Genomic DNA, 57671 nt, shown 5'->3' on the forward strand with positions numbered 1-57671 from the left:
TGACCACCTTCACAAAGTTTTTCTTTAGGAATATTTATTCCCATAAAAACTTCAAGTTTGTGATCTTCACAAAGTGCATCGACATCTTTCTTAAATTTACAAAGCTTTTCGCTATCAAGATCAATTATTGAATAGATACCGTCGATATAGATTTTTTCCACATCATAATCTCTTGAAACAATTCCGAAAATGAATCCGAATAATTTGTCAAGATTTACTATTTCATATTCTTTTGCATTTGTTAATCTAACACTGTGGTCTAAGCTGAAAATATGAGAATCATCTGTATCAATAAAAATGATATTTCCATTTCCCTTTCTCACTTCTTCGTTAGCTTTATCTATTAACCATTTAGTTTTTCCAGATCCTGATGGACCAAGTACAAAATTTAACATTTCAACCACCCCTTAATTTCTTTTTCTCATTATACCATTTTGCAATAAATAATACAAGTGTTTTTTCTATAAAAAAGTTTAATATAAAGTTTGAAAAATAAATATTTTTTATTAATAATATGAAATATTTTTGAAAACGATATTAAAGTTAGAGAATATACAAGTTATTTGGAAAAAGATATAACTAATTTTATAAAATTTACAAATCTTGATTTTTTTTCGGTTTTGTGCTAAAGTAAAATTAGGTAGATATGGATAATTTTATAATTTTAAAAATATATTGAATATATTGAAACAGGGGGAATTATGGCTTTTGTTGAATTTAAAAACGTTTATAAAAAATATAATGAAGGAAAGAGTTCAGAAATTGTTGCAAATAGGGATGTTTCTTTCGAAATAGAGCATGGAGAATTTTGCGTTATCGTTGGACCTTCAGGAGCAGGAAAATCTACAATTCTAAATATCTTAGGCGGAATGGATGATGCTACAAGTGGAGAAATCTATATAGATGGTAAAGATATTTGTAAATTTAATAAAAGACAATTAAATGACTATAGAAGATATGATGTAGGCTTTGTCTTTCAATTTTACAATTTAATTTCAAACTTAACTGTTTTGGAAAATGTTGAACTGGCAGGACAAATTGTAAAGGAAAGTTTAAATCCGACAGGCGTTTTGGAGTCTGTTGAATTATCTCATAGACTTAAAAATTTTCCAAGCCAATTATCAGGAGGGGAACAACAGAGAGTTGCAATAGCTAGAGCTCTGTGTAAAAATCCTAAACTGCTTTTATGTGATGAGCCTACAGGAGCTTTAGATTATCATACAGGTAAAAAAATTTTAGAGCTTCTATATCAAAGATGTAAAAGTACAAATACAACTGTAATTTTAATCACTCATAATCAAGCCATTGCACCAATGGCGGACAGAGTTATTGAAATTAACGACAGTACAGTAAAAAATGTGATTTTAAATAAAAATCCAAAGGACATAAAGGAAATTGAGTGGTAGTATGAAAAAAACATTGTTTAAAAATTTTTACAGAACAATCTTTCGAACATTTCCAAAATTTTTATCCATCGTATTTATGATAGGACTTGGAGTAATGGTCTTTGTCGGACTTAAAATAACTCCACATATAATGCGAAGAAGTGTAGATAAACACATTAGCGAAGGGAATTTATATGATTTTAAAATTTCTTCAAATTTTGGATTGCAAAAAGAAGATGAGGATATAATTTCCCGTTTGGAAAATTTAAAAGATATTGAATATGGATATAGTATAAATCTAAAAGACGAAGAGCGAGAAGTCGATTTTACTATTGAAAACAAGCCCGAAAAAATAAGTACCGTTCAAGTAATAGAAGGGGAAGATATTACATCGGACTCCGATATTTTATTGGATGAAAGATTGAGAGATAAATACAAAATCGGGGATGAAATAGACTTTAAAAATGTTGAAAAATTTGGAATTTTTAAAGACGAAGTAAAAAAATTAAAACAAAATAAATTTACTGTAAAAGGCTTTATCAAAAGTCCTGAAGTTTTAACTACACTTCTAATGGGAACTACAGAAAACGGATATTTGGCGATAGTTTCAAAAGATACTTTTGATTTCACCTACTTTTCGTATGCAAAAATAATTTTCTCAGACTTAAATAATTTGAATATGAATAGCAAAAGTTTTGAAAATTTAAAAAATGATAAAAAACTTATGTTACAAGAAATGTTTAAAAATAGAGCCGGAGAAGTTTATGAGTTAATTTACTCACAAAAACGAGATATTTTAGATGAAAATAAGGAAGAACTTTCTAAAAATAAATTAGATCTTGAAGAAAACGAAAAAAAATTACAAGAAAATCTTGAAAAGTTGGAAAATGGTCGAAAAGATTTAAGAAGAGCTTTTGCAGATTTGAATTACCAAAAAAATCAGTTTATTAATTTAATAAATGAAAATCAAGATAAATTGACAGATGCTATAAATAATTTGTATGAGAAAAGGACTGAGTTATATAAAAATAGGGAAGATTTAGTCGATAAAAATAATTCTTTGGTAAAAAACAAAGAAGATTTAGAAAAAAAGAAAACGGAAATTGAATTAGGAATAAAAGCCTTAAATCAGGAATTGAGATTACTTGAAGAAAATTACAATTCAAATTTGATTGACGAAAATGAATATAAGGCAAAGAAAGAAGAAATTAATAAAAAATTAGCTGAATTAAATATTGCTTTACAGACAATTCAAAAAAATTTAGATTCTGTTAATACGAATTTATCAGTTATTTCAGAAAATATTTCTAAATTAGATGAAGGGGATAAAAAATTAGCTTTTGAAATTGAAAATTTAGAAAATAAAATGGACGAATTGAAAAGTCAAGCAAAACAAGGAATGCGTAAATTTGATGAATACTATTCAAAATTAGTAGAAAAAAAGGCGGAAATTGAAGAAAATAACTTAAAATTAAATAAAGGAAAAGATGAAGTAGAAGATGCCAAAAGTAAAATTTCAGAGGCAGACAGTAAAATTTCTGAAGGAGATGAAATTTTATCTAAATTGATAGAGCCAACTTACAATATAGAAGACGGATTCAGTTCATCAGCGACGTCAAAAGTTTATTTTGCAGCTAATGGAATTTATGGAGTTTCAAATGTATTCTCATTATTTTTCTATTTCATCGCTCTTTTGGTATCACTTACAACAATGACTAGAATGGTTGATGAAAATAGAATACAGATAGGAACATTAAAGGCATTAGGATATAGCAATATGGACATTGCAAAGCAATATTTTTACTATGGACTTTTAGCGAGTTTGATAGGGGGAGCAATAGGAACTATTTTAGGATTTAAGATAATTTCTCCGCTTGTATATGGTTCATACTTAAAAGCCTTTATATTTCCAAAAGTTTTTGACAACTACTATCCGGAAATAATTACTGTAGGAATTTTAATTGCAATTTTCTGCACAGCTTTTGTATCATATATAACTTGTATGAAAACACTAAAGGAAAAAATTTCATCACTTATGAGAGCAAAAGCTCCTAAGTCCGGAAATTTCGTATTTCTGGAAAAAATACCTTATATTTGGAAAGAACTTTCTTTTTTACAAAAAGCAACTCTAAGAAATGTATTCAGATATAAACTAAGACTTACAATGACAATAATAGGTGTAATGGGATGTATGGGACTTTTGGTTCTTGGATTTGGAATAAAAGATAGCCTTGACGGAGTTTCCGATTTACAATACTCAAAATATACAAAATATCACACATCAGTTATTTACAATCCGATGGCATTACAAAAAGATTTGGATAAATTTGATGAAGAAATAAAAGCCGATAAGGATATTAACGAAAGTATTGATATAGCAACAACATCTGTAAATATAAAATCAGATAAGAGTTTTGACGAAAGAATTGCCGTTTTTACAACAGATAATTTGAGCGATTTTTCAAAATTCTTTGCACTTTACAATGGGGAGCAAAAAATTGAAAAATTAAATGACGGTATCTATATAAATAGAAAATTAGCTGAAAAATTTTCTCTTTCAGTTGGAGATGAAATCACCTTTATAAATAACAATAAAGAATATAAAGGAGTAGTTGCGGGAATTTTTGAAAATCATGTCGGTAATTTCTTTATAATGAATGAAAAAACTTATGAACAGACATTCTTTAGAAAACCTATAAAAAATACTAAATTAATGCTTTTAAATGACGGAAGTAAGGACAATATTGAAAAAGTAATAAATGATTTGGAAAAAAATTCCGTTGTAGTAAAAGGTATAAGTATTTACTCTTTGAAAAAAATAATAGATGATGCATCTTACAGCGTAAACTCAATTATCTTACTAATCGTAATATGTTCAGGTTTTTTGTCAATAGTAGTTCTATATAATTTAAGTAATATAAATATCTCTGAAAGAAAAAGAGAAATTGCAACACTTAAAGTTTTAGGCTTCTATCCTTTGGAAATTGATAATTATATTTACAAAGAAACCGTAATACTAACAATGATAGGAATATTTTTGGGAATATTTGTAGGATATAGCCTTCACATAAACATTATGGAACAACTTGCTATGGACTCAATCAGATTTTTCAACAAAGTAAAACTCATAAGCTACATTTACTCAGCATTAGTAACACTACTATTCACATTCATTGTTTACTTCGTAGTAAAAATAATGCTTAAAAAAGTTCCAATGATAGAATCATTAAAAGATGTGGAATAGAAAATAATCAGGAGTGAGAATCTTGGAACATATTTTGAATATAGAAACAAAAAGGTGTAGGATAAGACAATTTAAACAATCAGATGTAGATGATCTATATCTGATATTAAGTAACCCTAAAGTGATGGAATACATTGAAGAACCTTTCACTTTAGAAGACACAAAAGACTTTTTAAACAAAAATGCTCTGTCTTATCCTCCACTAGTATTTGCTTTAGAATATAAAGAAAACAAAAAATTAATTGGACATATTATTTTTCACAAATACAATAAAGACAGTTACGAAATTGGTTTTATCTTAAATTCAAACTATTGGGGACAGGGCATAGCAGACAAAATAACAAAATCACTAATTGACTATGCAAAAAATAAAAATATCCATTCACTCATTATCGAATGCGATAAAAGACAATTAGCAACACAAAAAATCGCAACAAATAACAATTTTAAGTTAATAAGTAGCGAAAATTTATTAATTTATGAATTAATTTTATAAAAATTGCAGTAAAATATATAATGACAAAATAAATAAGATTTGGAGATTTTTATGAAAGATGATTTTGAAGAAGAAATTTTAAAAAAAATAAGAGAAACAGTCATAGGTCAACAATTACAACCCTTAGAATTAGATAAAATGATGACAGTTAGTCAAAGGGCAAAATTTGTAAAGCAACCTCGTGGAGGATATATTAAAAGAACGGATTTTGTTGAAAAAACTCTTGGAGCAGGAGAAGAAGAACTTGAAGAAGATATCAATATAAATCCTATCTTAATTGGCTTGACTGTAGATTATTTAATGCGTTTTATGCTAACAGGAAAACTAAAAGATGCATTTTTTGTTTCTTGGGTTGGAGCTAATGAAATAAAAAAAGAAAAATTGGCAGAATCTTTAATGAAAGAAATTACAGGATTAGATGATAAATCAATATCTAATGCGATAAAATTAACAGGTTTTGACGTTGTTGTTAGATATGGAAAGCAAGGATATGTTCCTATAAATAGAATAAAACCTAATAAAGCTACTATTAAAAATGTTAGGATTATGGTAAATAGAACGATAAATTTTTCTAAAGTGTATGGTCCAATTACTTCGTTTGGATTTGACTTTACTAATGCTTATACAAAGACCGTTGTTGCAGGTGATGGTGATTTTTTAACAGAAGATACTTTGTGGGATTTGAAAGTTTTAAAAAAATATTTTACCAAGAATCATACTTTACAGATTCTGATGTATTGGAGGATGGGATTAAGAAGTAATTATAAAATATTTAAAAAAATAAAATATTTAGGTATATATAATCCTAGAAAAAATTTAGTATACAGATACAATTTAAAAAATCTTTCTGATGAAATAATTACTATTGTTGATAAAGAAGTAATAGGATATGATAAACCATTAAATCAAGTAATAAAAAAATTGTATTTGGAATAATAGTAAAAAATATTGTTTATCAAAACAAGCAAATAATGGTGGTGTGTAATGAATAATATTAAAGATAGGTTAAAGGGTGCTCTCTATGGTTTTACAATTGGAGATGCGATGGGGGCGACTACTGAATTTATGAGTGCTACTGAAATAAAAAGTGAATATGGAAAGCTAACTGATATAGTAGGTGGGGGTTGGCTTGATTTAAAGGCTGGAGAAGTTACAGATGATACACAGATGTCAATTTGTGTTATGGAAGTTCTTATGAAAAATGAGTTTAAGAATTTTAAGAAAGATGTGGCTGATAGTTTTGTAGCTTGGCACGATACTAAGCCTAAAGACATTGGAAATCAATGTAGAAAAGCAATAGCCTTTTATAAGGAGTCCGGAAATTATATTGCAGAGGATAATACTGCTTTGGGAAATGGAAGTCTTATGAGAGCCTTGCCTTGTGCATTATTAAATACAGAAAAATCTGTAGAACTTAATTTTATTCAGGGAGATATTACCCATAATAATAATATTTGTAGAAATGTTTTAAAGGAATATATGGAAGTTATAAAAGCTCATATTTTAGGGAAAAATCTAAATTTAGAAAAGAGAGATTTATTAAAACCTAGTGGATATGTTATAAATACTTTCAATAATGCTATTTATTGGAGTGAAAAGAAATCTTTTGAAGATTGTATCATTGGAGCTGTAAATCACGGCGGAGATGCAGATACAATTGCAGGGATTGCAGGAAGTATTTCAGGTGCAAAATTCGGATATGAAAATATACCTAAAAGATGGGTTGAAAAATTGGATAAAGAAGTAGTTAAGAAATTGGAAAAATTTTTAGAATATGTTTTTAAAACTTATTGATATTAAGTAATATGTTAATCCGAAATTTTATCTTACAGGAGGGGGATATGTACAATAATAGTGCCAATAGTAAAAATTATTATGGTGTTCTGCAAGAATTAACTGAAAAATATGTTAATTCTATTTTTGATGGTATGCATTTAGATTCAAAGAGAAATAATTTAAAGGACATTAAAGCTGTAGATTTAATAGTAAATGGTAAGAAAGTTGATGTTCAATTTAGTCAAAATTTTAGCAATTATGGAGATATAAGGATTGATGTAATTTCTGCCGGATATTATGGTGATAATTGGGAGTTAAATCAAAATGATTTTTTATCTAAGCTTGAGTTTATCCATAAAATTAGAATTTCTAAAGTAGGGAAGTATTTTCTTGATGGATATGCAGATTATGTTGCTTATCTAATTTACAATGGTAAAATAATATGCAAAAGTGAAGGAAAATTACCAAAACCAGACGGTTTGCTTCTATTGAGTGTAAATGAAGTGGTAGATTATATAAACCGCAATATAGATAGATTTGTAGGGAAAGTTAAGATTAATGATAAAAAAAATAATGGAATAAGTGAATCACATTTATCTGCTTTTTTGCCACTAAGTCTAGAAGAAATAAGGTCTAATTTTAATGATTTTTCTTATAATAAGTTTGAGAATAGTGGGATTCGTTGCATTGACGGTAGGAATCTTAATGAGCTTTTATAATAATAATTATATAAAGGAGTTCAGTATGAACTCTTTTTTTAGTGAAATAACAATTGACTATACGATGCAAAGTTATTATATTTCGGTAAAAATTTTTTTATTTTTTCTCTGTATGATTTTTTATTTACTTTGTAAAAAATTATTGAAATGAGATATAAAAGATGATATAATTCATTGAGGGGAAAGAATTTATTCCCTCAAATTGTTTTAGAGAGTGTGATTTATATGAAGGATATAAGGTATAGAATTTTAGATTTATTCTCGGGAGCGGGGGGACTTTCTTGTGGTTTAAATCAAGTTCAAGGTTTTGCTACTGTGGTAGCAAATGATATTAACAAGTTTGCATTGGATACTTTTAAGCATAATAATATTAATGCTGAATGTATTTTAGGAGATATAACTAGTGAAAAAGTAAAGAGCAAAATTGAGAAAAAATGTATTGAACTTAAAGTTAATATGATAGTTGGGGAACCGCCTTGTCAAAGATTTTCTAATAGTTGTAAAAATTCTGGGCTTTCTGATAGTAAAAATGCTTTGCTTTTAGATTATATTGATATGGTAAGGAGAGTTAATCCGGAGATTTTTGTAATTCAAAATGTAAAGAATATAATTTCTGCTACAAATGGCTTTTTTATTGATGAAATAGTGAAAATTTTTCAACTAATGGGATACAATGTAGAATATTGCATTTTAGATGCTTCTGATTTTGGTGTCCCACAAAATAGGGAAAGAGCGGTAATTATAGGTTGTAAAGATTTTTCTTTTGATTTTGAAAATCTTATTAGAGAAGAATATAAAAAAATATCTGTAAGGGAAGCTATTTCTGATTTAGCTTTTCTTGAATCCGGTGAAGGCAATAATTTAGATGTTTATAAAAATTTTGCAGAATCAGATTATCAAAAAACATTAAGAAATCCGGAGGGTATTTTATATAATCATATTGCTACAAATCATTCTAAAAATTCTTTGAAAAAATTGTCTATGATTCCACCGGAAGGGGACAAAAGCAGTTTGCCCATAGAACTACATGGAAATCAAAAATTCAAGACAACATGGTCAAGATTAGAATGGGATAAACAAAGTCCTGCTATCGATACAAGATTTGATACACCATCAAATGGTAAAAATTCACATCCTTATCTAAATAGGGCTATTACTCCAAGAGAAGCCGCAAGATTGCAAAGTTTTCCGGATTCTTATTATTTTTGTGGCAGTAAAACTGAAGTTTGTAAACAAATTGGCAATGCAGTACCTCCGTTTTTTGCGAAGGCTATTGGAAAATCAATAATACGACAAGTTAATTTTTTTGATAAAAAGATTGAAACGGATAGATATACAATTTTTAATGGGAATGCAGATTATGTATATAATTATTTAGTTCAAAATAATATTAAGGTTGACCATATTATAACTGATCCTCCTTATTCCATTTCTAAGGAAAATAACTTTTCAACAATGAAGACTTCTAAGCGAAAAGGTATTGACTTTGGTATATGGGATAAGAATTTTGATTTAACAAGTTGGATTTCTAAATATTCTAAATTGGTAAAGGATAATGGATCGATTATTATATTTTGTTCTTATAGATATATTAGTTTTATAATTGAAGCTTTAGAACAAAACGGTTTTGATGTTAAAGATTTTATAGAGTGGAAAAAATCAAATCCTATGCCAAGAAATATAAATCGAAGATATGTTCAAGATACAGAGTTTGCGATTTGGGCAGTAAAGAAAAAAGCAAAATGGATTTTTAACAAGCCAAAAGATGTTCCTTATTTAAGATCTAGCTTTATGACTTCGACAGTTAGTGGTACTGAAAGAACTACACATCCTACTCAAAAGAGCTTAGAGTTAATGAGAAAATTGATTAGAATTCATACTAATGAAGATGATGTGATTTTGGATATGTTCTGTGGAAGCGGAACAACAGGAGTTGCTGCTTTGATGGAAAATAGAAAATTTATAGGAATTGAAATTTCTGAGGAATATTTCAATATTGCAAAAAATAGAATTGATTTAGTGTAGAATTTTAGTTTGCTGTTAATTTTTTATTAACCACTTGACATGTTCCCTGGGGACAGTTATATCCTTTAATTAAAGGAGGTAGAAATTATGTTAAGAAATGAAGTTCAAAAGAAAACCGGTTTAACTAGAAAAGCAATTGAATATTATGAGGAAAAAGGGCTTATCAATCCTAAAAAAGTAGAGAATGGTTATAGGGATTATAGTGATAAAGATTTAGCTGTTTTAATAAAAATATCATTATTTAGAAAAATAGGTATGAGTATTTTAGAAATAGAAAGTTGCTTGTCTTCTGATGGAGATATATTGTCTTCGGTTTTAAGAAGAAGACAACATCAGCTAGATATTGATGAGAGAAAGAAAGAAGTTCTTGAACTTATCATAAAAGGAGAAAATCAAGAAGTTATTAACAGAAAATTAGAATTGATTGAGTCTGAAGAGTCTATTTATGAGAGGTTAGAAAGAATATTTCCAGGATATTTTGGACAAATGATTTTTTCAGCTTATCAATCTTTTTTAAATGAGCCTTTAGAAAAAGATGAGGAAGAGTATTTTGAAAAATATGTTGAATATCTAGATAAACTTCCTAATTTTGAATTAACTAAAGATGAGCAGAGTTATATTGAGAAGATAAGTTCTGCATTTGATACTCATACTTTAAGAGAAGTCAACAAATCTAAAATAGAAGCAATTGAGAATACAAAAGAGTGGTTTAAAGATAATAAAGATGCTATTTCACAATATGAATTTTATAAGAATAGTGAAGAATATAAAAATAGTATGATGAAACATATTCAAGATAAGTTTAAAAAATTTATGATGGATAATAAGTATTATGAGATAGCAATTCCACTAATTAGAAAATTTAGTAAGAGTTATAATGACTATTACGAAAAGTTGTTAAAGGCAAATGAGCAATTTCTTAATCTTAAAGGGTAGTGTAAAAATATAAACTATATATACTTTAAAAATAAGTGAAAAAATATTTGAGAGAGTGAGAAATCACTCTCTTTTAAATTTTTATAGATTAGAATTGTAACAAGTGATATAATAGAGTTAAATTTGTGAGAATATAAGTAAAGTATAAGGTATAGGCATTGTAAGATTATAATTAAGGATTTGTGTTGGAGAGGCAAAATGACATATATTCATTCTGATGATAAAGTGATAGATGAATTTATCCAAAAAAACATTAAGGATAGAAGTAGTATTAAAGCTGTATGTGAAGAACTATTTAATTGGTTTGATAAAAATGTAAAATACAGTAGATTAAACGCTCCGTTTTTTCCTTTGCAAAGAAGTGATTTAGATGTTATTTCAATGCAGGCTGGAACTTGCGGTGATTATTCAAATTTATTGGTTTCAGTATTTCAAAAATTAGAATATGAAGTAAAATATGCATATATACATAAAGATTGTTATGGAGATGAACAAGACCATATATGTGTTGCTGTTCGAGATAATAATAAATGGATTCTAATAGAAGCAACATTACCATATAGAAAATGGCATGGTTTTAACTGCCAACATCAAGAATATGAATTGTTATCACCTGATGATTTTGAAGATAAGATGAAAAAAGAAGAGAGCTATTGGATGAGTGTGGCAAATAAATATGGCAATGAGTTACTTGCTGGTTTGTTATATGCTCCGTGGATTCACGAAGAAATTATCAAGCAATCAGATAGTGTATTAGAAAGTGTATTTTTTCTACTTATATTAGATGAGCAAAAAAATAAAACGATATATGCATACTATAAAAAATATACAAAGGAATCCGGAACAATTCCTGTAATGTGTATTATATCTAATGGCACACAAAAATACCGTTTTTCTTGTAAAACTTCTACTAATATATGGGATAATGAGCAATGGAGTGAAGAATATCTAGAATCAGATATTCCAAGAAAATTTAACACAGATACATTATACGAATTTAAAAATTGTATATCAAATGTCTTATTAGATATTAACAAAGTTTTATCTGATTTATAGATTTTAATAAATCCTTATTTATTTAATTAAATATAATATTTTTGGAGGGAAAGTATGAATATAGAATTATCACGATTTCGTGTCAGAAAAGGTAAGTCGGAAGTAGTAGATAAGTAGATGAATTTTTTAAATGAAAATATGGAGGAAGTATTACTTACTTTGGACGGAGAGAAAATGTATGTCGAAACTATTTTTAGAGAAAAATGTGATGATGAAGAGTATCTTTATTGGTATTCAATTCAAGGAGAAAATGGAATAAGAGTGGAGGAGTCTGATTCGTGGATAGATAAAAAGCATCTTGAGTATTGGGATGAATGTATAGATAAAAATTATCATGTTGAAATGTCAATGCAAGTTTCTATGATTTCTCATCATATAGCTAATTTGATGACGGATAATTCAATTGTTAGATAAAAAAAGTAGGAGTTTAAGGAGAAAAATATGGATAAAAAGACACTTTTAAATGAATGGTTACATGAGCAGGAAATTGCCCATATTAAAGGTTGGGATTTTTCTCACATTAGAGAAAGATATAGAGAAGAAGATGATCTTCCATGGGATTTTGAAAGCATTATAAAATCTTATTTAAGAGAAAATGATTATTTGTTGGATATGGAAACTGGCGGTGGAGAATTTCTTTTATCTTTTATGATAAATCCCAAACATACTTCAGCAATTGAAGGTTATGAGCCAAATATTAAGATATGTGAAGAGAGACTTATTCCTTTGGGAATAGATTTTAAACCAGCCGATGGTGGGGATGAACTTCCTTTTAAGGATAATTATTTTGATATTATTACCAATAGACATGGTAAATATAATATAGATGAGCTTAAAAGAGTTCTTAAAAGTGAAGGGTTATTTCTTACACAACAGGTTGGTGCAGAAAATGATAGAGAATTAGTTAAACTTTTAATTGGAGATGTTGATATTCCATTTCCTAAAGCTTATCTGAATATTTCAAAACAAGAATTTATAGAAAATGGATTTGAGATTGTTGAAGAAGCAGAAGCTTATAGGCCGATAGAGTTTTATGATGTTGGTGCTCTAGTTTGGTTTGCAAGGATTATAGATTGGGAATTTCCTTATTTTGAAGTTGAAAAGTATAAAGAAAATCTCTTTAAAGCACAGGAAATTCTTGAAAAAGAAGGAGTAATTAGAGGTAGAATTCACAGATATTATTTTGTTGCAAGAAAGAAATAGTTAAATTAGAAGTTTAGTAATAAATAAAAGATGGGAAAAAATATCGAAAAATTGAATTTTTTATGTTAATATTTTTGACGGTAGATATACCGTCTTTTTTATGTGAGAAAAACGACAAATCTATTTTATGTATCTTCGATACATTTACTTTTGCTAAAGCAAAAGTATGAGATTTCTCCACTCCGTTTCACTTCGGTCGAAATGACGTATAAGGAAAAAACTTCGATTAAGAGCTAGGCGTTAAATGTAAATAAACTTAAAAAATTCAAAAAGTATAGAGATTATTTGAAAAAATTTTATAATTATTAAAAAATTTATATGAAAATAAATATTTCACGTCATAGCAACTTGCAAAGTAATGCCCCCTAACACGTCATCTTGAGCGAAGTGTAACGAAGTCAATCTAGCCCTAACTTTGCTTGTTTACAAGCAATAGTAGGTCTGACGGGGCAATTGTATCTAAAGATACAGTTGCTCTGAAGATCTCACTACTATTATTTGTAAGCAAATAATAGTAAGTCATATAAATGACTTAAAAAAATAAAACAGTTATAGCAATTTATACAAAATTCATAAAGATACTATATAATGAAATTATTATAATATACAAGATTAAGGTTCTTTTTTGTATAAATTTTTCTAATTTGTAAGTAAAAAAATATTTGAGAGAGTGAGAAATCACTCTCTTTTAAATTTATATAGATTAGAATTGTAACAAGTGGTATAATAGAGTTAAATTAGAAAGATTACAAATAGTATAGACGTTAAGGAGCAAAAAATGAATTTTGTTGATATTAATGAGGGTGGCGAAAAGGTAATATTACTTATTCATCCTATGTTATCTTCTGCTGAAGGAATGAAATTTTTAATTGCTGATAATATATTAGGGGATTATAGATATATAATTCCGGACTTATCAGCACATGGAAAGTCAAGAGAAGTATATAAGTCAGCAGAAATGGAAGCTGATAAAATAAAGAATTATTTAGTTGAAAATGGAATAGATAAGATAAATTTAGCTTTTGGAGCTTCTTTAGGTGGAGTAGTATTGTTAAATTTATTAAATAGCAAGGATATAATTGTAGATAAATGTGTTTTTGAAGGAGCTAGTTTGTGGCAAAAAGCCTATTTTTTAGATTTTCTTTTTAAGAAAATTTTTTTGAGAAAACATAAGAAAGCTCTTAAAGATAAGAATTTTGCTGTAAAAAAAATGACTGCTCTATATGGAGCGGAATTTGGTAAAATAATGGCAGAGTCTTTTATAAGGATGGATGATGAAAGTATTGTGAATATAATTCACGACTGTTCTTTTGTAAAAATTCCAGATTTATCTAAGAATGAGCAAGAAAAGCTGATTTTTTGTTATGGTTCTAAAGAGTTTGATTATAAAGAAGCGAAGAAGGTGATACCCAAAAAACTACCTTATGTTAAATTAAAAGTATGGGAAGGTTATGGGCATTGTGATAAAATTACAGAAGATAATTTAGAATATTGTAAATTTTTAGAAAGTCAAATATAAAAAAAAAGTACTATTTTTTGGTGGAAAGTATGAATATAGAATTATCACGATTTCGTGTAAGAAAAGGGAAGTCGGAAGTAGTAGATAAGTGGATGAATTTTTTAAATGAAAATATGGAGGAAGTATTACTTACTTTGGACGGAGAGAAAATGTATGTAGAAACTATTTTTCGAGAAAAATGTGAAGATGAAGAGTATCTTTATTGGTATTCAATTCAGGGAGAAAATGGAAGAAGAGTGGAGGAGTCTGATTCGTGGATAGATAAAAAGCATCTTGAGTATTGGGATGAATGTATAGATAAAAATTATCATGTTGAAATGTCAATGCAAGTTTCCATGATTCCTCATCATATAGCTAATTTGATGGGGGATGTTTCAAATGTTAAATAAATTAAAATTTAATAAGAATAGATGGAATATTTTATTTGCAATATGTAAAATTGTGCCTATTTGTTTTTAAAAAGAGTAAAGTAAAGAGTTATTTTTATTATGTTAATAATGTATTATATATAAATAGAATTAATATTTTAACGAATTGCAAGTATAAAATGTAATCGTTATAGATTTATGGTTTTTATGTATGCATTTGAGCTAGTTTTTTTGTTAAAAACCTTTACAAAATAATGTAATTGATATATAATTATTATAAATATATGATATTTTTCAGGAGGTAAAAAAGAGGAATGGTTAGATTACGTTTTGCACCAAGTCCAACAGGATATTTACATATAGGAGGACTTAGAACTGCACTTTATAATTATTTATATGCTAAGCAAAAAGGAGGAAAATTTTTGCTTAGAATAGAAGATACTGATAGAACTAGATATGTTGAAGGAGCTATCGAAAATTTAATTCACGAACTTAAGTGGGCGGGAGTTGAGGCGGATGAAGGTGTTTGTCTTGATGAAAATGGCAATATTACAGAAAAGGGAGATTGTGGTCCATATATTCAATCCGACAGAGTTGAAAAGGGAATTTACAATAAATATGCAGAGGAACTTATTGAAAAAGGCTATGCGTATTATTGTTTCTGTAGTAAGGAAAGACTTGACGATATAAAAAATCAACAAAAAGCTGACGGAAAAATTCCAAGATATGACGGACTTTGCAGAGGCGTTAGTATTGAAGATGCTAAAAAGAGAATTGCAAACGGCGAAAGTTATGTAATCAGATTGAAGTTACCTGAAAATAGAGATATTGTTTTTGAGGATGTTATCAAAGGCAAAATCACAATAAATACAAATGATATGGACGACCAAGTTTTAATTAAGGCTGACGGTTTTCCAACTTATCATTTCGCTGTAGTAGTTGATGATCATTTAATGGGAATTACTCATATTGTAAGAGGGGACGAATGGATTTCATCTACTCCTAAACATATTTATCTTTATGAAGCTCTAGGTTTTGAAAAACCTACTTTTGTTCATTTACCAACAGTTTTGAACAAGAGTGGTAAGAAATTATCTAAGAGAAATGACGATGCATCTGTTGAAGATTTCAGATTAAAAGGATATTTACCGGAAGCACTTATAAATTATCTTGCACTTGTAGGTTGGAGTCCTGAAACTAATGAAGAAATTTTATCTTTAGATGAAATGGTCGATCAATTCTCTTTTGAAAGAGTTTCAAAATCAGGTGGAGTTTTTGATGTTGATAAATTGGATTGGGTTAATGCTCAATATATAAGAAAGATGGAAGTTTCAGAACTTGCAAAACTTGTTAAACCATATTTGGTTGAAGTGGGTTTTATCAAAGAAGATATTTGCGAAAAAAGACTGGAACTTATCACAAGGACTTTTCAGGAATCTATTTCAAGACTTCCGGAAATTGTTGAACAATCAAGATTTTTATTCGAAGATGTTGCAGTTGAACCGGATGCTTTGGAAATGAGGAATGTAGAGCATATAGAAATTTTAAAAGAAAAAATGAAGGAGGAATTATCTCAAATTGAAGAAATGGATGAAGAGACAGCTAAGGGCTTTATGAAAAAAGTTCAAAAGGCTTCAGGTTTTAAAGGAAAAGACTTATATATGCCTGTTAGAGCATTGCTTACAGGTCAAGTTCACGGCCCTGAACTTTCAAACATTTTAGAAATTTTAGGTAAAGGAGAAATTCTAAGAAGATTGAAATAGGAGGCGGAGGCTTATGAAAAATCTTGGAAATTGGGCAAAAAGAATCTTTGTATTTTCTTTAGTACTGCTAGGTTTGATAGTAATACCTTTCAACGATTCTTTTGCAGATACTTTTTACAAAAATAAAATAAATGTTAGGATTAACAAGGATGGAAGTGCTGACATTGAAAGTATTATGGATTATCAACCAACGAAGGGAACAGAATACTATATCCCTTTAAGTAATCTCGGAAAAAGTGAAATAGTTAATTTCAGAGTTTCTGAATTTGATAATGGAGAAGAAGTTCTCTATGAAAAAGTTGATTTTTGGGATTCAAATCTAAGTAGAGAAGAAAAAGCTAAAAAGTCAGGAATTGTAAAGACTGAAAAAGGTTATGAACTCTGCTTCGGTTTTGGAGAATATCAAAGAAGAACTTTTATATTGAGATATAGAGTAACTGATTTTATAAAACTTCTAAAAGATTCAGATATGATTTATTGGCAATTTGTAAATAAAGGACTAAGTGCCTCTCCGGGAGAAGTTAAACTTACTATTTCAAAAGAAGATGGAAAGTTTGATGAAACAAATTCTAAGATTTGGGCTTTCGGTAATAAAGGAACAATAGTATTCTCGGAAGGAAATATAGTCTTTGACAGTATGACAGGACTAACAAGTTCAAATTATGTGACAGTTTTAGTTCAATTAAATAAAGGAGATTTCACTTCCGGAGAAACTATAGATAAAGATTTTTCATATTATCAAGATTTGGCATTTAAAGGATCCGATTATAAGAAAAAATCTGAAAATTCAAATGAAAAAAGTAGTAATAAGTTCTTCTACATTATAATAGGTATAGTTATAGCTCTTATAGTTCTTTTTAAAGTATTTGGCAAGAAAAAGAACAGAGGATATGGAATGGGAGACTTAAAGGGAGAATATTATAGAGATATTCCGGAAAAAGAATGGTGGAAATTATCTTATTTGTTGGATAATGCCGGATTTGATGGTCAAGACTCAATTATTAGAGCATTTTTCTTGAAATGGATACAAGAAAAGATATTGATTCCTGTAACTGAAGAAAAGGGACTTATCTTTAAGAAAGATGTGTTAGCTCTAAAAATTAATAGGGGTTTTACTAATAATTTTGAATCAAAAGTAGAGAGAAAATTATTCGCTATGTTTGAAGAAGCAGCCGGAGTTGACGGAATTTTACAACAAAATGAATTTTCAAAGTATTTAGAAGATACAGATCATCAAGAAGAATATGAATCACTGGAAGATGATTTGGAAGAATTATCTTTTGAGTATGCAAGACAAAATGACCTTTTTGAAAAGAGTGATAAAGGAAAATATAGTCAGTCTTATAATGAAAAGGGTACAGAATTTTCAGGGAAATTAGTAAAATATTATAACTATTTGAATGATTTTTCATTATTAAGTGAAAGAGAAATTTCAGAGATAAAAGTTTGGAAATATTTGTTAATTTATGCTACACTTTATGATGTTGCGGATGTTGTTGAAAAACAATTAAAACAACTTTCTCCTGAATTGTTGAGAAATGCCGGTGTTGATTTAGATACATTGCATACAGCAGTTATTTATTCTGATGTATTCTCTACTGATTTTGCAGATGCATATGCTAGTAGTGTTGAAAAAGCTTCAGACGGTGGTGGAGGCTTTACAAGCACCGGTGGCGGAGGAGACTCTTTCGGTGGCGGAGATGGTGGTGGAACTAGATAGTTCCGGCATAATAAAAAATTAAAAATTTGCAAAACTTGTAGAGCTATTTAGTAATACAAGTTTTGCAAGTGATATATTAAGAAGGTTGGTATATGAGGCTTATGAAAATTTTTAAGAATTATTTTAAAAGATTTTTTATATTTTCTTTTATACTGCTCGGACTTTTTGTTATTCGGTCCAATAATTCTTTTGCAGATACTTTTTACAAAAATGAAATAAATGTTAGAATTAATAAGGATGGAAGTGCAGATATTGAAAGTATTATGGATTTTCAAGCCTCAAAGGGAACCGAATACTATATTCCTATTGGGAATTTAGGAACTAGTAAAATTGAGAATTTTAGAGTTTCAGAGATTAAAGATGGAGAAGAAATTCCTTATGAAAGTTTGGAATATTGGAATACAAAGTTGAGCAGGGAACAAAAAGCGGGAAAATCAGGAGTTTTAAAAACTTCAAGTGGCTATGAACTCTGTTTTGGATTTGGAGAATATCAGAGAAAAACTTTTGTATTAAGATATAAAGTAACAAATTTTATAAAACTTTTAAATGACTCTGATATGATATTTTGGAAATTTGTAAATGACAATTTAAGTGCCGCACCAAAAGAAGTTAAAGTTACAATTTCAAAAGAAGAAGGAAAGTTTGACAATACAAATTCTAAAATTTGGGCTTTTGGTAATAAGGGAAAAATAGAATTTATAGATGGAAGTATAGTTTTTAATAGTTTAACCGGTCTTTCAAGTTCCAACTATGTAACAGTTTTAGTTCAGTTAAATAAAGGTGAATTTACTTCAGGTGAAATTATAAATAAAGACTTTTCATATTATCAAGATATGGCATTTAAAGGCTCAAGTTATATTAAAAAGAGTAGTAGTAATAAAAATAAACAAAAACTTTATGGAATTGCTGTAAAGGCTATAGTATTTTTGCTTATAGGGATATTCGGAACTGCTACTGCAGTCACTTCTAGTAAGAAACTTAAAGGTGGATATAAAAAGGGAGATTTCAAAGGAGAATATTATAGAGATATCCCTGAAAAAGAATGGTGGCAATTATCTCACATTTTAAAATGTGCAGGATTTGATGGAGCAGAGTCAATAATTAGAGCATATTTTCTAAAATGGATTCAAGGAAAAGTATTGATACCTATGACTGAGGAAAAGGGCTTTATTTTTAAAAAAGAAGTTTTATCTTTAAAAATCAATAATAAAATAGATTATGATTTTGAAACAACAGTAGAGAGAAAGTTATATACTATGGTTGTAAAAGCAGCTAGAGATGATGAAATTTTACAGGAAAATGAATTTACTGCTTATTTAAAAAAGGAAAATAATCAAAATTCTTTTAAATCTTTACAGGAGTCTATGAAACAAGATTCTCTAAGTTATGCTAGAAAATATGATTTGCTCGAGATGAATGAGAAAGGAAAGTGGACATATAAATATAATGAAAAAGGTAAGAAATTTACTGAACATCTTATAAAATATTATAATTATTTAAAAGATTTTTCATTATTAAGCGAAAGAGAAGTTTCAGAGATAAAAGTTTGGAAAGATTTATTGATTTATGCGACACTTTTTGATGTTGCTGATGAAGTTGAAAAACAACTAAAAAAATTATCTCCGGAATTTTTAGAAAAGTATGATGTAGATGTGAATTCATTGCATACAGCTATGCTTTACTCTCATGTATTCTCTAATAATTTCTTAGATGCTTATTCTAAAAGTGTTCAAAAATCTTCCGGAGGTGGCGGCGGATTCACAAGTATCGGAGGTGGCGGCGGCTCCTTCGGTGGCGGTTCCGGTGGAGGAACTCGATAATTGGGTATTACTATAATATAATAAAATAAAATATATATTTGGAAAGGAGAAAGATTATGACAGCATTATATGTAATTCTCGCATTGGTAGTCGTTTTAGGATTATGGCTAATGTCAAGCTATAATAGATTAATAAGACTTAGAGAAATGGTAAAAAATGCTATGGGACAAATAGCGGCAAATGTTGAATCAAGATGGGATGCTTTAAAATCTTTGATTGAAGCAACTAAGAAGTATTCTGCACATGAAGCTGAAACATTGGAAAAAGTAATACAAGCAAGAGGCGGAGTAAATAGTGCTAGTACTGTAAAAGATATTGAAGCAGATGACAATATGTTTACTCAAGCACTTTCTAGACTTGCAGTTGTTGTTGAAGCATATCCTGACTTGAAGGCAAATACATTGTATCTAAATACAATGGATAAGATTGATTCTTATGAACAGGATGTAAAAAATTCCAGAATGATTTACAATGATACAGTTACTAGATTTAATAGAACTATGTTAGTATTCCCTGTAGTATTAATTTCTAGAATGTTAGGATTCACTGAATATGAATACTTTAAAAATACTGAAGAAAAAGTAGCTCCTCCAAGTTGGGAGTAAAAAGAACTTTACCCATCCACGATGCTTTGCATCGGGAGATTTCTGGGAACTTTGTTGTTTCACAATAAAAAGCACCCTTTTGGGTGCTTTTAAAACAAACATCGACTTTAGTAAATTAACTTACAAACTACAAAATGAGTTAAATTACTTAAAAATTAAAACATTACTAAAGATAATAAAAATCAAAATGATAAAGCTCTTAAATTACACGTTTTTTATAATAAAAGTGTTAAAAAATGTTTGATAAAAATTTTTTAATATGGTAAAATAAGTTATAAATATTTATACGGAGGTACTTTATGAAAAAATTAAAAAAGATTGGTTTATCTTTAGCGATGTTATTTGTTATAGTATTAGCAACTGCTTGTTCTAGTAAAGAAGCTACTACTGTTACAAGAACTTTTGTTAGAGAAACAAATGGAGTTAAGACAACTGTAGTTTATCATTATATCGAAAAAGAAGACAAAGTTGTTAAACAAACTAGTAAAACTGAAGGTGCATTTTCATCATTTCAAGGTCAAGATATTGAAAAGATTAAACAACAATTACAAACTTTTTCTAAACAATATCAAGGAATTAAAGGATTAAAAGAAACCCTTGAAATTACAGATGATAAATTTGTTGAAGAAGTTGAAGTAGATTATACAGATTTTGACTATGAAAAAGCAAAAAATCTTCCAGGAATGTCTTTCTCAGGAGATCCTACAAAAACTAAGGTTAGTATGGAAAAAAGTGCTGAAATGGTAATCTCACAAGGATTTAAAGAACAAAAATAATATTTATTGTTATGATTATAAGGAGGTAGGCTATGAAAAATTTTAAAAGAATATTTACAAGTTTTATCTTAGTTTTTTCAATTGTATTATTGGTAGCTTGTAGTGGTGGAGAAAAAAGTAAATCTTTCTACAAGTCAGAAAATGGAAGTGAAATGACAGTAAAAGTAAAATACAAAGATGATACTGTAAATTCAATGAATATTGATGCTAAAATGTCTTATAAATCATTAGAAATAGAAAATAAAGAACAAGCAAAATTAATGTTTTCTATGTTAACTGGTGTAATAGGAAGTGTTGAAGGCGTTAAGTTTGACGTTGATTATGGTGATAGTGATGCTACTATAAAAGTTAGTATTGACTTAAATAAAATAGATCCTGAAAAACTAAAGGCATTAGCGGGTTCTTTTGGTGGAAAAGTTTCTGAAAAATCTTCAGGAAATCTTGAAGAAGGCTTGAAGAAGATTAAAAGTTTTAAAGAAGTGGAAAAATCTCTTTTAGAAGCCGGATTTAAAGAAAAATAATATTATTTTAAAAATTACAAAGGTCAATGATAAATCATTGACCTTTGTAATTGTTTAAACGGTATAATCTATGCTGTTTAAATAATTTTTTTATAGCATAATTAGATTTTAGATAATTTGAAAAAATTTTTTTGATATGATAAAATTACTTATATATATTTATTAACGGAGGAAGATTATGAAAAAAATAAAAAATATTTTATTGTCAATTGCTATGCTTTTTGTTGTAGTATTAGCTACAGCATGTTCAGGTAAAGAGGAAACTACTACAAAAACTTTTGTACTTGATAAAAATGGTATAAAAACTACAATTACCTATACTTATATTGAAAAGGATGATAAAGTTTTAAAACAAAATACTCAAAATGTTGGTGTTTACGCTCAATTACCAAAAGCAAATAGTAAAGAAGCTGCACAAAAGTTATTAGATCCGGTTGCTAAAAATTATCAAGGAATTAAAGGTATAAAACAATCTATTGACTATCAAGATGATAAATTCATTGAAGATTTAGAAATCGACTATACAGATATTGATTTTGAAAAAGCAAAGAAAATTCTTGGACCAAATTTCCAAGATCCTGCTAAAGTAAAAGTTAGTATGAAAAAGACTGAAGAAGGATTAATTAAATTAGGTTATACAGAACAAAAAAAATAATTATAAAAAAGCAGTTTTATACTACTTCAGTGCACAGACAACGAAAAAGTTTTGTCTGTGCTTTTTTTGTGTGAAAAAATTTGAGGTATATAGTAAATAGTAAAAAATAAGTTTGTTTCGCAATAAGAACCCAACATTCCATAATTCTTCGTAACGTGTGGGTGCTCGGGAACCTTGTTGTTCTATAATAAAAAAAACTTTTAAAAAAAGATAATAATAATTGATATTATTTTAAAAATATGGTAATATATATGAGTAAGAGATAATAAACTCTTTATAAAAGATTTTAGGAGGGAAATATGAGAAAAAAAATTATTTTATTACTTGCATTGGTACTATCTGTGGGGGTTTTAGGAGCTTGTACCAAAAAAGATGATAATAAAAATAAAGACGGGAGAAAGAAAACTGAGCAAAACACTACAAAGAAAAAAGTTATTGCTACAAGTACAATGCTTACAGATTTAGTAAAGCAAATAGGTGGAGATAATTTTGAAGTAGAAGGAATGATGAAAGCGGGAGTTGACCCTCATTTATATAAGCCAACAGCGGGAGATGTTGAGAAACTTGAAAAAGCTGATGTAGTAGTTGTAAACGGATTACATTTGGAAGGACAAATGGGAGAAATTTTACAAGGTTTAGAAAAACAAAATAAAAATGTTATAACTGCATCAAAAAATATTCCATCAGATAGTTTACTTCCTTGGGATGAAGAAGGAGCAGGTCCAAACGATCCGCATATCTGGTTTAGTGTTAAGAATTGGAAAATTGCTGCTAAAAATGTTGCAGAGGGTTTAAAGAAAGCAGACAGCTCAAAAGCTGAAGAAATTGATAAAAATCTTGCTAAATATGAAAAAGAACTTGATGAACTTTCAGAATATATAAAGAAAAAAGTATCAGAATTACCTGAAAATCAAAGAGTTTTGGTTACTGCACATGATGCTTTTAACTATTTTGCAAAAGAATTTGGCTTTAGAGTAGAAGCAATTCAAGGAATAAGTACAGAATCAGAAGCAAGTGCTGCTGATATAAAGAAACTTTCAGACTTTTTAGTTGAAACTAAAATTAAAGCAGTTTTCGTTGAATCTTCAGTTCCTAAGAAAACTATTGAATCTTTAGTTGAATCTTGTAAAGCTAAAGGACATAATGTAAAAATAGGTGGAGAGTTATATTCTGACTCATTGGGAGATGATAATACAAAAGAAAATACTTATATCTCAATGTTTAAATACAATATTGATACAATAGTTGACGCTTTAAAATAATACTTGAAAAAAATCTCCTAAATATATATACTTATATTATGGAGATTTTTTATTTTTATGGAGGAATAAAATGGATGAGATAGCTGTAAAAGTTGAAGATTTAACTATTGCCTATTATTTGAAACCTGTAGTTTGGGATGTTGACTTGGATTTTAAAAAAGGAAAACTTACTGCGATTATGGGACCGAATGGTGCGGGTAAATCCACTTTGCTAAAGGCAATGTTAAATTTAATTCCAACTTCATCCGGAAAAATTTCATTTTTCGAAAAGCCATATAAGGAATTTAGAAAAGATATTTCTTATGTTCCACAGAGCGAATCTGTAGATTGGGATTTTCCGACAGATGTTTTGGATGTTGTTATGATGGGAACTTATGGAAAGCTTGGTTGGATAAAGAGAGCAGGTAAAAAGGAAAAGGAATTATCTTTGGAGGCATTAAAAAAACTTGGAATGGAAGATTTTGTTGACAGACAGATAAGCGACCTTTCCGGGGGACAACAACAGAGAGTTTTCTTGGCGAGAGCATTAGTTCAAGATAGCGAAATATATTTTTTAGATGAGCCTCTAAAAGGAGTTGATGCTAAAACAGAAAAAGAAATTATGAAAATTTTAAAGGATCTAAGGAATAACGGAAAGACAATCATAGTTGTTCATCACGATTTAAGAACTGTTGAGGAATATTTTGATGATGTGGTACTTTTAAATAAATTGGTTATCGCTTCAGGTTCGGTTAAGGATGTTTTTACTGAAGAAAATATTAATAAGACTTATAGGGTGTAGATTATGAATGGAATTTTAGATTTACTTACCGACTATACTTTTATGATGATAGCTTTGGGCTCAGGACTTTTAGGACTTTTAAGCGGAATTATGGGAGTATATGTTACGGTAAAAAAGCAGGGGCTTATTTGTGATGCAATTAGTCATTCTACTCTTCCCGGTGTTTGTATTGCCTTTATGGTACTTGGAATTAAAAATTTAGAATTTTTGCTTCTTGGAGCTTTTATTGCGGGAGTTATAGCCGCACTTATGATTTTCGGAATTGATTTGAAATCAAAAGTAAAGTTTGATAGTGCATTGGCAATAGTTTTATCAACATTTTTTGGACTTGGTATTGTACTACTTGCACTTATCCAAAGAAAAGCAAATACAAATCAAGCAGGTCTTGATAAATTCATATTCGGACAAGCTGCCGCTTTTTTGAAAAAAGATATATATTTTTTAATCGGAATAATTATTTTGGTGTTATTTGTAATTTTATTGTTTTGGAAAGAATTGAAACTTTTTTCCTTTGATCCTGAATTTGCTCAAACAAAGGGATTTTCTATAAATTTAATGACGGGAATATTAATAGTTTTACTTGTAATTTCAATAGTTATGGGAATTCAATCAGTTGGAGTAATTCTAATGAGCACAATGCTTATTGCTCCTCCTGTTGCAGCTAGACAATGGACTGATAAATTTAATGTTATGATGATTTTATCAGGGATTTTTGGAGCTTTCTCCGGAATTACCGGCTCATTTATAAGTATGTACTATAAAGGCCTTTCAACAGGACCTGTTATAACTATAGTTGCAAGTTTAATTGTATTTTTCAGTATATTATTTTCACCGAAAAAAGGGATTTTATTCAGTAAAAAGAGGACTATGCAAGGAGGGACTAAATGAGACAATTAGAAATTTTAATAGCTGTAAGTTTAGTTTCGGCTGCTTGTTCATTGTTGGGACCGTTTTTAATTCTTAGAAAAATGGCTATGATGATAGACTCTATAACACATACAATTTTACTTGGAATCGTAATTGCTTTTTTCATTACAAAAGATTTGACAAGTCCCTTGTTGATTGTTGGAGCAGGACTGGTTGGAATATTTACAGTATTTTTGACAGAACTTATTAATCAGAAGACGACTTTACATGAAGATTCTTCTATCGGACTTGTATTTCCATTTTTATTCAGTATTGCTATAATATTGATTTCAAAATTTTTAAGAGGAGTACATCTCTGTATTGACTCCGTTTTAGTCGGGGAAGTTGCCTTTTCAATAATTCCGAGAATTGAATTTTTTGGCTATGAAATGTCAAAAGTTATTTTTGTAATGTTAGTAATATTTTTAATTGATTTGATTTTTATTTGGGTGTTCTTTAAAGAATTGAAGATTTCTACATTTGATAAAAATTTAAGTTTGATTTCCGGATTTGCACCGGTTGTTATCTATTATGCACTAATGAGTTTGGTTTCAGTAACAACTGTCGGTGCATTCAATGCAGTAGGGTCAATACTTGTAATTTCTTATATGGTTGTTCCGTCTGCAACGGCATATCTTTTGACACAGGATTTAAAGAAGATGATATTTATAAGTGTTTTTATAGGCGTTTTAAGTAGTGTTATAGGATTTTATATAGCTTATTTATATGACCTTTCTATTGCCGGAACAATTGCTATAGTAAATGGATTAATATTTTTATTAGTATTTATATTTGAACCGAGAAACGGAATTATTAAAAAAATATTAAATGAAAGTAGAAAAAGAGATGAATTTGCTGAAGTTACTATGATGCTCCATATAATAAATCATGAAAATACTCAAAGAGCTGATATTGAATGTAATATTGTTAAGATAAATGAGCATTTGTGTTATGCAAAGAATAAATTTGAAAAAGTTTTAAAGAATATATTAAATAAAAAATTTGCTTATATTGAAAATGACATTATAAAAGTTACTGACATTGGTAGAGAGAAAACTTTGAATAAATTTAATGAATGGATGAAGTAAGATAATATGATGAATAATTTTTTAGAATCGTTTTCTAATTCTAATCTAAATTATTTCAAAAATTTAATAAATAATTAAAAGAGAGACAATTTTTCATAAAAAATCTCTCTTTTTTGTTTGTATTTATTTTTACTATGTTTTAAATAATAACTAATAAGTAGGGATAATTATTTTTATAGGGACAAAATAGTCCCTATAAAAATAATCGAAAATTTTAAAATTTTTATAAAAACAACTAAAAATATGTAGATTTTTTTGTAGATTTTGAATATAATTAGTCGTGAGGTGTTTACTCAACAAAAGATAACATTTCTATTTAGGAGGGATTATGAAAAAGAAATTTTTGGCACTTATGTTGTCAGCATTAATGATTGGAGCGACTGCTTGTGGGGGAGATTCCGGAAAGAAAGATGATACAGGCAAAGATATGAAGGCAAATGAAGAAGTTACAGGAAAAATTAGAATTTATACTTCAATGTATGAAGATATTATTGCTAATATGAAACCTGCACTTAAGAAAAAATTCCCTAATTGTGAAATTGAATTTTTCCAAGGCGGAACAGGAACTTTACAAACAAAAATCGCAGGGGAAATTGAAGCAGGAAAACTTGCTTGTGATATTATAATGGTTGCAGAACCTTCTTATGCTTACGAATTAAAAGAAAAGAAGATTTTACATAAATTTGAAATTGAAAACAAAGATAAATTGGCATTCGAATATGATAAAGAAGGATATTGGTATCCTGTTAGAATTTCTAATATGGTTTTAGCTTATAATCCGGAAAAAACAAAGAAAGAAAATATAGCACAAAGTTTTAAAGAATTTGCTGAAAAAGAAAGTCTTACAGGAAAAATTTCAATGTCAGATCCTTTAAAATCAGGTACTGCTCTTGCAGCTATAAGTGGATTAAAGGATAAATATAAAGATGAATATTTCACTAATTTGGCTAAGAGAAAAGTTGCTATTGAAGCAGGTAGTGTTGCTTTAACTAAACTTGAAACTGGCGAAATGGATGAACTTATGATTCTTGAAGAATCTGTTTTAAAGAAAAGACAAGATGACAACTCTTCATTGGAAGTTATATATCCAAAAGATGGAACAATTGTAGTTCCTTCACCAATTATGGTTGTAGATGAAAAATTAACAGAAAACAAAAATACAAAAGCTGCAGAAGCTATTTCAAAATGGTTCTTATCAGAAGAAGGTCAAAAATATATAGTTAAGGGCTGGATGCACTCTGTATTAAAAGATTTCCCTGAAGTTCCTTATGATGCAATCAAAACTTCTGAAATTACATCAAATAGTATAAATGTTAAATGGGAACAATTAGTTAAAGATAGAGATTCTCTAAGAAAGATGTTTACAGATACAATTGGTAAAAAATAATAGATACTAACCATATAAAAATGGGAGATTTATTATTTTAGAATAAAAATATATAACAGAGGGAGGAAACTCCCTCTTGTTAATGAAAGGTTTATTTTATGCAAAAGACAGAAAGAAAATTTAGATTGGATATAAAGTGGATAATAATGCTATCTATTGTTGCACTTTTGCTTGTTTTTGAAGTTTTTCCACTTTTATATCTCTTTGTTAAATCCATATTTCCAAGTGGAAGTTTTACTTTAGATGCTTTTAAAAGAGTTTATAGTTATGATGCGAATTTTATAGCTATTAGAAATACGATTGTTACTGCTATTGCTACAACATTTTTCGGAATGTTAATCGCTTTTCCACTTGCTTTTTTAGTTGGAAGAACTAATTTATATGGTAAAAAAATATTTAGAACTATGTTCGTTGTTACATATATGGTTCCGCCTTATGTAGGTGCTATGGCTTGGCTTAGACTTTTAAACCCGAGGGTTGGAACTTTAAATATGTTTATTCAAAAATTATTTGGACTTAGTGAACCGCTTTTCAATATTTACAGTGTATGGGGAATGATTTGGGTACTTACTTGTTTTTATTATCCTTATGCTTTTATCACAATTTCTCGTGCAATGGAAAAAATGGATCCTTCTCTTGAAGAAGCTGCGAGAATTTCAGGTGCAAGTCCATTAAAGACATTATTTACAATTACAATTCCAATGATGACACCAAGTTTAATAGCTGCAGCACTTTTAGTTTTTGTAACTGCTGCATCTTGTTACGGTATTCCGTCAATAGTTGGAGCGCCGGGACAAATTCACACTGTTACAACAAGAATAATTGAGTTTGTTCATATTGGTAATGAAGAAGGAATAATTGATGCTACAACTCTTGCAGTATTCTTAATGATAATTGCTAATTTAGTTTTGTATGTTTCAACATTTGTACTAGGAAAGAAACAATTTATAACAATGAGTGGAAAATCTACAAGACCTACAATAGTTGATCTAGGGAAATGGAGAACTCCACTTACAATATTAGTTACAATTTTTTCTTTTATAGTAGTAGTTGTTCCTTTTATAACTGTTGCTCTTACTTCTATAACTATCAATATGGGTAAGCCATTGTCTGCAAGAAATATCTCATTTAGATTTTGGCAACAAATGCTTACAAGGGATAGTATATTAAGCTCAACAATAAACAGTTTGGTTGCAGCTTCAGCAGCGGCATTTTTGGGAATAATAATTTCCTGTATGATGGCTTATTTGCTTGAGAGAACTAGAGTTAAGGGAAGAAGAATTCCTGACTTTTTAATAACAGTAGGTTCAGGAACACCAAGTATTGCCATAGCTCTTGCCCTTATAATGACAATGAGTGGAAAATTTGGAATAAATATTTACAATACAATATATATTATGATTATTGCATATATGATTAAGTATATGTTGATGGGAATGAGAACAGTAGTTTCAGGAATGAGTCAGGTTCATCCTTCTCTTGAAGAGGCATCACAAATCTCCGGAGCAGGCTGGCTTAGAATGATTAAGGATGTTACTGCACCGCTTATAATGCCTTCAATTGTTGCAGGTATATTTTTAATATTTATGCCTTGTTTCTATGAACTTACTATGAGTACACTTTTGTATTCATCTCATACAAAGACAATCGGTTTTGAACTTTACAATTATCAAACTTATCATAGTCAACAAATTGCAAGTGTACTTGCTACTGCAATTTTGATTTTTGTATTGGTAGTTAACTGGATTTTAAATAAACTTACAAAAGGTAAGTTTTCAATTTAGGAGGAAAAATGTCAACGATTACTATAAAAGAATTAAGTAAATCTTTTGGTAATGTAGAAGTTTTAAAACCTTTTACAGATACTTTTAAAGATGGTGAATTTATAACACTATTAGGACCTTCAGGTTGTGGTAAAACAACAATGTTAAGACTTATAGCGGGATTTGAAAAACCTACAAGTGGAGAAATACTAATAGGAGATAAAGTTGTTTCAGGAGGAAAAACATTCCTTCCACCTGAAAAAAGAGGAATAGGAATGGTATTTCAATCATATGCAGTTTGGCCTCATATGAATGTTTTTGACAATGTTGCTTATCCTTTGAAAATAGCCGGTATAAAGAAAGAAGAAATAAAAGAGAGAGTTGAAAAAGTTTTAGAAATAGTTCACTTATCTCAATATAAAGATAGAGCTCCATCAGAACTTTCAGGTGGACAACAACAAAGGGTTGCATTAGGACGTGCTTTGATTGCAAAACCTAAATTACTTTTACTTGATGAACCACTTTCAAACTTGGATGCTAAACTAAGAGAAGAAATGCGTTTTGAAATAAAAGAGATACAAAAAAGACTTGGAATTACAGTTGTATATGTAACACATGATCAAATAGAAGCTATGACAATGAGTGATAGAATTATTTTGATTAATAAAGGTGTTGTTCAACAAATAGGAACTCCTGAAGAAATTTACAGAAACCCTGTAAATCCTTTTGTTGCAAACTTTGTGGGTCGTGTTAATTTCATTAAAGGAGTTGCAAAAGACGGCTTTGTTGAACTTGCAAATACCGGAAAGAAATTACCTTATGACGGAGATAAGACAGGTAATGTTATAGTTGCAATAAGACCGGAAGCTCTTAGAATAGACGAAAGAGATGGAACTATTGATGCAAAACTTGTAAGTCAATTCTATCTTGGAGATGTAAATGACTGTAAAGTAGATTTAGGAAATGACAATGTAGTTAGAGTTATAGACCATGTTGAAACTTACGGAGTTTACGAAGAAAATGCAAATATCAAATTGAGAATTAAAAACTTTATGGTATTTGACGATGACGGAAAAGATTACACAAAGATAATAACATAAAAATAAGAACCCCACCCTTCCGCGATGCTTCGCATCGGGTGGGTTCCCGGGAACCTTGTTGTTTCACAATAGAAGCTATTGAATTTTTCAATAGCTTTTTTATGTTTTATAGTCATATTGATTTTTATAATTTAATGCGATATAATAAAATAGAAGGGATGTGAAATGTATGGAAACTGTAAGATTATATACAAGACAAGATATTCGCTCTTTAAAAGAGATTGAAGAGAAAGGTTATTTTACAAATAAAATTTCTTATGTCAAAGAAAATTTCGGAGTGATTTCTGACTACATCTTAGGTTGTTATAATTATTTTGTAAAAGAGGCAAGTAAAAGAGTTCCAAAACCTGATGAAGTTGAAATGCCTGTTTGGTGTGGAGTAAGTAATAAGAATTGTATGCCCGTAATTGAAAATACAGTTGTATATGTTTTAGATGTTCCAAAAGATGAGATAATCTATTTTGATGGAGTTAAATGGGATTATGTACTCAATCATCATTACATTCCGTTGAATGAAGAAGATGATAAAAAGTATAAAAAAAGATTAAAAGAAAAAGGGATAGATAACGGATTTGAGTTTTTTGAGGGAAAATATAAGAATGTTTTTCCAGAAGAAAGACAAATAGTTATAGACAGTTGGACTAGAATATTCGATATTGATGAATGGGATATTTACAGAGTTCAAGCAAACATTTGGAAAATAAAAAAAGAATGGATTTTTGCCATTGTAAATAAAGGAGATATTATTCCTTAAATTTAACTGTGAATATAATAAATAATTATTTTAGAATTTTTGGAAAATGCTATAATGTACATATTTTAGGTTAGACTTTGAATAATTTCAAGGAGGATATTATGAAAAAATTTTTTAAGAAGTTTGTTTTGATTTTGCCGGTTTTTATTGCTTTTTCCGGTTGTTCTAAAAGTTCTAAAGTTAATGACGATAATACAAATAAGCAAGTAGTTAGAAAGGCAAGTAAAGAGGTTGAAAAAATTTGTGGATATTATTATGCGTATGATTCACAAATTGTTTTAGATAATGGTGAATATTATGGTGTGCCTTGTATGTATTATAAGGCTAAACCTATAGACTTTGATAAATGTTCAAAAGAGTCCGTTAAAAAACTTCGTGGTGATTTTACGGATGATGGAAACTTTTTAGAACCGAAAATTTTTGAAGAAGATGGAAAAAAGTATTTAACAGCTAATTTTTTCCCTGAAAAGAAGTTTTGGATAAAAGACGAAAAAACCATTGTTGATGTTGAAACTAATACGGAATATAAAAAGGGTGACCCTAAATAAATATGTGAATAAAAATTGTAAGAAACTAATGCATAGTTTTTTGCCATTAGTTGTTTTTTAAAAATAAGAAGTAAGGGGGATGTTATGAAAAATAAATTTAAAATTTTATTTCTATCGTTCTTTTTATTGACTTCTTGTAGCAATGGAAGAACTAAATCGTATGAAAATAATTTTAGAAAATATCAATATGGGAATGATATTTTTATAGAGGCTAAGATGGATGCTTATAGAAATTTGAATGATGTTGAAAAGGAAACAGAAGTAATTGTTTTAGGTAAAAAAATAAAACAAAATCCGTCAACAATACAAAAAAATAATGGTTATGTTAATGGTGTATATACAATCTCGAATTTTAAAATAGAAAAGGTTTTTAAAGGTAATTTTAAACCGGGAGATGTTGTAGATGTTTTTGAAAGTGCCGGAATAGATGAGGAAACGGGAAAGATTTATCATATTGCAGGATATGAGTTAATGGAAAAGGATGAGGAATATTTACTGTTTTTAAGACATTCGGAAACTGATCCATGGTATATGATCTCAGGATTGAAATTTGGCAAAATTTCACTTTCAGGTAAAAAATCAGAGTTCAGAATAGAATTAGAAAAAGCAAATGAAGATTTAGAATCGTTTAAATTTGAAGATAGAATAAGAGAAGAAGCAATAAAAAAATATATTGAAAAGTAGTAATTTAAAAGATAGAATAATCATAAAATTAAAGAGTTGGAAGTCCAACTGTTATCACGTACACAACCAGCAAATAATTCAAGATCTGTTATGAGAGAGATAGGATTTAATTATAAACCTTATCCATTATCAGACGATAAAGCTGGAATTTTAGCTAAGTATTAGTATTAGGAGGAAGTTATGAAAAATAAATTTAAAATTTTATTTCTATCGTTCATTTTATTGACTTCTTGTAGCAATGGAAGAACTAAATCGTATGAAAATAATTTTAGAAAAAATCAATATGGGAATCATATAATTGCAGATGCTAAGCTAGATTATTATGGAAATTTGGATGATGTTGAAAAGGAAACGGAAGTAATTGTTTTGGGTAAAAAAATAAAGCAAAATCCATCTACAATAAAAAAGGATAAAGTTTATAATGGTGTTTATGGGGCATATACAATCTCGAATTTTAAAATAGAAAAGGTTTTTAAAGGTAATTTTAAACCGGGAGATGTTATAGATGTTTATGAAAGTGCCGGAATAGATGAGGAAACGGGAAAGATTTATCATATTGCAGGATATGAGTTAATGGAAAAGGATGAGGAATATTTACTGTTTTTAAGACATTCGGAAACTGATCCATGGTATATGATATCAGGATTGAAATTTGGTAAAATTTCACTTTCAGGTAAAAAATCAGAGTTCAGAATAGAATTAGAAAAAGCAAATCATTATCCGGAATCTTTTGAACTTGAAGGTAAAATAAGAGAAGAAGCAATAAAAAAATATATTGAAAAGTAGTAATTTAAAAGATAGAATAATCATAAAATTAAAGAGTTGGAAGTCCAACTCTTTTGTTTTTTTGGTCAAAATATGTTAAAATAATACTTGATAATTAATATTTCAGATAGGAGATTTTTATGGTTAGTAAGGAAGAAGTAAAGAAAATTTATTATCTTGCAAACTTGAATGTAAAAGAAGAAGAACTTGATATTATTGCTAAAAAGTTCGACGATGTTCTAGTTTTTGCCAATGAAATTATGGAACTTGATACTTCAGATTGTGAAGCTCTAGAAATTGTTGTTGAACATAACAGTCCTTTGAGAGAAGATGTTGTTGAAGAAAGTATTTCAAGGGAAGATGCACTTTTAAATGCAAGTGACAAAGAGTATGGATATTTTAGATTGCAAAGGGTTGTGAAATAATGGATATTTTAAGTATAAGAGAAGATTTTATCAGTGGTAAGGTGGATTTAATTTCATTTTATACTGATGTTATAAAGAGAATTGAAGATAAAAAAGATTTGAATATTTTTCTTGACTTTTCTAAAGAAAAAATTATGGAAAGAGTTGAATTTTTAAATAATAAATTAAGAAATAAAGAAAAATTGGGCTCTCTTTTTGGAGTTTCAGTTTCCGTTAAAGATAATATTTTAGTTAAAGGATATAAGAGTACTTGCGGTTCAAAAATTTTGGAAAATTATTCTCCAATTTTTAATGCTACAATTATTGATAGACTTTTGGAAGAAGACGCTGTTATTCTAGGAAAAGTTAATATGGATGAATTTGCAATGGGTGGTTCAGGTGAGACTTCTTATTTTGGAGCAACAAAAAATCCACTTGACGAAAGTTTAATTCCCGGCGGTTCATCTTCAGGCTCTGCAAGTAGTGTAAGTGCAGATTTAGCAATGATTAGTTTGGGATCAGATACAGGCGGTTCTGTTAGAAATCCTGCATCTTTTTGTGCTTGTGTAGGATATAAACCTACTTATGGAATGATTTCAAGGTATGGAGTTGTTTCTATGGCAAGCAGTTTGGATCAAGTTGGAATTTTATCAAATGATGTTAAATCAATTCTGCCGATTCTAAATACTATTGGCGGTTTGGATAAAATGGATGCAGTTACAATGAGAGATACTTTATATATTAAGGAAGATAAAGATTTTTCTTTAAAGGGTATTAAAATTGCAACAGTTTCTAATATCGAAAATTATGAAATTGACGAAATTATTTTAAAAGATTATAAAAAGGCGATTGAAAATTTAAAAAATCAAGGAGCTATAATCGAAGAAGTAGATTTTAAATATATTAAACATTCTACAAATGTATATAATGTTATTATGAGCTCTGAAGTTTCAAGTAATATGTCAAGATTTGACGGTATCAGATATGGATATAGAACTGAAAATTACGACTCAACAAGAGAACTTTTTACAAATACTAGAAGTGAAGGTTTTGGAGAAGAAGTTCAAAGAAGAATTGCAATGGGAACTTTCTATCTTGCAAGCTCAAACAATCAAGCTCTTTACAAAAAAGGCTTGGAAGTTAGAGACTTGATAAGTAAAGAAGTTAATAAAGTGCTTTCAGAATATGATTTTATTTTAACTCCTACGACAACTTGCTTGCCAGGCAAGATTGGTGCAGAAAAGGATAATGCTTTAAAATCTTATGCTGGAGATACTTTTAATGTGCCTGTGAATTTTGCCGGACTTCCTGCTATTTCCATTCCTTTAAATCTTAAAAAAATTTGTGGAAGTGTTCAATTTATAGGTAAGAGATTTGATGATGAAAGACTATTAAATCTTGCAATGAATTTTGAAAGGGGGCTTTAATATGAGTTTAAAAACAATAATAGGACTTGAAATTCACGTTGAGTTACAAACTGATACAAAAATGTTCTGTGGTTGTAAAAATGAATATGGTTGTCCTCCAAATACTAATGTTTGTCCTATTTGTTTAGGTCATCCGGGAACTCTTCCAAGAATAAATAAAAGAGCGATTGAATATGCAATAATGGCAGGGAATGCTTTTAATTGTGAAATTTCTATGGATATGAAAATGGATAGAAAAAAATATTTTTATCCAGATTTAGTAAAGGGTTATCAAATAACTCAAGAGAGAACTCCTATTTGTAAAAATGGATATATAGAAATTGATACTGAAAATGGAGTAAAAAAACTTAGATTACAAAGAATTCATATTGAAGAAGATACAGGAAAGTCAATCCACAACGAAAACGGACACACTCTTATGGATTATAACAGAGCGGGAGTTCCGTTAATTGAAATTGTATCTGAACCTGATATGAACAGTCCTGAAGAGGCTATTGCCTTTTTGACAAATTTAAAAGAAACTATAAAATATCTTGGAATTTCAGATGTTAAAATGGAAGAAGGCTCACTTCGTTGTGATGTAAACTTAAATGTAGTTGATGAAGAAAGTGGATTTAAGACAAAAATTACTGAAATTAAAAATCTAAATTCATTTAAGGCTGCACTTCGTGCTATGGAATATGAACAAAAAAGACATATAGAAAATGTTAAGAATAATATTGTTGGTGAAAAAGAGACAAGACGTTGGGATGAATCAAAGCTTGAAACTATAATTATGCGTCATAAAGAAGAGGGAAATGATTATAGATTTAGTGTTGAGCCTGATATTCCATATATCAAACTTGAAAAAGACTTTGTTGAAGCTATTAAGGAAAAAATGCCGGAGTTTCCAAAGAATAAGAAAAATAGATTTTTAGCTGAATACAAACTTTCAGAATATGATGCAAATGTATTAACTCAAAATAAATATTTATCTGAATATTTTGAAAGAGTAGTTAAAAAAGTTGATGATGCAACTCTTGTTTCCAACTGGTTGCTTTCCGATGTTCTAAGAAGAGTTAAAGATTTGGAAATTGAATTTGAAGAAATTCCTTTAAATATTGAATCTTTTGCAAGTCTTTTAAAATTAGTTAAAGAAAATAAGATTAATGCAAATGTAGGTAAAAAACTTCTTAGAGAATTATTTGAAAAAGGAGATTTTGATCCTCTAAAAGTTGTTGAAGAAAGAGGATTAATTCAAATTTCAGATGACAGCGCATTGATTGAAATAGTTGAAGAAGTTCTAAAGAATAATCCATCTTCAATTGAAGACTATAAAAATGGAAAAGATAGAGCATTAGGATTTTTGATGGGACAATGTATGAAGGCTTCAAAAGGTAAGGGAAATCCTCAAAAATTCAATGAATTGATTTTAGAAAGGTTAGTTTAATGAAAAAGGTAGCATTATCTACGGATAACAAAAATAAAGTCAAGGAAATGCTTGCGATTTTAAGTAAATATGATTTTGAAATAGTAACTAAAAGCAAATTGGGTGTAAATGAAGAATTTGAAGAAATTTATGATACACTTGAGGAAAATTCAAAGCTAAAAGCTGAAAAGCTAAGAGAATATTGTTCTTTTGCTGTTTTAGCTGATGATACCGGACTTTTCGTAAATGCTTTAAATGGAGAACCGGGAGTGCTATCTGCAAGATATGCAGGAGAACATGGAAATAGTGAAGCAAATAGAGAGAAGCTTTTAAGAAATCTTGAAGGGAAATCTGATAGAAGCGCATATTTTAAAACAGTAATTGTCTTTGTTGATGAAAATGGAAAAGAATTTATAGCAAAGGGAATTTTAAAAGGAACTATTTCAGAAGTTGAAAGAGGCGAAAATGGCTTTGGATATGACAAGATTTTTATTCCTGAAAATATGGAAAAGACTTTGGCTGAAATAAGTGCAGAAGAAAAGAATAAATTTACTCATAGAAAAAGAGCATTAGAAGATTTAAAAAATATTTTAGGTGATAGATATGATAGTAGCAGTTGTTAGTGATACTCATGGAATTGTACTTCCTGTTGCATACAGTTTACAAAGAAATAAGGTTGATATTGTTCTTCATCTTGGGGATGATTCCGAAGATGTAAAGAAGATAGAACAAATAACAGGGATGGAAATATATGCAGTTGCAGGAAATTGTGATAAAAATCCTAAGGATATTCCGGAAGAATTGGTTTTAGAAATTAGAAGAAAAAAATTCTTTTTAACTCATGGGCATAAATATGATGTTGATAATGGAATTGATAAAATAGTTGAAAAAGCTAAAGAAGTTGGGGCGGATTATGCTCTTTTCGGACATACTCATGTTCATTTAAGAGAAAAAGTTGATGGAATAACTGTTTTAAATCCCGGTAGTACAACTCTTCCAAGACAGGGAGATACAAAGGGATATTATATCGTAAACTTAATTGAAAAAAGTGTTAATAGAATAAATTTAAAATAATCGGCTTTATAACCGACCATTTGGTCGGTTCTTTAGCTGATTTTTTCTATGGAGGAATATATGAGAGTAAGAAAAATAGGAATAGTAAGTTTATCCAGTGGAGTATTGGGAGAAAATTTTGTTTTACATGAAGTTAAAATTGGAATTGAGAGACTAAAAAAATATGGAATTGAAGTTGAATTTTTACCTAATTCAAAAAAGGGTATTGAATTTATAAAAAATAATCCTAAAGAAAGGTCAGAAGATTTAATAAAAGCTTTTAAAGATGATTCAATTGATATGATATTATGTGCGATAGGTGGAGATGATACTTATAGATTATTGCCTTATTTGTTCGAAAATAGTGAATTAGAAAAAGTAGCAAAGCAGAAAATATTTTTAGGCTTTTCAGATACTACAATTAATCATTTAATGCTAAATAAAGTAGGGATAAAAACATTCTATGGACAAGCATTTTTACCTGATGTTTGTGAATTGTCAAATGAAATGCTACCATATTCAAAGCATTTCTTTGAAGAATTAATTAATACCGGAAAAATTAAAGAAATATATCCCAGCGATGTTTGGTATAACGAGAGAGAGGATTTTAGTGAAAAAGCTATTGGAATTTCAATGGAAGAACATCATAATGGAGGATTTGAATTATTAAGAGGAGATTCAAAATTTGAAGGTAAAATATTGGGTGGTTGTTTGGATTCTATATTTAACATTTTTGATACTCCAAGATATGAAGATACGGTATCTCTATGTCAAAAATATAATTTGTTTCCAAGTTTAGATGAGTGGAACAATAAAATCTTGCTTCTTGAAACTAGCGAAGAAAAGCCTAAACCTGAGCTATTTAGAAAGATGATTCTTAAACTTCAAGAATATGGAATATTTGATGTTATTTCAGGTTTGATTATAGGAAAACCACAAAACGAAGAGTATTATGATGAATATAAACAAATTCTTCTTGATGAAATAAAAAATCAAGATTTGTCCATAGTATATAATATCAATGTGGGTCATAGTACTCCAAGATGTATTATTCCTTTTGGAGTAGATGCAAAAGTAGATGTTGAAAAGCAAATTATAGAATTTAAAGAATAAGTTATGAAGAATAATATTGAAAAGAAAAGAGATAGAGAGAAAAAAGTAATAACTGAAATGGTGAAATTGTATTGTAAGAAAAATCACAAAAATGATAAATTATGTGATGAATGTAGGGATGTTTTAAATTATTCTTTAAATAGAATAGATAATTGTAAATACATGGATACAAAAACTTTTTGTTCAAATTGTAAAAAACCTTGTTATAGTCCTAAAATGAAAGAAAAAATAAAACAAATTATGAAATTTTCAGGACCTAGAATGTTATTTCATCACCCATTATTAGTTATTTATCATATAATAAGTGGATTTAAAAAATAAGTTTTAAATATATTTTTAAATAAAAATTTTTTATGGAAAAAACATTATGAATTATTGTCGTAAAATACTTGACTAACATTGAAATTTGAATATTTATTTAACATATTTCTTTGGGATTAATCATTGACTTTAATCTATATTTATAATATATTTAATTCAGTAAATTAAGGGTAAAATAAAAACAAATTGATATAAACTGATATCACAGTAAATCTTTTATGAAAAAGTTTTTTCTGTTAAAATGAACTTGAAAAAATGAAAAAAAAAGTTTATAATATTCTTACGATTAAAATAGAGGGGAGAAAAAATTTGTTTTAAAATAAACTAACTTTATTTTAAAGTAATAATAAAATAGGTGTTTTAAATTTATAAGATTTAATATATTTTTTATGAAAATGTTATTTTTAATTTTTGGTTTAAAATACTGTTTAATTTTAGGAGGTGATGAAATGACTACTGATGCTATAAACAGAGTTAAGGATGCAGAGTTGAAAGCGAAATCTTTAGTTGATGAGGCAAAACTTGAAGCTATGACTTTGAAGAAAAATTCTGAGAAAGAATGTGAAGAAATTTCTGATAAAGTTATTAGCGAAGCTAATAAAAAAGCTGAAGAAATAAAATTTGGTTTAATCAATGAAGGCGAGATGTTGGCAAAGCCGGTTATTGAAAGAGCTAAAAAATATGTTGAGCTTATCAAATCTGTTGAAGATAATAAGTTAGAATCTGTGGTTAATTCAATAGTAGAGAGGATTGTGAATGTAAATGGCAATAGTTAAAATGAAGAAATTCACTTTATTTGCTTTTGAAGCTGAAAGGAAGCGATTGCTAGAAGAACTTCAAAGATTCGGTTATGTTAACTTTTCAAAATCTGATGCTGTTGACCAATTTGATTATCTAAAAGAATTGGATATTAATACAGTAGATAATAATTATATCGAAGACTCCACAAGAGTAAAATGGATGATTGATTATTTAGGTCGTTTTGTTGAAAAGGAAAAAGGTTTATCTGCTTTAAAGAAAGGTCCTATAGTTTATACTTTTAGTGAACTTGAACAAGAAGCTAATTCTTATGATTATATTCCGGATTTTAACAATTTGAATGATATAAGTAAAAAGATGGAGTCAAATAATCAAAAATTGACAGCTATAGATAATTCAATTAAAGAATTATTACCTTGGAATTCGATTAAGGAACCTATTGAAGACTTAAATTCATTTAAAAAATTAAAATTCATAATGGGATATATTCCGACTAGGAATATTGAAAAGTTTAAATCATCTACTGTAGATTTGAAATATACATATTTTGAAGAAGTAGATATAGTCGGAAGAAATTCATATTGTATTATTTTTACTAATGAAACAGAAAATGAAGCAGTATTTGAAAACTTAAGAGTAAACGGTTTTTCTGAAGTTAATTTAGAAATAAAAGGTGAAGTTTCAAAAGAAATTAAAAAATTAGAAGAAGAAAAGAAAATTTTGGAAGACGATAATATCATTTTAACTGATGAGATTAAAGCTTTTACCGGAAATATTCAAAAAATGAAGAGTGTTTATGAATATTATCAAAATTTATCTCTCAGAAATACAGTAGTTTCAAACTTTAAAGCTACTGATAAATTGGATATTATTCAAGGATATATTCCGGCTGATAAAGAGGATAATTTCAAGGCTTTGCTTGAAAAAGTATCAGCTTCCAAAGTTTATTTGGAAATTGAAGATGCTAAAAATGATGATCCGAATGTTCCAATTATCTTAAAGAATAACAAGATAGTATCACTTTTTGAATCAGTTACAAATATGTACGCTCTTCCAAAATATGATGAAGTTGATCCGACATTTATATTGTCAATATTTTATTGGATTTTCTTTGGAATGATGGTTGCAGACTTTGCTTATGGTTTAATTTTATTCATAGGTTCAGGCATAGCTTTAAAGACATTGAAGTTTAACGATTCAACAAAAAAATTCTTAAAATTTTTCTTTGCACTTAGTTTTTCAACTATGATATGGGGATTAATTTACGGTTCGGCCTTTGGAGATTTAATTACTTTACCAACTCAAATTTTGGACTCATCAAAAGATTTTATGACAGTTCTGATATTGTCTTTAGCATTTGGTGGAGTACATTTAGCATTTGGATTGGGAATGAAAGCTTATGTATTAATCAAAAACGGAAAGCCTATGGATGCATTCTATGATGTATTCCTTTGGTACTTGACTTTGACTTCTGTTATTTTAGTTATTATCGGTAAAGCGGTTACAATGCCGAAGATAGTAAATACAATAGCTTTTTATGGAATGATAATTGGGATGTTGGGTATTGTTGCATTTGGAGCCAGAGATTCAAAAAGTATCGCAGGAAGAATTGCAGGAGGACTGTATTCACTTTATGGAATAACATCTTATATTGGAGATTTTGTCTCATATCTTAGACTTATGGCTCTTGGACTTGCGGGCGGTTTTATTGCAGTAGCAATCAATATAATTGTAAAAATGCTTGTAGGTGGAGGAATTGTAGGAATAATTTTCGGAGTGATAGTTTTTGTGTTTGCTCAAGCATTTAATATATTTTTAAGTTTCTTATCAGCTTATGTTCATACTTCTAGACTTATGTACGTGGAATTTTTCAGTAAATTCTATGAAGGTGGCGGAAAGGCGTTTAAGAAATTTAGAAGTGATAAGAAATATATAGAAGTAAAATAATTCTAAAATAAAAAAATAAAAACAAATGAAAAGGAGATTTTGTAATGAAAGAATTTATGGCTGTATTAGCACAAAATGGTGGAGTTGTATTTGGTATATTAGGAGCGGCACTTGCGGTATTATTAGCCGGACTTGGTTCTGCAAGAGGTGTTCAAATGGCAGGGGAAGCTGCAGCAGGATTGGTTATTGATGAACCTGAAAAATTCGGTAAAGCAATGGTATTACAATTATTACCGGGTACACAAGGACTTTACGGATTTGTAATAGGTCTTTTCATAATGTTCAAATTAAGAGTTGATATGAGTTTAGTTGAAGGCTTATACTATGTTATGGTTTCTCTACCTGTCGGTATCGTGGGATTAAAATCAGCTTATTACCAAGCAAGAGTTGCAGTTGCAGGTATCAATATCTTAGCAAAAAATGAAGAACATCAAACAAAAGGTATTATCCTTTCAGTAATGGTTGAAACTTATGCAATCTTAGCATTTGCTATGTCATTCTTATTACTTTCAAGCGTTGCATTCAAATAAAAAGCATTAAATAAAATAAAAAGGATGTGATAGAATGTCTAATTTGGACAATATTATAGATGAAATCCTTCAAGATGCTAAAAATGAATCTGAAAAAATAGTAAAAGATGCTAGAATGGAAGTTGCAGATCTTGTTGGAAAAACAGAAAGTGAAGCTCAAAAAAAAGCTGATAAGATAATTGAAAAAGCAAAAGCAGAGGGTACACAATCTAAAGATAGAATAATTTCAAACTCAAGTTTAACAGCAAGAGATATGATTTTAGTTGCAAAACAAGAAGTGATAAATAAAGTCTTTGAATTGACTAAAGAAAAATTAAAAACTTTAAATCATGAAGATTATTTAAGTTTTGTCGAAAAATCATTAAAAACTTTAGACATTAAAGAAGATAGTGAAATTATTCTTACTGAAAGTGAAAAGAAATTGGCAGGAGAAAAATTATTTGGAATTAAAGTTGCAAATGAAACTGTTGAAAGTGGATTTTCACTAAAAAATGGAAAAATTATTTTAAATAATGAATTTTCAAGTTTAGTTGATTTAATAAAGGAAGACTTGGAACAAGAAGTAGCAGATAAGTTATTTAGTTAATAGGAGGTGTATTATGGATAGAGAAAATTTTATCCAATCAAGTGTTAGAATTCGTCATGCTGAGAAAAATCTCCTTACTAAACAACAACTTCATAGACTTGCTGATGCAAAGACTCTTGAAGATGCAATTAAGTTACTTAATGAAATTTCTTATTCAAGTGAAATTTCAAAATTGGATAGACCTGAGAATTATGAACAGGTTTTGTCAGAAGTTTTGGATAAAACATACAAAGATGTTATGGAAATTTCTCCTGAAAAATCTTTAGTTGAGATACTTTCTTGTAAATATGATTATCACAACTTAAAAGTTTTGGTAAAAGAGCATATTTTAAAAGAAAAATTTGACTCAATGTATTGTATGTTAGATGCAAATGAAATTGAAACATTTAGAGAATTAGCCTTAAAAGATGATGAGGACTTATCAAAAGATTTTAAAGAATGTTTAGAATTTTTCGAAATTACAAAAGACCCTCAAGACATTGATATCTTTATAGATAAAAAATACTTTGAAAAAGTTTTGAATTTAACTGAAGAATTTAAACTTGAAATGATTTCAGAATATTTTAGAGCTATGATTGATTTTTTAAATCTTAGAACTTTTATAAGATGTAGAAAACAAAATCAAGTAAAAGAAACTTTGGAAAAAGTTTTGATAAAAGGTGGAGATATCGAAACAGACAGGATTTTAGAAATGTTCTATGAGGATATTGAACTTTTACCTATTAAGTTAAAGGCTTATAAGATTGGTAGAGTTTTATCTAAAATCGTAGAAGAGTATAAAAATACTAATTCTCTTAATAGCTTTGAAAAAAGTATGGATGATTATTTAGTTGAAATAGTTAGAGAAACTAAATCTATCCATTATGGAGCAGAAGTTATTTTTAGTTTTCTTTTCGCAAAAGAATTGGAAATTAAGAACTTAAGACTTATATTAGTAGGAAAAGTCAATGGATTATCTGCTGAATTCATTAAAGAAAGGTTGCGTGAAGTTTATGTATAAGATAGCTGTAATTGGCGATAAGGATTCGGTTCTTGCCTTTAGAGCACTTGGGGTTCATGTTTTCACTGCAATTGAAGGTAATGATGCCAGAAGAATTATTGACAAACTAGCAAAAGAAGATTATGGAATTATCTTTGTTACTGAACAGTTAGCAAAAGATATTCCAGAAACTATTCAAAGATATAACAGTGAAGTTATTCCAGCAGTGATTTTAATACCTAGCAACAGAGGTAGTTTGAATATAGGCTTAGAGAATATCAACAAGAATGTTGAAAAAGCTGTTGGATCAAATATATTATAGAAAGCGAGGGCTTATATTGAAAGTCGGTAAAGTTATTAAAGTTTCTGGACCTCTTGTAGTTGCAGAAGGAATGGAAGATGCGAACGTATATGATGTTGTTGAAGTTTCTAAAAATAAGCTCATTGGAGAAATTATAGAAATGAGAGGCGACAAAGCCTCAATCCAAGTTTATGAAGAAACTACTGGTATAGGACCTGGAGATGATGTTTATTCAACAGGTAGTCCACTTTCTATTGAACTTGGACCGGGAATGCTGGAACAGATGTTTGACGGTATTCAAAGACCTCTTGAAGCTCTACAAGCAAAAGCCGGAGATTTCCTTTTAAGAGGTGTAAGTGTATTACCATTGGATAGAGAAAAAAGCTGGGATTTTATTCCAACAGTAAAAGTTGGAGATGAAGTTTTTGAAGGAAATATAATTGGGACAGTTCAGGAGACTACAGTTGTTTCTCATAAGATTATGGTTCCTCCTGCTGTAAACGGAAAAATAGTTGAGATTTTATCAGGTTATCATACAGTTGATGAAATTATTTGTAAAATAGAAACTGACAACGGAATTAAAGAATTAAATATGATTCAAAAATGGCCGGTACGTAAAGGACGTCCTTATGCAAGAAAATTGGATCCAATTAGACCCCTTGTAACAGGTCAAAGAATAATTGATACTTTCTTCCCTGTAGCAAAGGGTGGGGCTGCTGCAATTCCGGGACCTTTCGGTTCAGGTAAGACAGTTGTTCAACACCAACTTGCAAAATGGGCGGATGCGGAAATAGTAATTTATGTTGGTTGTGGAGAACGTGGAAACGAAATGACTGACGTACTTATGGAATTCCCTGAAATTCTTGACCCAAAAACCGGTCAATCACTTATGAAAAGAACAGTTCTTATAGCAAATACTTCAAATATGCCGGTAGCTGCTCGTGAAGCATCAATTTATACAGGTATTACTATCGGAGAATATTTTAGAGATATGGGATATTCAGTTGCACTTATGGCTGACTCAACTTCTCGTTGGGCAGAAGCGCTTCGTGAAATGTCCGGTCGTCTTGAAGAAATGCCCGGTGATGAAGGTTATCCGGCATATCTTGCATCAAGAGTTGCAGACTTTTATGAAAGAGCTGGTTTTGTAAAATGTTTAGGAGAAGATAGAGAAGGTGCTTTAACAGTAATTGGAGCGGTTTCTCCTCCGGGTGGAGATATTTCTGAACCGGTATCACAAGCTACACTTAGAATAGTAAAAGTGTTCTGGGGACTTGATTATGCATTATCTTATAGAAGACATTTCCCTGCTATTAACTGGTTGAACTCTTATTCATTATATCAAGATAAAATGGATAAGTTTATGGATGAAAGCATTGATAAAAAATTCTCTGAATACAGAATAAGATCAATGGCACTTTTACAAGAAGAATCAAATTTACAAGAAGTTGTTCGTCTTGTAGGTAGAGATTCACTTTCAGAAGCGGATCAATTAAAACTTGAAGTTGCAAAATCTTTAAGAGAAGATTTCTTACAACAAAATGCTTTCCATGAAGTTGATACTTATTGTTCTCTTCCAAAGCAATTTAAAATGTTAAGTCTTATTTTGGGTTTCTATGATGAAGCTAAAAAAGCATTAAATTCAGGAGTATATCTTGATGAAATATTAAAGATTGACTCTCGTGAAGGAATAGCAAGAAGTAAAAATATTTCTGAAAAAGAATTGGAAAAATTTGATGAATTATTCGAAACAGTTAAGGCTGATATAGAAAAATTAATAAGCGAAGGAGGTAACTCTAATGCTTAAAGAGTATAAGACAGTAAAAGAAGTAGTAGGACCTTTGATGGTTGTTGAAGGTGTTGAAGGAGTTAAGTACGAAGAGTTAGTTGAAGTTAGACTTCAAAACGGAGAAAAGAGAAGAGGAAAAGTTCTTGAAATTAATGGGGATAAGGCAATGGTTCAATTGTTTGAAGGCTCATCAGGAATTAACTTAAGAGATACAACTTGTAGATTTTTAGGACATCCTCTTGAACTTGGAGTTTCTGAAGATATGATTGGAAGAATTTTTGATGGACTTGGGAATCCTATTGATAAAGGTCCAAAGATTATTCCCGAAATGAAGATAGATATTAACGGCTCTCCAATCAATCCTGTATCAAGAGACTATCCTTCAGAATTTATTCAAACAGGTATTTCTACGATAGATGGACTTAATACATTAGTTAGAGGACAAAAATTACCTATTTTTTCAGGTTCAGGTCTTCCTCATAACAATGTAGCTGCACAAATCGCAAGACAAGCAAGAGTACTTGGTGGTGGAGAAAAATTCGCCGTAGTATTTGGAGCAATGGGTATCACTTTTGAAGAAGCTCAATTCTTTATTGATGACTTTACAAAAACAGGTGCGATAGACAGAGCAGTTTTGTTTATGAACCTTGCAAATGACCCTGCAATAGAAAGAATTGCAACTCCTCGTATGGCTCTTACTTGTGCTGAATATTTGGCATTTGAAAAGGGAATGCATGTTTTGGTAATCTTAACTGACCTTACAAATTATGCAGAAGCACTTCGTGAAGTTTCTGCAGCCAGAAAAGAAGTTCCGGGACGTCGTGGTTATCCGGGTTATCTATATACTGACCTTTCAACTATCTATGAAAGAGCAGGAAGACTTAAAGGAAGACCGGGATCAATTACACAAATTCCTATTTTAACAATGCCTGAAGATGATATCACTCATCCAATTCCTGACCTTACAGGATATATCACTGAAGGACAAATTATTCTTTCAAGAGAATTATATAAACAAGGTATTCAACCACCAATTTTTGTAATTCCTTCACTATCAAGACTTAAAGATAAAGGTATTGGTAAAGGAAAGACAAGAGAAGATCATGCAGAGACAATGAACCAAATCTATGCCGGTTATGCATCAGGTAGAGAGGCTCGTGAATTGGCAGTAATCCTAGGTGAATCAGCATTATCAGAAGCAGATAAAGCATTCGCAAAATTTGCAGATGCTTTTGATAAGAGATATGTTGACCAAGGATATGAAACAAACAGGACGATAGAAGAAACTTTAAACTTAGGTTGGGAATTATTAAGTATAGTTCCAAGAACAGAATTTAAGAGAATTAGAGAGGAATATATTGATAAATATTTAGGAAAGACAGAATAAAGGGGAGATATAGATGGCAAAGCTAAATGTAAATCCTACACGTATGGCTCTTTCAAATCTTAAAGGAAGACTTGTAACTGCTAAAAGAGGTCATAAACTTCTTAAAGATAAACAAGATGAACTTATGAGAAGATTTATAGAAATGATTAGAAAAAATAAAAAACTTCGTCTTGAAGTTGAAGAAGAACTTTCAAATTCATTCAAATCTTTTCTTTTAGCAAGTGCTGTTATGAGTCCCGAATTTTTGGAACAAGCTGTTGCCTTTCCGAAAGAACAGGTATCCGTTGCCATTGAGACAAAAAATGTAATGAGTGTAAATATTCCTAAAATGGAATTCGATAGAACGGAATCAAGTGGAGCAATTTTCCCTTATGGTTATGCTCAAACATCTTCTGAACTTGACGATGCAATTTTAGAATTACATTCAATAATGGATAAGCTTTTAGAACTTGCAGAAGTTGAAAAAGCTTGTCAACTAATGGCAGATGAAATTGAAAAGACTCGTAGAAGAGTAAATGCTCTTGAGTATAGAACAATTCCGGACTTGGAAGAAACAATTAAATTCATCAGAATGAAATTAGATGAAAATGAAAGAGCTACTATTACAAGACTTATGAAAGTTAAGGATATTATAGCTAAACAAGTATAGGAAAAGCTGTTGCAATTTGCAACAGCTTTTTATTGTGAAACAACAAGGTTCCGGGGCACCCAGCCGATGCGAAGCATCGTGGAAGGGAGGGGTTATTATTGTGAAACAACAAGGTTCCCGGGCACCCGCCCGATGCGAAGCATCGTGGAAGGGTGGGGTTATTATTGTGAAACAACAAGGTTCCCGGGCACCCGCCCGATGCGAAGCATCGTGGAAGGGTGGGGTTATTATTGTGAAACAACAAGGTTCCCGGGTACCCACCCGATGCGAAGCATCGTGGAAGGGTGGGGTTCTTATTTTTTATACACTCTGTTTGAATCACTTGAAAAAGTTGTTATATAGTAGTATAATATAACAGTAATAACATAATATAATAAAAGTTATATGATTTATTTTGAGGAGGGATATTATGGACAATTTAAAAAAAGATGATTTAGAAATTGACAAAAACTTAGAAGAAAAGGAAAATAAAACAGAAATTGAAACTGAAAAAACTGAAGAACAGGAAACAGTAAATGAAAATGTTGAAGTAAAAGATATTGAAGATAAGGGTAATTTTGACAAGGTTGTAGAGAGCAAAGTTGATTTTAAACAAAAGTTTGATAAAATTATTTCTAAGAAAAATTTGTTAGAATACATTATGGGAGGAATTTCAGCAGTTTTTGTACTCAATCTGCTTTATATAGTTATTAAACTTATAGGATTAGGTAGTTATAAAAGTTTGAAAATTAATTCAGAAAATGTCCTATCAGGTTTTGCTAAGACTATGTCCAAGATAGAATCTTTAAAGACAATTGTTAAACTTAGAGATTTTTCTCATTTTTTGATTTTTTTATCAATAGTTTTAATTGCAGTTATTTACTATAAAACTGTAGTTCTTGAAAAAAGAAAAGATTTTATAAAAAAAACAACAAATATAAACTTTTTGGGTGGAAATGCGATTGCTATTATCAGTAGCTTAATTTTAAAAATATCTATTAAGAATTTTTCAACATTTATGCTATATATTGCAATTATTATTTATCTAGTTGCAATTGCAACATTTGCATATAATGTTTATACACTTTATTTAGAGTTATTTAAAAATCAAAAAAATTAATAAAAGTTAAAATATTACATTATGTAGTTGATAGAAAATTTGTATAAGGTAATTCTGTTAATAAAAAAATAAGTATAGTAATAAATGAGTTTATCATATTTATATTTGATAAACTTTTTTATTGTATTGTAAAGATGCTTGATATTATAAACAAAGGAAAGTTTTTCAATTGTCTTAATTTATATATAGGTAAATTTATCACTTCATAATTTTATTATATGTGATTAAATGATAATAAAAAAAGTAAAGCCCCTTTTGTTAAATTGTGGATAAGTTGAATAACTTGTGGATAAGTGGATATTTTGACCTTTATTTTGTGGATAACTTTTATAATAATATGGGATAACTTTAATTTTTGAATAGGAAATCAGGAAAAATTGGTTTATTTTAACATTATCAATAAGAACCTCACCCCTCCACGATGCTTTGCATCGGGTGGGTACCCGAGAACCTTGTTGCTTCGCAATAAAAAAATTGTGAATAAAATATTTTTTTAAAAAATATTATTAAAAAAATATTTTAAAAAGCTATGTTTTTTTTAAAAAATGTGGTATCATTATTGTAGATATGTATTTCATATTTTTATGAAAAATATCTTTTATCAATTTAAAATTTAAGATTTTAAAAATTTTAAGGAGGACATACAAAATGGAAGAAAACAAAGGCTGTGGATGTGGCTGTGGTTGCGGTTGCGAAGAAGAAATGGAAGCTGAATTATTAGTTTTTGAAAACGAAGATGGAAAAGAAGAAACTTTTGAAGTTATTGGAGTTTTTGAAGTTGAAGAAAAAGAATATATTGCACTTCAAAGTCAAGAAGACGGAAGTATCTTACTTTGCAAATATATAGAAAAAGAAGACGGAGAATATGAAGTTGAAGAAATCGAAGATGATGAAGAATTCAATAAGGTTTCTGACGCATTTGACGCTTTAGTTGAAGAAGACGAAGAATAAGATTAGTCCACGAAGTGCCGTTATCGGCACTTTATTTTTTTAATAAATGAGGTATTTATGTTAAAGGCAGTTTGTTTAGATTTAGATGGAACTCTATTGGATGATGATAAAAAGATATCTGCGCGGAGTTTTAAATTGTTGGACAATTTGATTGAAAATGGAATAGAGGTCGTAATCGCTACAGGTAGGCATTTTTATATGGCATCAGGATTTTTACAACCTTTAAAGAGAGATATCATAGTCTGTGCTAATAATGGAGCTATGAGTAGGTTTAAGGAGTCTAACAAATTAATTAATGTTGAATATGTAAAAAATTCTAAATTTTTGGAAGTTTATAATAAGGCTTTGGATTGTGGAATGAATCCTTATGTTTATGTGGATTCTTTTGTAGATGGTTATCATCTTGCTATAAAAGACGGACAACCTAAGAAAAGTCATTTTGAAGAAAATATTGCTGACAAAAAGATTGCTACAGATTGTATTAAGTATTTTAGCCAAGTTGATATGAATTCTTTACAAACTGTTTTATGTATAGCCTTTTTGGATCAAAAAGAAAAAATTGATGAATTTTACGGATTGTTTGATAAAGAGCATAATTTGGTAAAAAACAGGTATTTTATACCGAATGGAAAAAAAGTTTTGGAGTTTCAATCTGAAAAAGCTGATAAATGGGTTGCAGTAACTAATTATCTTAAAAGCAAAAATATTGAACTTTCAGATGTTGTGTCTTTCGGCGACGAATTTAATGATAAATCTATGATAAAAAATTCCGGAATTGGTTTTGCGATGAAAAATGGAATTGATGAGTTAAAGTCTTTGACAAATAATATTACTGAATTTACAAATAATGAAGATGGAGTATATTTTGAGTTAAAGAAATTGTTTAGGGATGTTTTAGGAGAAAAAAATGGCTTGTAATTTAAAGTTTAATGGAATAAATGGTGAATTTTCTTTAGATAAGTATAAAGGAAAGAAGATAATTTTGTATTTTTATCCTAAGGACAACACTTCAGGTTGTACTTTGGAGGCTATACAATTTAGTGAACTTAAAAGTGAGTTTGAAAAGTTAAATGCGGTTATTATCGGGGTTAGTAAGGATTCTCTTGCCAGTCATAAGAAATTTATTGAAAAACATAATTTAACCGTTGAATTGGTTTCTGACGAGGATATTTCAATTCAAGAGCATTTTGACGTTTGGAAACTAAAAAAAATGTGTGGTAAAGAGTATATGGGAACTGTCAGATCCACTTTTATTTTGGACGATAAGGGAAATATTTTAAAAGAATTTAGAAATGTAAAAGCTAAAGACCACGCTATAAAAGTACTAGAAGCATTGAAGGAATTAGAATGTTAGAGGAAGATTTTTACAGAACATATTCCAAATATCTTAAAGATATTTATGGAGAAAAAGTTTATAAACTGCCTGTTAAACTCAATTTAAGCTGTCCGAACAGAGATGGTAATATCGCAACGGGTGGTTGTATTTTTTGTGGAGATGAAGGCGGTTCTTTTGAAAATTGTCATTTCTCTATGTCCGTAAGAGAACAGGTTTTGAGAAATAAGTCCTATATTTCAAAAAAATACAATGCTAAAAAATTTATTGTATATTTTCAAAATTTTACAAATACATATCTTGGAATGGATGATTTTAAAAAGATGATAGAGGATAGTGTTGTTGATGAGGACATAATTGGGATTTCTCTGTCAACAAGACCGGATTGTATTTTAGAAGAGCAATTATTATTTTTAAAGAATTTTCAAAAGAATAGAAATTTAGAAATAGATTTTGAATTGGGTTTGCAAACTGTAAATTATAGAACTTTAATAAAGTTAAATAGAGGTCATACTTTGGCTGAATTTATAAATGCTGTTAATTTAATTCATAAATTTGGGTTTAGAGTTTGTACTCATATCATCGTTGGACTTCCATGGGATGACGAGTTAGATATGATTGAATCTGCAAAGATTTTATCAGCTTTAAAAATTGAAGAGGTAAAATTACATTCGCTATACATAGTAAAAAATACTGTTTTAGGCGAAATGTACTTAAATGGAGAAATTGAATTAATAAGTAAGGAGAAATTTATCGACTTGGTAATTTCTTTTTTAAGAAATCTAGACGAAAAAATAGTTTTACAAAGACTTCTTGGTCGTGTTCCTGAAGAAAATAGCTTGTTTTGTAACTGGAATACGAGTTGGTGGAAGATTAGAGATGAAATTTTAGAAAAAATGGAGAAAAATCATTTTAAACAGGGAGATCTGTTTAATAATTTTGAAGGAGTAGTGAAAAAATAATGAAAAACTATGGACTTTTTGATGTTATAGGTCCTATTATGATTGGACCTTCAAGTTCCCATACTGCTGGAGCTTGCAGGCTTGGACGAATTGCAAAAATTATTTATGCAAGAGATATAAAGAAAGTAATTTTTCATTTACATGGAAGTTTTAAAAATACATATCAAGGTCACGGAACTGATAGAGCTTTGGTCGGTGGAATATTAGGATATGATACTGATGACGAAAGAATAAGGGATGCTTTGGATATTGCTACAAATAGAGGTATTGATTTTTCTTTTGTTCCAATGGATTTATTATTTGCTCATCCAAATACAGTTAAGACTGAATTTATTGAACCAAATGGGGATAGTTTTTATGTAATAGGTTCTTCAATTGGTGGTGGTGCCATTGAAATTACAAATATTAATGGAGTTGACGTTAAATTTGGTGGTGTATATAATACAATAATCCTTAAATATAATGACAGATATGGAATGATTGCTCAAGTTAGTACAATTTTAGCTGAAAATAAGATAAATATCGGTAGTTTGATTATGAATAGGGAGGATGGAGTTGCATCTGCTGTTATGGAAATTGATGGAGGAATTGATGAAATGGCTATTTATAGAATAAGCAAATTACCTGATATGTTGGATTGTATGATTTTAAAACCATTGTAGGAGGTTATATGATTTCATCAGGAGAACAATTATTACGTTTATGTAAAGAAAAAAACAAAAAAATTAGTGAAATTGCATTGGAACACCAACTTGAAGAAATGGGTATAACAAAAGAAGAACTTTTAGAGATGCTTAGGGAAACTTATGAAGTAATGAAAGCATCAGCTTCCGATGTTATAACTAATGATAAAATCAATCCTTTTAAAATAACCGGTGGAAATGCAAAGAAAATTTTGAGATATGCACAAAGTGGAAAAAGTATATTAGGAGAGTCTATGGTCACAGCTATTGCTAGAGGTTTTTCAACTTCTGAAGTAAATGCCGGTATGGGAAAAATTGTAGCTGCTCCAACTGCCGGAGGTGCAGGAATTTTACCCGGTAGTCTTTCTTGGATTCAAGATAAATATAATTTTACAGATGACCAAATGCTAATGGCACTTCTAGTTTCCGGAACAATTGGAAGAATTATTGCAACAAATGCAACAATTTCCGGAGCAGAAGGTGGTTGTCAAGCTGAATGTGGTGCAGCAGCGGCAATGAGTGCAGCAGCAATAGTAGAATTACATGGTGGAACTCCAGAACAATCTTTGACAGCTTCATGCTTTGCAATGCTTTCTGTATTGGGATTGGTTTGTGATCCGGTAGCAGGGCTTGTAGAATTTCCTTGTGCACTTAGAAATGGAACGGGAACCATTAATGCGTTGGTTGCTAGTGACATTGCGCTTGCGGGAGTAGAAAGCATTGTACCTTTTGACGAGGTGGTTCAAGCAATGTATGAAGTTGGAAATGCATTACCTGAAACTTTAAGAGAAACTGCATTAGGTGGATGTGCAGCATGTCCATCTGCAAAGAAAATGGAATGTAAAGTATTTCCGGATAGATTAAGTTAATAACGGACTTATTAAGTCCGATTTATGCAGAAATGGTGGAACTGGTAGACACGCTATCTTGAGGGGGTAGTGAGCAAAGCTTGTGAGGGTTCAAATCCCTTTTTCTGCACCAACTCCGTTAGAAAAACTAACGGAGTTTTTTTGTGAAGAAATCAATATTGATTCAAAATTAAGAATACATTTCATAGTATAATCAATAAATAATTATCAATAAAAAATATTTATAATTAAAGTTAAAAATCTAAGATGATTTGCTGCTTTTTATCAATTCACTGCTTAAGATTAAATTGACATTGAAGTAAAAATAGTGTAAAATAATCATGAATACAAGTTTTTTGAAAAATCTTTTCTATATACTAAAATTTTGATATTATTAGTTTTATTTATAGAGAAATTTTAAAAATTGTGATAATAAAAAGAGGTGAATAAAGTGAGTGTGAACACTTTTAAAGGCGGAAAACATATCCACGACTTTAAAGAGTTAACTAATTCGAAACCTATAAATTTCGGTTTTGTACCTAAGGTAGTAACTATACCTCTATCACAACACTCGGGTGCACCCGCTACTTGTTTGGTTAGTAAAAATGATTTGGTAAAAGTTGGGCAAAAGATTGGTGAAGCTTCAGCTTTTATTTCTGCAAATGTCCATTCAAGTGTTAGCGGTAAGGTAAAATCTATTGATGAGATTATGACTGCAACAGGTGTTATGTGTCAAGGAATAACTATCGAAAATGACGGTTTAGATGAATTGGGATATGAAGAAAAGAATTTAACTATTGATGAAGTAAGCGCGACGGACATAATAGACGCCATAAAAGAAGCCGGAATTGTCGGACTTGGAGGCGCAGGATTTCCTACTCATGTTAAATTAACAGCTAGAGAAGGACAGATTACAGATTACATAATAATAAACTGCGCTGAATGTGAGCCATATTTAACTAGTGATCAACTTATGATGGAATTATATCCTGAAAAAGTTGTTATGGGTCTTTTACTTGCAATGAAGGCAATGGGAGCAAAAAAAGGTATTTTAGGTATTGAAGATAATAAACCGCTTGCTATTGATAAGTTGAAAGAAGCATCAAAGTCTTATCCTGAGGTAACTGTAAGTGTTGTAAAGACTAAATATCCTCAAGGAGATCAAAAAAGACTTATCCAAGCTACAACAGGAATAATTGTACCTTCAGGAGCTTCTACTTCAGCAGTTGGCATAAGAGTAATAAATGCTAATACTGCAATTGCAATTAATGATGCTGTTTTACATGGTAAGCCACTATATGAAAAATTGGTTACTATGACTGGACATGCACTAAAAGAACCACAAAATGTTATGGTTAGAGTAGGATCAAAAGTTTCCGATATTGTAGAGTTTATTGGAGGATATGAAAGTGAACCCGGAAAAATTATTTCAGGTGGACCAATGATGGGTGAAACACAATATACTCCTAATGTAACTACAGGTAAAGCTATGGGTGGATTACTTTTTATGACTCAAGAGGAAAGCGCACCTAAAGCTGTAAGTCCTTGTATCAGATGTGGAAGATGTGTTGATATTTGTCCTGTGTACTTACAGCCTTTGTATTTACAGCTATATACTTTGAAAAATAGAATTGACGAGGCGGAAAAATTACATTTAATGGATTGTATTGAATGTGGTTCCTGCTCATATATTTGTCCGTCAAACAGACCTTTAGTTGAAACTATCAGACTTGGAAAAGCTGAAGTAAGAAAACAAGGTAAAGGAAAGAGAGCATAAGGAGGGTACTATGGAAGAAAAAGATTTAAAAGTTGAAGTCCCTTCTGAATTAGAAAATGGAACGGACATTGAGATAAAAGAAAACGAAGTCGTAACTGAAAATGTTGAAGAAGTAAAAGAAGTTGAAAATGAAAATATTGAAACAGCTTCGACTACTGAAGAAACAAAATCAGAAAGACCTGTTAGAGAAAGAAGAGAAAGAGCTCCCAGAGAGCCTAGGGAAAGAACTGAAAGACCTGCAAGGGAAAGAAGAACAAGAGTTGCATCAGAAGAAGAAATACCAGCTTCTGAAACAACAGAAAATGCTGAAATGGGTGAAGAGGTAAAAACCGAAAGACCTGTAAGAGAAAGACGTGAAAGAACTCCTAGAGAAGCAAGAGAACCTAGAGAAAGAGCGGAACGTCCTTCAAGAGAAAGAAGAGAGAGAACTACCGGAACTGATGATTCTTCAGAAGAAAGACCTTCAAGAGAAAGAAGGGAAAGACCTGCAAGGGGTGGACGTGCTGAAGAACCTCAAATTAAATTATTTGTTGGGTCATCTCCTCATTTAAGAAGTGAAGCAACCGTAAGTACAGTTATGAGAGATGTTGTTATCGCTTTGATACCGACATTACTTGCCGGAATTTATTTCTTTGGCATTAGAGCATTATTGGTTACATTGGTATCAATAGCATTTGCAGTGGGTTCTGAATACATTTACGAAAAATTGACACATAAACCTATTACTATTAAAGATTTTTCTGCAGTAATTACCGGAATGCTTATTGCTTTTAACGTACCGGTTACAATTCCTTATTGGATGGTTGCACTTGGAAGTATATTTGCTATTATAATCGTTAAACAATTATACGGTGGACTTGGAATGAACTTTATGAACCCTGCACTTGCTGCAAGAGCTGCATTAATGGCATCATTCCCAACAGCAATGTCAAATTATGTTGCACCTAATTCAGGAATTTCAAATTTGATAAATTCCTCAACTTATTCTTCATTAGATGCTGCAACTTATGCGACACCTTTATCAAAGGGAACTCAAGTAAATTTTCTTGAAGCATTTATAGGTGTAAGAGGGGGTTGTATCGGAGAAGTTTCAACTATATGTTTATTGATTGGAGCAGGATATTTATTGTATAGAGGTGTTATTCAGCTTAGAATTCCACTTGTATTTATATCTACAACTGCAGTTGTTTTAGCTCTTACAGGAACTCCTGTGGCAAATTTACCGGTTCAACTTTTAATGGGTGGACTTATATTAGGGGCATTTTTTATGGCTACTGATTATGTATCAGCTCCTGTTAATAGAAAAGCTCAAATATTTTTTGCTATGGGTTGTGGTATTATAACTGCACTCATAAGGAACTTTGGTAGTTTACCGGAAGGGGTAAGTTATTCAATTCTATTTATGAATATCTTTACACCACTTTTAGAAAAATATTGTGTCCCTAAAGTTTTTGGAGAAGGGAGAGTTAAAAAGTAATGAAAGAAACTATTAAATTGACAGTCAGATTGTTTTTAATTACTGCAATTGCAGGTTTCGTTCTTGCATTTGCAAACAGTTTTACTTCTCCGGTTATTAAAGCAAGAGAAAAGGCTCAATATGAGTCAGCCTTAAAAGAAGTTTTTGCTGAAGCTGATAAGTTTGAAACTGTTGAAGAAGGAAAACTTAATACAATAAAAACAAAGATAAAAAATATAGAAAAAATAGAAGTTGCGAAGAAATCAGATAAAACTGTAGGGTAT

58 protein-coding genes and 1 tRNA gene (2 of these 59 running past the window's edge) are annotated in these 57671 nt (G+C 29.6%); 58 read left to right on the top strand and 1 reads right to left on the bottom strand.

Annotation, left to right across the window (positions count from 1 at the left end):
• Positions 1 to 395, bottom strand: the 5' portion of a protein-coding gene (locus tag ACMX2D_RS04020) for a hypothetical protein (RefSeq protein ID WP_414971443.1). The gene continues 31 nt to the left of window position 1, outside the view; only the first 395 of its 426 coding nucleotides appear in the window; the start codon lies at positions 393 to 395; the stop codon falls past the left edge of the window.
• 306 nt (positions 396 to 701) lie between these two features.
• On the opposite strand from ACMX2D_RS04020, the gene ACMX2D_RS04025 reads away from it, so the two are divergent.
• From ACMX2D_RS04025 to ACMX2D_RS04310, 58 genes are all read left to right on the top strand, one after another.
• Positions 702 to 1406 (top strand): ABC transporter ATP-binding protein, encoded by a 705-nt coding sequence (locus ACMX2D_RS04025; RefSeq protein WP_414972792.1) that lies wholly within the window; start codon positions 702 to 704, stop codon positions 1404 to 1406.
• Position 1407: 1 nt separating this feature from the next.
• Positions 1408 to 4629, top strand: coding sequence for an FtsX-like permease family protein (locus ACMX2D_RS04030; protein ID WP_414972793.1), 3222 nt, complete (start codon positions 1408 to 1410; stop codon positions 4627 to 4629).
• Positions 4630 to 4642: 13 nt separating this feature from the next.
• Entirely contained in the window at positions 4643 to 5125 is a 483-nt protein-coding gene (locus ACMX2D_RS04035; protein WP_414972794.1) for a GNAT family N-acetyltransferase, read from the top strand.
• A gap of 51 nt (positions 5126 to 5176) precedes the next feature.
• Positions 5177 to 6061 (top strand): hypothetical protein, encoded by an 885-nt coding sequence (locus tag ACMX2D_RS04040; protein ID WP_414972795.1) that lies wholly within the window; start codon positions 5177 to 5179, stop codon positions 6059 to 6061.
• A gap of 48 nt (positions 6062 to 6109) precedes the next feature.
• Positions 6110 to 6919 (top strand): ADP-ribosylglycohydrolase family protein, encoded by an 810-nt coding sequence (locus ACMX2D_RS04045; protein WP_414972796.1) that lies wholly within the window; start codon positions 6110 to 6112, stop codon positions 6917 to 6919.
• A gap of 47 nt (positions 6920 to 6966) precedes the next feature.
• On the top strand, positions 6967 to 7620 hold the full coding sequence (locus tag ACMX2D_RS04050; RefSeq protein ID WP_414972797.1) for a hypothetical protein: 654 nt from the start codon (positions 6967 to 6969) through the stop codon (positions 7618 to 7620).
• Positions 7621 to 7845: 225 nt separating this feature from the next.
• Positions 7846 to 9645 carry a DNA cytosine methyltransferase gene (locus tag ACMX2D_RS04055; RefSeq protein ID WP_414972798.1) on the top strand — a complete coding sequence of 600 codons (1800 nt, stop codon included), beginning with the start codon at positions 7846 to 7848 and terminating at the stop codon, positions 9643 to 9645.
• An 87-nt stretch (positions 9646 to 9732) separates the two neighbouring features.
• Complete coding sequence (locus tag ACMX2D_RS04060; RefSeq protein WP_414972799.1) at positions 9733 to 10581, top strand: MerR family transcriptional regulator; 849 nt, start codon at positions 9733 to 9735, stop codon at positions 10579 to 10581.
• A 198-nt stretch (positions 10582 to 10779) separates the two neighbouring features.
• Complete coding sequence (locus ACMX2D_RS04065; RefSeq protein WP_414972800.1) at positions 10780 to 11637, top strand: transglutaminase domain-containing protein; 858 nt, start codon at positions 10780 to 10782, stop codon at positions 11635 to 11637.
• Between the two features lie 117 nt (positions 11638 to 11754).
• Positions 11755 to 12051 (top strand): DUF6176 family protein, encoded by a 297-nt coding sequence (locus tag ACMX2D_RS04070; RefSeq protein WP_414972801.1) that lies wholly within the window; start codon positions 11755 to 11757, stop codon positions 12049 to 12051.
• Positions 12052 to 12078: 27 nt separating this feature from the next.
• A complete protein-coding gene (locus tag ACMX2D_RS04075) occupies positions 12079 to 12840 on the top strand; it encodes a class I SAM-dependent methyltransferase (protein ID WP_414972802.1) in 762 nt (253 codons plus the stop codon).
• Positions 12841 to 13618: 778 nt separating this feature from the next.
• On the top strand, positions 13619 to 14359 hold the full coding sequence (locus ACMX2D_RS04080; RefSeq protein WP_414972803.1) for an alpha/beta fold hydrolase: 741 nt from the start codon (positions 13619 to 13621) through the stop codon (positions 14357 to 14359).
• Positions 14360 to 14388: 29 nt separating this feature from the next.
• Positions 14389 to 14748, top strand: coding sequence for a DUF6176 family protein (locus tag ACMX2D_RS04085; protein ID WP_414972804.1), 360 nt, complete (start codon positions 14389 to 14391; stop codon positions 14746 to 14748).
• A 293-nt stretch (positions 14749 to 15041) separates the two neighbouring features.
• Entirely contained in the window at positions 15042 to 16490 is a 1449-nt protein-coding gene (gene gltX, locus ACMX2D_RS04090; protein ID WP_414972805.1) for a glutamate--tRNA ligase, read from the top strand.
• Between the two features lie 13 nt (positions 16491 to 16503).
• Positions 16504 to 18210 carry a DUF2207 family protein gene (locus ACMX2D_RS04095; RefSeq protein ID WP_414972806.1) on the top strand — a complete coding sequence of 569 codons (1707 nt, stop codon included), beginning with the start codon at positions 16504 to 16506 and terminating at the stop codon, positions 18208 to 18210.
• 101 nt (positions 18211 to 18311) lie between these two features.
• Positions 18312 to 20030: a DUF2207 family protein gene (locus ACMX2D_RS04100; protein ID WP_414972807.1), complete on the top strand. Its 1719-nt coding sequence runs from the start codon at positions 18312 to 18314 to the stop codon at positions 20028 to 20030.
• 56 nt (positions 20031 to 20086) lie between these two features.
• Positions 20087 to 20635, top strand: coding sequence for a LemA family protein (locus ACMX2D_RS04105; protein ID WP_414971466.1), 549 nt, complete (start codon positions 20087 to 20089; stop codon positions 20633 to 20635).
• A gap of 299 nt (positions 20636 to 20934) precedes the next feature.
• The gene (locus ACMX2D_RS04110) at positions 20935 to 21411 is read left to right on the top strand and encodes a YehR family lipoprotein (protein ID WP_009448202.1); all 477 of its coding nucleotides are present in this window, start codon (positions 20935 to 20937) and stop codon (positions 21409 to 21411) included.
• Between the two features lie 32 nt (positions 21412 to 21443).
• Positions 21444 to 21932 carry a YehR family lipoprotein gene (locus ACMX2D_RS04115; RefSeq protein WP_009448349.1) on the top strand — a complete coding sequence of 163 codons (489 nt, stop codon included), beginning with the start codon at positions 21444 to 21446 and terminating at the stop codon, positions 21930 to 21932.
• A 178-nt stretch (positions 21933 to 22110) separates the two neighbouring features.
• The gene (locus ACMX2D_RS04120; RefSeq protein WP_414971469.1) at positions 22111 to 22587 is read left to right on the top strand and encodes a YehR family lipoprotein; all 477 of its coding nucleotides are present in this window, start codon (positions 22111 to 22113) and stop codon (positions 22585 to 22587) included.
• A gap of 299 nt (positions 22588 to 22886) precedes the next feature.
• Positions 22887 to 23849 (top strand): metal ABC transporter solute-binding protein, Zn/Mn family, encoded by a 963-nt coding sequence (locus ACMX2D_RS04125; RefSeq protein WP_414972808.1) that lies wholly within the window; start codon positions 22887 to 22889, stop codon positions 23847 to 23849.
• Positions 23850 to 23919: 70 nt separating this feature from the next.
• Entirely contained in the window at positions 23920 to 24630 is a 711-nt protein-coding gene (locus ACMX2D_RS04130) for a metal ABC transporter ATP-binding protein (protein WP_414972809.1), read from the top strand.
• Between the two features lie 3 nt (positions 24631 to 24633).
• Positions 24634 to 25518 (top strand): metal ABC transporter permease, encoded by an 885-nt coding sequence (locus tag ACMX2D_RS04135; RefSeq protein ID WP_414972810.1) that lies wholly within the window; start codon positions 24634 to 24636, stop codon positions 25516 to 25518.
• Positions 25515 to 26624, top strand: a complete 1110-nt coding sequence (locus tag ACMX2D_RS04140) for a metal ABC transporter permease (RefSeq protein ID WP_414972811.1) — start codon at positions 25515 to 25517, stop codon at positions 26622 to 26624. Before ACMX2D_RS04135 ends, ACMX2D_RS04140 begins: the two co-directional genes overlap by 4 nt.
• A gap of 328 nt (positions 26625 to 26952) precedes the next feature.
• A complete protein-coding gene (locus ACMX2D_RS04145; RefSeq protein ID WP_009448260.1) occupies positions 26953 to 28011 on the top strand; it encodes an ABC transporter substrate-binding protein in 1059 nt (352 codons plus the stop codon).
• A gap of 98 nt (positions 28012 to 28109) precedes the next feature.
• Positions 28110 to 29795 carry an ABC transporter permease gene (locus ACMX2D_RS04150; RefSeq protein WP_414972812.1) on the top strand — a complete coding sequence of 562 codons (1686 nt, stop codon included), beginning with the start codon at positions 28110 to 28112 and terminating at the stop codon, positions 29793 to 29795.
• Between the two features lie 8 nt (positions 29796 to 29803).
• Positions 29804 to 30874: an ABC transporter ATP-binding protein gene (locus ACMX2D_RS04155; protein ID WP_281703770.1), complete on the top strand. Its 1071-nt coding sequence runs from the start codon at positions 29804 to 29806 to the stop codon at positions 30872 to 30874.
• A 169-nt stretch (positions 30875 to 31043) separates the two neighbouring features.
• Complete coding sequence (locus ACMX2D_RS04160) at positions 31044 to 31628, top strand: DUF3841 domain-containing protein (protein ID WP_029949953.1); 585 nt, start codon at positions 31044 to 31046, stop codon at positions 31626 to 31628.
• Positions 31629 to 31729: 101 nt separating this feature from the next.
• On the top strand, positions 31730 to 32176 hold the full coding sequence (locus tag ACMX2D_RS04165) for a hypothetical protein (protein ID WP_414972813.1): 447 nt from the start codon (positions 31730 to 31732) through the stop codon (positions 32174 to 32176).
• A gap of 84 nt (positions 32177 to 32260) precedes the next feature.
• On the top strand, positions 32261 to 32860 hold the full coding sequence (locus tag ACMX2D_RS04170) for a hypothetical protein (RefSeq protein WP_414972814.1): 600 nt from the start codon (positions 32261 to 32263) through the stop codon (positions 32858 to 32860).
• A 180-nt stretch (positions 32861 to 33040) separates the two neighbouring features.
• Positions 33041 to 33646, top strand: a complete 606-nt coding sequence (locus ACMX2D_RS04175) for a hypothetical protein (RefSeq protein ID WP_414972815.1) — start codon at positions 33041 to 33043, stop codon at positions 33644 to 33646.
• 119 nt (positions 33647 to 33765) lie between these two features.
• The gene (gatC, locus tag ACMX2D_RS04180; protein WP_041954591.1) at positions 33766 to 34050 is read left to right on the top strand and encodes an Asp-tRNA(Asn)/Glu-tRNA(Gln) amidotransferase subunit GatC; all 285 of its coding nucleotides are present in this window, start codon (positions 33766 to 33768) and stop codon (positions 34048 to 34050) included.
• The gene (gene gatA / locus ACMX2D_RS04185) at positions 34050 to 35456 is read left to right on the top strand and encodes an Asp-tRNA(Asn)/Glu-tRNA(Gln) amidotransferase subunit GatA (RefSeq protein WP_414972816.1); all 1407 of its coding nucleotides are present in this window, start codon (positions 34050 to 34052) and stop codon (positions 35454 to 35456) included. The genes gatC and gatA overlap by 1 nt, the downstream gene beginning before the upstream one ends.
• 1 nt (position 35457) lies before the next feature.
• A complete protein-coding gene (gene gatB / locus ACMX2D_RS04190; protein WP_414972817.1) occupies positions 35458 to 36885 on the top strand; it encodes an Asp-tRNA(Asn)/Glu-tRNA(Gln) amidotransferase subunit GatB in 1428 nt (475 codons plus the stop codon).
• On the top strand, positions 36885 to 37487 hold the full coding sequence (rdgB, locus tag ACMX2D_RS04195) for an RdgB/HAM1 family non-canonical purine NTP pyrophosphatase (protein WP_414972818.1): 603 nt from the start codon (positions 36885 to 36887) through the stop codon (positions 37485 to 37487). The genes gatB and rdgB overlap by 1 nt, the downstream gene beginning before the upstream one ends.
• On the top strand, positions 37468 to 37938 hold the full coding sequence (locus ACMX2D_RS04200) for a metallophosphoesterase family protein (RefSeq protein ID WP_414972820.1): 471 nt from the start codon (positions 37468 to 37470) through the stop codon (positions 37936 to 37938). The genes rdgB and ACMX2D_RS04200 overlap by 20 nt, the downstream gene beginning before the upstream one ends.
• Before the next feature lie 60 nt (positions 37939 to 37998).
• Complete coding sequence (locus ACMX2D_RS04205) at positions 37999 to 39030, top strand: S66 family peptidase (protein ID WP_414972821.1); 1032 nt, start codon at positions 37999 to 38001, stop codon at positions 39028 to 39030.
• Positions 39031 to 39033: 3 nt separating this feature from the next.
• The gene (locus ACMX2D_RS04210) at positions 39034 to 39351 is read left to right on the top strand and encodes a nitrous oxide-stimulated promoter family protein (protein ID WP_414972822.1); all 318 of its coding nucleotides are present in this window, start codon (positions 39034 to 39036) and stop codon (positions 39349 to 39351) included.
• 449 nt (positions 39352 to 39800) lie between these two features.
• The gene (locus ACMX2D_RS04215) at positions 39801 to 40127 is read left to right on the top strand and encodes a hypothetical protein (RefSeq protein ID WP_414972823.1); all 327 of its coding nucleotides are present in this window, start codon (positions 39801 to 39803) and stop codon (positions 40125 to 40127) included.
• Positions 40114 to 42057 (top strand): V-type ATP synthase subunit I, encoded by a 1944-nt coding sequence (locus tag ACMX2D_RS04220; protein WP_414972824.1) that lies wholly within the window; start codon positions 40114 to 40116, stop codon positions 42055 to 42057. Before ACMX2D_RS04215 ends, ACMX2D_RS04220 begins: the two co-directional genes overlap by 14 nt.
• 44 nt (positions 42058 to 42101) lie before the next feature.
• On the top strand, positions 42102 to 42587 hold the full coding sequence (locus tag ACMX2D_RS04225; protein ID WP_009447750.1) for a V-type ATP synthase subunit K: 486 nt from the start codon (positions 42102 to 42104) through the stop codon (positions 42585 to 42587).
• Between the two features lie 34 nt (positions 42588 to 42621).
• Positions 42622 to 43173 (top strand): V-type ATP synthase subunit E, encoded by a 552-nt coding sequence (locus ACMX2D_RS04230; protein WP_414971488.1) that lies wholly within the window; start codon positions 42622 to 42624, stop codon positions 43171 to 43173.
• A gap of 13 nt (positions 43174 to 43186) precedes the next feature.
• On the top strand, positions 43187 to 44173 hold the full coding sequence (locus ACMX2D_RS04235) for a V-type ATP synthase subunit C (RefSeq protein WP_414972825.1): 987 nt from the start codon (positions 43187 to 43189) through the stop codon (positions 44171 to 44173).
• Entirely contained in the window at positions 44166 to 44474 is a 309-nt protein-coding gene (locus ACMX2D_RS04240) for a V-type ATP synthase subunit F (RefSeq protein ID WP_009447920.1), read from the top strand. The genes ACMX2D_RS04235 and ACMX2D_RS04240 overlap by 8 nt, the downstream gene beginning before the upstream one ends.
• Positions 44475 to 44490: 16 nt before the next feature.
• Positions 44491 to 46260 (top strand): V-type ATP synthase subunit A, encoded by a 1770-nt coding sequence (locus ACMX2D_RS04245; protein ID WP_414972826.1) that lies wholly within the window; start codon positions 44491 to 44493, stop codon positions 46258 to 46260.
• Positions 46253 to 47629: a V-type ATP synthase subunit B gene (locus ACMX2D_RS04250; RefSeq protein WP_414972827.1), complete on the top strand. Its 1377-nt coding sequence runs from the start codon at positions 46253 to 46255 to the stop codon at positions 47627 to 47629. Before ACMX2D_RS04245 ends, ACMX2D_RS04250 begins: the two co-directional genes overlap by 8 nt.
• Before the next feature lie 13 nt (positions 47630 to 47642).
• Positions 47643 to 48278, top strand: coding sequence for a V-type ATP synthase subunit D (locus ACMX2D_RS04255; protein ID WP_414971493.1), 636 nt, complete (start codon positions 47643 to 47645; stop codon positions 48276 to 48278).
• A 409-nt stretch (positions 48279 to 48687) separates the two neighbouring features.
• On the top strand, positions 48688 to 49377 hold the full coding sequence (locus ACMX2D_RS04260; RefSeq protein ID WP_414972828.1) for a hypothetical protein: 690 nt from the start codon (positions 48688 to 48690) through the stop codon (positions 49375 to 49377).
• A gap of 648 nt (positions 49378 to 50025) precedes the next feature.
• The gene (locus tag ACMX2D_RS04265) at positions 50026 to 50328 is read left to right on the top strand and encodes a DUF1292 domain-containing protein (protein WP_009448241.1); all 303 of its coding nucleotides are present in this window, start codon (positions 50026 to 50028) and stop codon (positions 50326 to 50328) included.
• Positions 50329 to 50385: 57 nt separating this feature from the next.
• Complete coding sequence (locus ACMX2D_RS04270) at positions 50386 to 51246, top strand: Cof-type HAD-IIB family hydrolase (protein ID WP_414971495.1); 861 nt, start codon at positions 50386 to 50388, stop codon at positions 51244 to 51246.
• Positions 51236 to 51682: a peroxiredoxin gene (locus ACMX2D_RS04275; RefSeq protein WP_009447844.1), complete on the top strand. Its 447-nt coding sequence runs from the start codon at positions 51236 to 51238 to the stop codon at positions 51680 to 51682. Before ACMX2D_RS04270 ends, ACMX2D_RS04275 begins: the two co-directional genes overlap by 11 nt.
• A complete protein-coding gene (gene mnmL, locus ACMX2D_RS04280; protein ID WP_414972829.1) occupies positions 51676 to 52623 on the top strand; it encodes a tRNA modification radical SAM protein MnmL/YtqA in 948 nt (315 codons plus the stop codon). Before ACMX2D_RS04275 ends, mnmL begins: the two co-directional genes overlap by 7 nt.
• Positions 52623 to 53285 carry an L-serine ammonia-lyase, iron-sulfur-dependent subunit beta gene (gene sdaAB / locus ACMX2D_RS04285; protein ID WP_414972830.1) on the top strand — a complete coding sequence of 221 codons (663 nt, stop codon included), beginning with the start codon at positions 52623 to 52625 and terminating at the stop codon, positions 53283 to 53285. The genes mnmL and sdaAB overlap by 1 nt, the downstream gene beginning before the upstream one ends.
• Before the next feature lie 8 nt (positions 53286 to 53293).
• The gene (sdaAA, locus tag ACMX2D_RS04290) at positions 53294 to 54175 is read left to right on the top strand and encodes an L-serine ammonia-lyase, iron-sulfur-dependent, subunit alpha (RefSeq protein ID WP_414972832.1); all 882 of its coding nucleotides are present in this window, start codon (positions 53294 to 53296) and stop codon (positions 54173 to 54175) included.
• A gap of 26 nt (positions 54176 to 54201) precedes the next feature.
• Positions 54202 to 54287: transfer RNA gene (locus ACMX2D_RS04295), tRNA-Leu, on the top strand.
• 318 nt (positions 54288 to 54605) lie between these two features.
• Positions 54606 to 55931, top strand: a complete 1326-nt coding sequence (gene rsxC / locus ACMX2D_RS04300) for an electron transport complex subunit RsxC (protein WP_414971500.1) — start codon at positions 54606 to 54608, stop codon at positions 55929 to 55931.
• Positions 55932 to 55941: 10 nt separating this feature from the next.
• A complete protein-coding gene (locus ACMX2D_RS04305) occupies positions 55942 to 57408 on the top strand; it encodes an RnfABCDGE type electron transport complex subunit D (protein WP_414972833.1) in 1467 nt (488 codons plus the stop codon).
• On the top strand, positions 57408 to 57671 hold the start of the coding sequence (locus ACMX2D_RS04310; RefSeq protein WP_414972834.1) for an RnfABCDGE type electron transport complex subunit G. It continues 315 nt past the right edge of the window; only the first 264 of its 579 coding nucleotides appear in the window; the start codon lies at positions 57408 to 57410; its stop codon lies off the right edge, out of view. The genes ACMX2D_RS04305 and ACMX2D_RS04310 overlap by 1 nt, the downstream gene beginning before the upstream one ends.

This window comes from Parvimonas oralis (genome assembly GCF_047608425.1).
In the GTDB taxonomy this organism is placed as follows: Bacteria; Bacillota; Clostridia; order Tissierellales; family Peptoniphilaceae; genus Parvimonas.

What these genes read in the sequence shown, in the direction of transcription:
- ACMX2D_RS04025 (WP_414972792.1), top strand. Translation starts at nt 702, where the DNA reads ATGGCTTTTGTTGAATTTAAAAACGTTTATAAAAAATATAATGAAGGA.
- ACMX2D_RS04030 (WP_414972793.1), top strand. Translation starts at nt 1,408, where the DNA reads ATGAAAAAAACATTGTTTAAAAATTTTTACAGAACAATCTTTCGAACA.
- ACMX2D_RS04040 (WP_414972795.1), top strand. Translation starts at nt 5,177, where the DNA reads ATGAAAGATGATTTTGAAGAAGAAATTTTAAAAAAAATAAGAGAAACA.
- ACMX2D_RS04045 (WP_414972796.1), top strand. Translation starts at nt 6,110, where the DNA reads ATGAATAATATTAAAGATAGGTTAAAGGGTGCTCTCTATGGTTTTACA.
- ACMX2D_RS04050 (WP_414972797.1), top strand. Translation starts at nt 6,967, where the DNA reads ATGTACAATAATAGTGCCAATAGTAAAAATTATTATGGTGTTCTGCAA.
- ACMX2D_RS04055 (WP_414972798.1), top strand. Translation starts at nt 7,846, where the DNA reads ATGAAGGATATAAGGTATAGAATTTTAGATTTATTCTCGGGAGCGGGG.
- ACMX2D_RS04060 (WP_414972799.1), top strand. Translation starts at nt 9,733, where the DNA reads ATGTTAAGAAATGAAGTTCAAAAGAAAACCGGTTTAACTAGAAAAGCA.
- ACMX2D_RS04065 (WP_414972800.1), top strand. Translation starts at nt 10,780, where the DNA reads ATGACATATATTCATTCTGATGATAAAGTGATAGATGAATTTATCCAA.
- ACMX2D_RS04070 (WP_414972801.1), top strand. Translation starts at nt 11,755, where the DNA reads ATGAATTTTTTAAATGAAAATATGGAGGAAGTATTACTTACTTTGGAC.
- ACMX2D_RS04075 (WP_414972802.1), top strand. Translation starts at nt 12,079, where the DNA reads ATGGATAAAAAGACACTTTTAAATGAATGGTTACATGAGCAGGAAATT.
- ACMX2D_RS04080 (WP_414972803.1), top strand. Translation starts at nt 13,619, where the DNA reads ATGAATTTTGTTGATATTAATGAGGGTGGCGAAAAGGTAATATTACTT.
- ACMX2D_RS04085 (WP_414972804.1), top strand. Translation starts at nt 14,389, where the DNA reads ATGAATATAGAATTATCACGATTTCGTGTAAGAAAAGGGAAGTCGGAA.
- gltX (WP_414972805.1), top strand. Translation starts at nt 15,042, where the DNA reads ATGGTTAGATTACGTTTTGCACCAAGTCCAACAGGATATTTACATATA.
- ACMX2D_RS04095 (WP_414972806.1), top strand. Translation starts at nt 16,504, where the DNA reads ATGAAAAATCTTGGAAATTGGGCAAAAAGAATCTTTGTATTTTCTTTA.
- ACMX2D_RS04100 (WP_414972807.1), top strand. Translation starts at nt 18,312, where the DNA reads ATGAAAATTTTTAAGAATTATTTTAAAAGATTTTTTATATTTTCTTTT.
- ACMX2D_RS04105 (WP_414971466.1), top strand. Translation starts at nt 20,087, where the DNA reads ATGACAGCATTATATGTAATTCTCGCATTGGTAGTCGTTTTAGGATTA.
- ACMX2D_RS04110 (WP_009448202.1), top strand. Translation starts at nt 20,935, where the DNA reads ATGAAAAAATTAAAAAAGATTGGTTTATCTTTAGCGATGTTATTTGTT.
- ACMX2D_RS04115 (WP_009448349.1), top strand. Translation starts at nt 21,444, where the DNA reads ATGAAAAATTTTAAAAGAATATTTACAAGTTTTATCTTAGTTTTTTCA.
- ACMX2D_RS04120 (WP_414971469.1), top strand. Translation starts at nt 22,111, where the DNA reads ATGAAAAAAATAAAAAATATTTTATTGTCAATTGCTATGCTTTTTGTT.
- ACMX2D_RS04125 (WP_414972808.1), top strand. Translation starts at nt 22,887, where the DNA reads ATGAGAAAAAAAATTATTTTATTACTTGCATTGGTACTATCTGTGGGG.
- ACMX2D_RS04130 (WP_414972809.1), top strand. Translation starts at nt 23,920, where the DNA reads ATGGATGAGATAGCTGTAAAAGTTGAAGATTTAACTATTGCCTATTAT.
- ACMX2D_RS04135 (WP_414972810.1), top strand. Translation starts at nt 24,634, where the DNA reads ATGAATGGAATTTTAGATTTACTTACCGACTATACTTTTATGATGATA.
- ACMX2D_RS04140 (WP_414972811.1), top strand. Translation starts at nt 25,515, where the DNA reads ATGAGACAATTAGAAATTTTAATAGCTGTAAGTTTAGTTTCGGCTGCT.
- ACMX2D_RS04145 (WP_009448260.1), top strand. Translation starts at nt 26,953, where the DNA reads ATGAAAAAGAAATTTTTGGCACTTATGTTGTCAGCATTAATGATTGGA.
- ACMX2D_RS04150 (WP_414972812.1), top strand. Translation starts at nt 28,110, where the DNA reads ATGCAAAAGACAGAAAGAAAATTTAGATTGGATATAAAGTGGATAATA.
- ACMX2D_RS04155 (WP_281703770.1), top strand. Translation starts at nt 29,804, where the DNA reads ATGTCAACGATTACTATAAAAGAATTAAGTAAATCTTTTGGTAATGTA.
- ACMX2D_RS04160 (WP_029949953.1), top strand. Translation starts at nt 31,044, where the DNA reads ATGGAAACTGTAAGATTATATACAAGACAAGATATTCGCTCTTTAAAA.
- ACMX2D_RS04165 (WP_414972813.1), top strand. Translation starts at nt 31,730, where the DNA reads ATGAAAAAATTTTTTAAGAAGTTTGTTTTGATTTTGCCGGTTTTTATT.
- ACMX2D_RS04170 (WP_414972814.1), top strand. Translation starts at nt 32,261, where the DNA reads ATGAAAAATAAATTTAAAATTTTATTTCTATCGTTCTTTTTATTGACT.
- ACMX2D_RS04175 (WP_414972815.1), top strand. Translation starts at nt 33,041, where the DNA reads ATGAAAAATAAATTTAAAATTTTATTTCTATCGTTCATTTTATTGACT.
- gatC (WP_041954591.1), top strand. Translation starts at nt 33,766, where the DNA reads ATGGTTAGTAAGGAAGAAGTAAAGAAAATTTATTATCTTGCAAACTTG.
- gatA (WP_414972816.1), top strand. Translation starts at nt 34,050, where the DNA reads ATGGATATTTTAAGTATAAGAGAAGATTTTATCAGTGGTAAGGTGGAT.
- gatB (WP_414972817.1), top strand. Translation starts at nt 35,458, where the DNA reads ATGAGTTTAAAAACAATAATAGGACTTGAAATTCACGTTGAGTTACAA.
- rdgB (WP_414972818.1), top strand. Translation starts at nt 36,885, where the DNA reads ATGAAAAAGGTAGCATTATCTACGGATAACAAAAATAAAGTCAAGGAA.
- ACMX2D_RS04200 (WP_414972820.1), top strand. Translation starts at nt 37,468, where the DNA reads ATGATAGTAGCAGTTGTTAGTGATACTCATGGAATTGTACTTCCTGTT.
- ACMX2D_RS04205 (WP_414972821.1), top strand. Translation starts at nt 37,999, where the DNA reads ATGAGAGTAAGAAAAATAGGAATAGTAAGTTTATCCAGTGGAGTATTG.
- ACMX2D_RS04210 (WP_414972822.1), top strand. Translation starts at nt 39,034, where the DNA reads ATGAAGAATAATATTGAAAAGAAAAGAGATAGAGAGAAAAAAGTAATA.
- ACMX2D_RS04215 (WP_414972823.1), top strand. Translation starts at nt 39,801, where the DNA reads ATGACTACTGATGCTATAAACAGAGTTAAGGATGCAGAGTTGAAAGCG.
- ACMX2D_RS04220 (WP_414972824.1), top strand. Translation starts at nt 40,114, where the DNA reads ATGGCAATAGTTAAAATGAAGAAATTCACTTTATTTGCTTTTGAAGCT.
- ACMX2D_RS04225 (WP_009447750.1), top strand. Translation starts at nt 42,102, where the DNA reads ATGAAAGAATTTATGGCTGTATTAGCACAAAATGGTGGAGTTGTATTT.
- ACMX2D_RS04230 (WP_414971488.1), top strand. Translation starts at nt 42,622, where the DNA reads ATGTCTAATTTGGACAATATTATAGATGAAATCCTTCAAGATGCTAAA.
- ACMX2D_RS04235 (WP_414972825.1), top strand. Translation starts at nt 43,187, where the DNA reads ATGGATAGAGAAAATTTTATCCAATCAAGTGTTAGAATTCGTCATGCT.
- ACMX2D_RS04240 (WP_009447920.1), top strand. Translation starts at nt 44,166, where the DNA reads ATGTATAAGATAGCTGTAATTGGCGATAAGGATTCGGTTCTTGCCTTT.
- ACMX2D_RS04250 (WP_414972827.1), top strand. Translation starts at nt 46,253, where the DNA reads ATGCTTAAAGAGTATAAGACAGTAAAAGAAGTAGTAGGACCTTTGATG.
- ACMX2D_RS04255 (WP_414971493.1), top strand. Translation starts at nt 47,643, where the DNA reads ATGGCAAAGCTAAATGTAAATCCTACACGTATGGCTCTTTCAAATCTT.
- ACMX2D_RS04260 (WP_414972828.1), top strand. Translation starts at nt 48,688, where the DNA reads ATGGACAATTTAAAAAAAGATGATTTAGAAATTGACAAAAACTTAGAA.
- ACMX2D_RS04265 (WP_009448241.1), top strand. Translation starts at nt 50,026, where the DNA reads ATGGAAGAAAACAAAGGCTGTGGATGTGGCTGTGGTTGCGGTTGCGAA.
- ACMX2D_RS04270 (WP_414971495.1), top strand. Translation starts at nt 50,386, where the DNA reads ATGTTAAAGGCAGTTTGTTTAGATTTAGATGGAACTCTATTGGATGAT.
- ACMX2D_RS04275 (WP_009447844.1), top strand. Translation starts at nt 51,236, where the DNA reads ATGGCTTGTAATTTAAAGTTTAATGGAATAAATGGTGAATTTTCTTTA.
- mnmL (WP_414972829.1), top strand. Translation starts at nt 51,676, where the DNA reads ATGTTAGAGGAAGATTTTTACAGAACATATTCCAAATATCTTAAAGAT.
- sdaAB (WP_414972830.1), top strand. Translation starts at nt 52,623, where the DNA reads ATGAAAAACTATGGACTTTTTGATGTTATAGGTCCTATTATGATTGGA.
- sdaAA (WP_414972832.1), top strand. Translation starts at nt 53,294, where the DNA reads ATGATTTCATCAGGAGAACAATTATTACGTTTATGTAAAGAAAAAAAC.
- ACMX2D_RS04305 (WP_414972833.1), top strand. Translation starts at nt 55,942, where the DNA reads ATGGAAGAAAAAGATTTAAAAGTTGAAGTCCCTTCTGAATTAGAAAAT.